The organism is Echinicola soli (genome assembly GCF_006575665.1).
Lineage (GTDB): Bacteria > Bacteroidota > Bacteroidia > Cytophagales > Cyclobacteriaceae > Echinicola > Echinicola soli.
Genome location: NZ_CP041253.1, coordinates 3529114 through 3586784 on the forward strand (window position 1 = coordinate 3529114; position 57671 = coordinate 3586784).

Here is a 57671-nt window from a genome sequence, read left to right on the forward strand (position 1 = left end):
AGGACTTGTTTTAGATCAGGATAACCCTTCAGGAATCACTGTCAAGGAGGTGGAATTGTCAAGCCTAAAACCCAATGAGGTCAAAGTGAAAGTAAAAGCCGCCGCTTTGAACCACCGTGATGAGTGGTGCCGGCAAGGGAAATATCCCAATATCAAAAATGGGGTCATTTTGGGATCCGATGGTGCCGGAGTGGTGGAAGAAGTAGGAGACAAGGTGGACAAAAAGTGGTTAGGCGAGGAAGTCATTATCAATGCTGCTAATTTTTGGGGGGATAAGCAAGAAGTCCAATCGGGAGATTTTCAGATTTTGGGAATGCCCGGCAATGGGACCCTCGCAGAATATGTACAAGTGGATGCCTCCAGGTTATGTAAAAAACCGGCTCATTTATCATTTGAAGCAGCGGCGGTATTGCCATTGGCAGGTTTGACAGCATATCGAGCGGCTTTTTATCACGGAAAGGTGAAGCAGGGAATGAAAATGTTAGTTACCGGTTTTGGAGGAGGCGTGGCCCAGTTTGCCGCCCAATATGGTATCGCTGCAGGTGCTGAAGTCTATGTGAATAGTGGGCATGAGGAAAAGTTAAAAAAGGCAAAGGAGCTGGGTGTGTCCGGTGGCTTCAATTACAATGATGAAAATTGGGTCCAGCATGCGCTGGATCAAACGGGTGGGGTTGAATTGATCATCGATTCGGCCATGGGAGCTACTTTTGCTGATTCGATCAAAGCATTGCGACCTGGCGGCAAACTGGTTTTTTATGGTGCTACCCTCGGCAATCCACCGATGCTGGATGCCAGAAGGGTTTTTTGGAACCAATTGACCATTCAGGGCACTACTATGGGAAGTGACAAGGATTTTGATGAAATGGTGGAGTATGTAACTGAACAAGGGATCACTCCCCTGGTGGATTCCGTTTTTGATTTTTCGAATGCCGTGGAGGCATTTGAGCGAATGGCGGCTGGAGAGCAGACAGGAAAAATCGTGGTGAAAATATAATGTTTAGAGGCCTGTCAAGCCCAGTCAATGCCACCTTTTTCTTTAGGATTGATTATTCATCCAAATCGTTTTCGAACAGGAAGTTTTGGAAAGCGTTTTTGAGCTCCTTTAAGGCGTGCTGATCATTTTTGGTTTTGGCAAGTTCGATGCCTGATTTGTAGATGGAAAGTGCTTTTTCGATCTCTTCTATCTCTGCATTCAAAGCAGCCGCATGAAAGTAGGTGGGGAGGTATGCTGGATGTTTGTCTAGCAATTCATCAAAATAGCTTACAGCTTTCTTCAAGTCGCTGTTTTGATATTCTAGCGCCAGGGCATAAAGGTTAAAAGGATTATCAGGTTCATCTTTCGCAAATTGCTGTAACAATTCAATTCTCGATAAATTATTCATTGGGATCGACCTTTTAGGCTTTTTGATTTATAGTTCTTGGGCAAATATACTGTAAAAATGTGCCTCGGAAAGAGTGGTGTTTTTAATTGATAAAAGTAAAAGATAAATTATCCTTTGACCAAATTGAAAAGGATTTAAAAAATTCCCTCATTGGTCGGTTGGGTTACTTGTTAAATTGATATAGGTACTGCTATTTACCGTGGCCACACTATAACCATAAATTATTGTCCATAGCCAAAATCAATTCATTCAGGATAGGTATTGAACGCCCTTTTTTTTATTTTTGGGCAATTCAAATAAGAATGCCAGGCGATAGCTAGATAAATACACACTAAGTTTATGGACTAGGTACACTTTTCATGAAGCTTTCCTATGAAATTACACCTATCATTGGCACGTTATATCCATATGGGAAGAAGGTGGAATAACCTATTGGCATTTTGGAAGAAGCCGTTTTTTAGCGGGATTAAAACAGTAAAATCAGATTTCTGCGAAGGAACTTTATTGACAACTTATAAAATAAAAATATATGAAAATTCTGGTTTGTATTACACACGTGCCGGATACTACATCCAAAATTCAATTTACTGAGAATAACACCAAGTTTGACAAGACAGGTGTCCAATTTATTATAGGCCCATACGATGATTATGCTTTGGCCAGAGCGGTGGAACTACGAGACCAATCAGAAGGAAGCCTCACCGTACTGAATGTGGGAGAGGCAGAGACAGAACCTACTTTGCGTAAGGCGCTGGCCATTGGTGCTGACGAGGCAATAAGAATAAATGGATTCCCTTCCGATTCACTTTTTGTGGCCACCCAAATTGCCCATTATGCTAAAGAAGGTGGATATGATCTTATCCTGATGGGAAGGGAATCCATCGACTTTAACGGCGGTATGGTGCATGGAATGGTAGCAGAAATGCTGGGCATGCCTTCCGTCTCACCAGTGATGAAACTGGATCTGGAAGGTGATGTGGCCAAGATCGCCAGGGAAATAGAAGGAGGGAAGGAATATTTAGAAGTGAAACTTCCTTTTGTGGCAGGCTGTCAAGAGCCTATAGCAGAGTGGAAAATTCCGAATATGCGTGGGATCATGTCTGCTCGGAGCAAGCCGCTGAATGTGGTAGAACCTGTCAGCGATGAAGCAGCTACCGAAACGGTCGGTTATGAGCTTCCACCTGCGAAAGGAGCCGTTAAACTTATCGATAAGGATAATGTGGAAGAACTGGTGAATTTGCTGCAAAACGAAGCCAAGATCCTTTAAATAGTCCCTTTAATTTAAATTAGAATAATATGTCCATTTTAGTATATATAGAGCACGCTGAAGGTGCGATCAAGAAAACATCATTAGAGGCGGTATCCTATGCCAGTGCCCTTGGCGAAAAAGAAGGGAAAGAAGTGGTAGCAGTGGCCCTTGGAGCCATCGAAGAAAGTGCCCTGGCAAAGGCAGGTTCTGCGGGAGCGCAAAAAGTCCTGCATGTAGCTGACAAAAAACTCAATGATGGAGTGATTCAGGCACATGCCAGTGCCGTAGGCCAAGCTTTTGAGCAATCAGGTGCCGATACTTTGGTACTTGCAAAGTCTTCCTTGGGAGACGCTGTGGCTGCGCGGTTGTCAGTGAAACTGAAAGCAGGATTGGCTTCCAACGTAGTGGCACTGCCGGAAGAAAACGGTGGCTATAAAGTAAGAAGGAGTATTTACACCGGAAAAGCCTTTACTGACACGGTGATTACAACTGCAAATAAGATTTTGGCCGTTAAGAAAAACGCTGTGCCCTTAAAATCGGATGGAGCAGATGCCGGAGTAGAAGCTTTGGAGGTAGCATTGGCAGAAAGTGATTTTGCTGCAAAGATCACTTCTACAGATAAAGCATCCGACGAGATTTCATTGCCCGAAGCGGATATCGTTGTTTCAGGAGGCCGTGGGATGAAGGGGCCAGAAAACTGGAGCCTAATCGAAGATCTCGCAAAAGCGATGGGAGCGGCCACAGGGTGTTCTAAGCCCGTTTCTGACAGCGGATGGAGGCCACACCATGAGCACGTAGGGCAGACAGGTGTAAAAGTAGCACCAAGTTTGTACGTGGCAGTTGGAATTTCAGGTGCTATTCAACATCTTGCAGGTGTAAATGCATCCAAATACATTTTGGTGATTAATAAAGACCCAGAGGCGCCATTTTTCAAGGCTGCTGATTATGGTATTGTAGGCGATGCTTTTGAGATTTTGCCAAAACTTACGGAGGCTGTAAAAGCAATAAAATAAAAACGAGTGGAGAACACAGTTGAACTAGAAATATTAGGTTTATCATCAAATCATTCACAATCTGGATCATTCACACTGGTGATGGGAGAAACCACCGGAACGAGGAGGCTTCCTATTGTGATAGGGATGTTTGAGGCACAAGCTATTGCCATTGAGATAGAGAAGATTGTTCCTAATCGTCCCATGACCCATGATCTGTTTAAGTCTTTTGCCAGTAATTTTGGGTTTTCGGTAGACTACATTCTTGTTTCAGATATGAGAGAGGGTGTTTTTTATGCTAAAATCGTTTGTAAAGATGGAAAGAAGACTGTGGAAATCGATGCGAGACCTTCGGATGCCATTGCCATAGCGGTTCGTTTTGAGGCTCCTATATTTTGTGAGAAAAAGGTGATGTCTGAAGCTGCGATTGAATTTAATGAGGAAGAAGAAGAGAAAAGTGGAAGAAAAACCAAAGCAGAAGAGAAGAAAGTCACTTCGGACAAACCCAGAAATCAAGAGCCCCTGAAGGATTATAGCCTCGAAAAGCTTAACCAGTTACTTGATAAAGCTATCAATAGTGAGGACTATGAGCAGGCTGCTCGCATCAGAGATGAAATAAACCGTAGAAATTAATGATACTCAAAGCCTGGGACTATCAAGTTCCAGGCTTTTTTGTTTCCATTCATGCCCCAAAATAGATTATATTTACTTTTCTTATTTTCTTTTGATAGGATCAAATATGAAGGTGGTCTATAAATTTAAAATATGGATTATTTAAGAGGTATGATAGGAATAGTGGCGCTACTTGGCGTAGCTTTTCTATTTTCAGCAAGCAGAAAATCAGTAGACTGGAAGTTAGTGGGGATAGGGGTAATCTTACAAGTTGTTTTTGGTTTTTTGATTACGAAGGTAGCTTTTGTAGAATCTATTTTTGCAAGCATCAGTGGAGCCTTTGTGAAATTATTGAGCTTTGCCCAGGCTGGAGCGATATTTTTGTTTGGTGATCTGGCGACAGATTCGTTTGGGACCATATTTGCCTTTCAGGTGTTGCCTACCATCATTTTCTTTTCGACAGTTTCTGCAGGCTTGTACTACCTGGGAATATTACAGAAAATTGTATTTGGAATTGCTTGGGTGATGGCCCGGACCATGAAGCTTTCTGGTGCGGAAAGCCTTTCCGCCGCTGGGAATATATTTTTAGGTCAGACGGAGGCACCACTGCTGGTAAGACCTTTTATTTCTACAATGACCCGTTCTGAGTTGATGTGTCTGATGACTGGAGGCATGGCTACCATTGCTGGAGGAGTTTTGGCCGCTTATGTAGCTTTTTTGGGAGGAGATGATCCTGCTGAACAAAGTAGATTTGCCTCTTATCTATTGGGGGCTAGTATCATGAATGCCCCCGCTGCGATCGTAATGTCGAAGTTGATCATCCCAGAGACCAATAAGGAAGGCCTGAATGATAAGTTAGAAGTGAACAGCGAAGGTTTGGGCGTGAACTTGATCGATGCCATGTCGATAGGGGCTGCAGATGGACTAAAGTTGGCATTAAATGTAGGAGGGATGTTACTTGCATTCATCGCGGTTATAGCCATGCTGAATTATCTATTGTCGGGCGTATTGGGTGATATAACTGGATTGAATCAGTTTGTGGTTAACTCTACTAATGGTAGGTTTGAAGGTTTTTCTCTGGAATATATTCTTGGACAAGTCTTTAGGGTATTTGCATGGCTGATGGGAGTGGAGTGGCAAGACACCCTTCAGGTGGGCTCTCTTTTGGGGCAGAAAACGGTGATCAATGAGTTTGTGGCTTATGCAGATCTTTCTTCCATGAAAGCAGAAGGAGACCTCTCACCAAAATCTATCATTATTGCAACGTATGCCCTTTGTGGGTTTTCCAATTTTAGCTCTATAGCGATACAGGTGGGAGGAATTGGAAGCATTGCACCAGGGCAACAGGGGAACCTTTCAAAACTGGGGATGCATGCGCTTTTAGCAGCAACACTTGCTTGTATGATGACTGCGACGATTGCAGGAATGTTATTTAGCTAGAAAAAAAATAAGAGGCTGTTTATAAGTAGTCACTTCCCATTCTGGATGTCAATGGCATTGCTTACCACGGCAGTCATGTAAGAGAAGAATTCCCGGAATCAATTATTTTGAATTCGTATTTGAGATTCTTTCTTACGTCAGAATGACGGTCACATAAACTTATGAAAAGCCTCTTATGTGAAACAAGGTTATTAAGCTTCAGAAATAATGATTTTTTCGATTTTGTCTCCTTGACGGATTTGGTCGATTACGTCCAAACCTTCTACCACTTTTCCGAAACACGTATGATTCCTGTCCAAATGGGATGTATTGTCCCTGCTGTGACAAACGAAAAATTGTGAACCACCGGTATTTCTACCAGCATGGGCCATAGATAGGACGCCACGTTCATGGTGTTGATTGTCCCCATTCAGCTCACAATCAATGGTATATCCAGGCCCACCAGCGCCATTCCCTATGGGACATCCACCTTGGATAACGAAGTTTGGAATTACCCGATGAAAGGTAAGCCCATCATAAAATCCCTTCTGAGATAGGTCTACAAAATTCTTAACCGTGTTGGGAGCGTCTTTTTCATAAAACTCCACTTTCATGGTTCCTTTTTCAGTTACTATTTCTGCTGTTTTCATTTAAATGATTATTTGAAGCAAATATAGTAAAACTTACTTTTATCTTGACGAAATAGTTCGCTTGGGAGATGTTGGTTTGGTATTGCTTTTTGTTGAATGAGTTAAAAATGTTCCATTTGGTCTGTTTTTTGATTATCTTATAATAACCAAACTTATTTAATCATGAATAACAGAGAAAAGTTAGAGAAAATGGACAGAGCTTTGAGGTTACTTGCAGACCTGAAAAATAGCCAAGTGGCTTTGATAGAAAAGGCTTCCCAGCTCCAACTTGACGCCATGGAGTTTAATTTTTCGAACATGGAAAAGAATATGGGGGATTTGTACTCTAGATACAATGAATCCTTGGATATGCTTGGCGAGGAGCTCGAGCGGTTCGAGATAAGAAGGAACAAGTTTGAACAAGAGCATGGTTTAGATAAACCTGAAGAATAAAAAAAGCCCTCCGCAAATGCGGAGGGCTTTTTTTAGGTGTTTGGCGCACCGGCCATTATATCCTCAGAAGCAAAATCCTCATATTTTTTGAAGTTCTCTACAAACGATTTGGCCAGTTGATGTGATTTTTGATCATATTCTCCCGGATTTTCCCAGGTCGATTTAGGATTTAGGATTTCTTCGGGGACATTTGGGCAGTGCTGGGGAACGGCTACATTGAAAACCTCGTGGGTTTTAAATGGGACACTATCCAATTTCCCTTCCAGAACCGCAGCGATCATCGCCCTTGTATATGGGAGCTTCATCCGTGATCCAATACCATAAGAGCCTCCTGTCCATCCAGTATTTATCAGCCAAACGTTCACATTGTGGTCTTTCATTTTTTTACCAAACAAGGATGCATAGACGGTCGGGTGAAGGGGCAAGAATGCAGCGCCAAAACAGGCCGAAAAAGTTTTTTGTGGTTCGGATATTCCCATTTCTGTGCCAGCTACCTTTGCGGTGTATCCCGATATATAGTGGTACATTGCCTGACTGGTGTTCAGCTTGGAAATGGGGGGGATTACACCGAATGCATCTGCCGTAAGAAAGAAAATGTTTTTTGGCAACGTGCCTAGCGGAGGCATAATGGCCTTTTGTATGTGATACAGTGGATACGCTGTTCTGGTATTTTCAGTGACGCTGGTATCGGTATAATCGATGGTTCTGGAATTTTGAGCAAACCGTGTGTTTTCCACTACGGCTCCATATCTGATCGCTTCCCATATTTCGGGTTCTTTTTCCCTGGAAAGGTCAACTACTTTGGCATAACAGCCCCCTTCGAAGTTAAAGACCCCATTATTCGTCCAGCCATGTTCATCATCTCCGATGAGGTTTCTTGCTGGATCTGCGGATAGTGTGGTTTTGCCTGTTCCAGAAAGTCCAAAAAACAATGCAGTATCCCCATTCTTACCAATATTGGCTGAGCAGTGCATGGAGAGAACCTTTTCCTTCAATGGCAAGAGGTAGTTTAATACAGAGAATATTCCCTTTTTTATTTCGCCAGCATAGCCGGTTCCTCCTAACAAGATGATTCTTTTGGTCAGGTTAATGATGGTGAAGTTTTTTCCTCTGGTACCGTCTAAAACCGGGTCAGCTTCAAACTCGGGGGCACAGATGATCGTGAAATCGGTGCCTTGGTCTATGGTTTCATCCTTTTCAGGTCTTAAAAACATATTGTGACAAAAAAGATTGTGCCAAGCCAAGGTGTTGTATACCCTGATATTCAAACGGTATCTGTTGTCTGCACCTGCATAGACATCCCTGGCAAAGACACTTCTGTGCTTAAGGTGTGAGAGCATTTTTTCTAAAAGCCGATCGAAATGTGCTTCCAAAAATGGGATATTGACATCTCCCCACCAGATATTTCCCTTTGTTTCATAATCAGATACAATATATCGGTCTTTCGGTGACCTACCAGTGAATTTACCTGTATGAGCCATGAGGGCTCCAGTGTCGGTAAGCCAGCCTTCCTGTCTTGAAAGAGCATGTTCGATGAGCTCAGCTGGTGTGAGGTTGAGTTTTACCTGACCATTATCCAATTGTTCATGGAGTTCTAGCTGGTCAGTAACTGGGCGTGTTTTACTGATCATAAATCTCTAAAGTTATTTGGGTATTACTTAAAAGGTACTAATGCAAAGATATAAGAATTGGGGATTATTATTCTTAAAAAGACACGAAAATATCGTTTTTCAAACGATTTCGAAGGGTTTTTTAGGGAGTAAGTAGGTGATTTAAGGGATCGCAAAAGTGCCAGAAAATCTACGGAGAAAGGAGCTAATGTTCGAAATGCCAAAGGGGAACAAAATGGGACATTTTTCATGGTTTAAGAAAAAATCTCTTATCATTGTAAATTGTTAAGCTTAATTTAGGAACTATTTACCCAAATGTTACAAAACGAAGAATCCAATAATCAACAACTTGACAGGGGGTTTGATGGTCCATCGATGTTTGGACACCCGAGAGGTTTAATGACACTCTTTTTTACAGAAATGTGGGAGCGTTTCAGCTACTATGGCATGAGAGCCCTGCTTATCCTTTTTATGACCACAGCCGTCATTGACGGTGGGCTGGGATTTGATGACAAGACTTCAGGAGCTATTTATGGACTTTACACGATGGGCGTTTACCTGCTTGCCCTTCCTGGTGGATGGCTGGCGGATAGGCTGTTTGGATTGAAGAAATCTGTATGGTACGGTGGGATTATAATTGCTTTGGGGCATTTCACTATGGGATTACCAGGGATAATGGCCATGCTAGAAAGTGGTCATGAAGCAAAAGCGGCACTATCTCCGTTGGATACTACTTCTTTCTTTTTAGGATTGATCCTTATCGTGGTCGGAACAGGATTGCTCAAACCCAATATCAGTTCGATTGTTGGACAGCTTTATCATGAAGGAAGTTCCAAACGGGATGCAGGATTTAGTATCTTTTACATGGGGATTAATATTGGAGGATTTATTGCGCCGATTATCTGTAGTACGTTTGCTGAGGTAGATTGGCATTTAGGATTTGGAGTGGCTGGTTTTGGTATGATCCTGGGATTGATCCAGTACCGGTTGACCTCAGGTACCCTTAAGGGTAAAGGCGAACTGTCCGATCCAGAATCTGATGCGGAAGTAGCCCACCGACGTCGCTTAAGGATGTTTACTTTTCTTACGATTATTGTGCTTTCGATGGTACTCTTTTTGATGTTTCAGGGAGTAATTGCCATTGATGCCGCAGTGATAGCTGATGCTTCATATAAAGTAATTGCAATAGTGGCGGCGGCTTTCTTTATATATGTGTTGCTTTTTGGTGGATTAAATACAGATGAGAAAAAGAAGGTAGGAGTGATCGCTATATTGCTTTGTTTTGGCGCATTATTTTGGTCCGGTTTTGAGCAGGCAGGTTCTACATTAAATCTTTTTGCGGATAGGTTTACCAATCGCGAAGTGTTTGGATGGGAAATTCCGGCTGGTTATTTCCAATCTGCAAACTCCATGTTTATCATTATTTTTGCACCAATCTTTGCTGCGCTATGGGTATGGTTGGCAAAGAGGCACCTAGAACCGAGTTCTCCGATAAAATTTGCTTTTGGGCTGATCTTGTTGGGGATAGGGTTTTTAGTAATGTATTTTGCTGCCAAAGTGGCTGCAGCTGGAAATATGGCCGCACCTACTTGGTTAATGTTTACCTATTTGTTTCATACGTTTGGAGAATTGAGCTTGAGCCCAGTGGGCTTGAGTCTGACCACTAAGCTGGCGCCTAAGAAATTCCAAGGACAGATGATGGGGATGTGGTTTCTGTCAGTAGCCCTGGGGAATTTAGTAGCGGGAATCATTGCAGGTGAAGCAAGTGGAGGAACGAAGGAGTCTGTTGCTGAAATGCCGGATCAATATATGCTGATAGTAATGGTGTCGGTAGGGGCTGGATTAGTGCTGATGATGATCACCAAACCTATAAGAAAGCTGATGGGGAATGTAAGGTAAAATAAAAAAGGGAGCGATCAACGCTCCCTTTTTTATTTACTATATGATGACTATAGTTATTTTTCTTTTTTGTTTCCTTTAAATAGGTTGTTTCTAATGTCCGCGTTAGAAAGACCAGCACCTAAACCAATTAGGATACAAACAATCAGTATAAATAATTGGGCTCCGGAGCCTAATGGGGAATTGAATATTTCCAGTAACATGTTTAACAATGTTTTAGTGATGTCTTAAATTTCCTGCAATTTAATAGCTCCGAGCCATTGGACAAAATTAAATAATAAAAACTGGGCTGTCTTTCATCAAAGACAGCCCAGTTTAATGTTAATTAGTCCAAATCGTCATCTAGATCATCATCAAAATCTCCAAAATCATCATCATCAAAATCGATGAGGTTATCCTCTAGTCTTTCATCATCGTCGTCATCGAGGTCATATATATCCTCGTCGAGATCCTCTGAAGTGAATTCGTCGTCTTCCTCGAAGTCGTCAAATTCGTCGTAATACAGTTCTGTTCCTCTTGCCATAATGTGACATGTTTAAATAAAATTAATAGGCAGGATTTTACGCTATTTACAACAAAAAACAGTTTATGTCAATAGGAGATTTTTGTTTTCTCTGGATTTTAAAGATCATAACTTAAAGCCAAAAAGATAAGAGGCCTTAATGTTTCTGCTAATTTAAAGGCGTTGGTTTAGTTGTGTGTTCAAATGATGATGTTTTTAATGATTTTTTCTGTTTTTGGCAGGAATGACATGGTTATTTTGTTAAATTTTTAACAGTTATGGTTTTGTGTTGTAAGTTTTGTATGCTGTTAAATTAAACTGGTAGCACTAATATTTAAATGTTAAGGAGAACATTTTCATACATTGATGTAAATGTCCCATATGTTTACGTTTTTTTCAAGTACCTGTACGTAAATGTGTTTTACTTATTTGTTTTTCAAACCATTAAAAATGTTTTTTAAATAAATTTTAATGTATTTTGTTTGTTTTCTTCTAGCCATTGATATAAATTAGTGGCATGTAATAGGGTACTGGAAACCAGTTAAATCAGCTTTATAAGAAACTTGTATTTGGATAAGCATTAGAGCTTGTAAAATGAAAAATTGACTACTGTTATAATTTACTGATAAAATGATGCTTCACCGGTTCATAAACCTTTATAGGGTTGATTTACAGATGTTTGTCTAGTTAATAACGATTGTTTTGAATTTTTATTAGAGATACTATGAATAATGTTAACAAACTTGTCGCAGGTTTTTTCTTTATTTGGGACACCGTCATATTGGGAATTACTTTCCTTGTTTCGCTATATATCTTTAAGGATACAGGTGTTCAGGGGATTGATTGGGTACTTTTCATAGGGTTAATATCCATATGGCTGGTGATAGTGAAATGGAGAAAACTTTATTTCTTTGATCTTAATGGAGATTTTTCCAACAGGATTTTGAATTATGTGAAATCCAGTGCCATTTTGGTGGTGATTCTTGGTTTGTCATATTTAATTTTCACCTTTCCGCCGACATTTAGGAAAGTGGTTTTATCATTCTCTATTGGATTTCCATTGATTGGAATAGTTACCAATTTTGTCATCTTGAGTATTATTAACCGATTGAAAAATAGTGGAGGAGTTGGAAAAAATGTATTGGTTACGGGACAAGGGGAGATGGTAAATAGGGTGAACTCCTACTTTAAGGATAATCCAAAGAATGGTTATCAGGTGAAAGGGATGGTGAAGTATCATAATGTAGCCGAACCGGAACTGGCCGTAGAAGGTGGTGAATATGTGAGTGATTTAGACAATATGGGTAACTATCTTAGGGATAATCCAGTAGACGAAGTTATTGTGGCCTTACCGATCCAATATTCCGAAGAAATAAAGAAGATTCTCAACACGGCTGATTATTACGGTACTCGTGTCAGATTTATCCCGGATTATCAGAAATTACTTGGGGAAGATTGTAAAGTGATCAGGCAAGGAAACATGGATATGGTTAACGTAAGGCAGATGCCCCTTGATGATAAGATTTCTTCTTTTCTAAAAGAGTGCTTTGATTGGTGTTTTTCCAGTTTGATTCTTTTAATGCTGTCCCCATTGTTTTTCTTGATTGTGATATTGATAAAACTTGATAGTCCAGGGCCCGCCTTTTATTGTCCCGAACGGATCGGTAAAGGGGGCAAGCCGTTTCGTGTGTTTAAGTTTAGGACTATGAGGGAGAATGATAGTACCGGAAAAGCTTCAACAGTTGAAAACGATCCACGTATTACCAAAGTTGGTAAGTTTTTGAGAAAATACAGTATAGATGAGCTTCCACAATTTGCCAATGTATTTATGGGCGATATGAGTGTGGTAGGACCAAGGCCGCACAGGACTTACCTCAATGAAGAATTCCAACGTAGCGTTGATAAGGCCATGGTTAGACATTATTTCAAACCGGGGGTTACTGGATGGGCTCAAGTAAATGGCTGGAGGGGGCCTACAGAGACTGCTGAGCAAAAGGAACAGCGAATAGCTCACGACCTGTGGTATATGAAAAACTGGTCAATGAAACTCGATATAAAAATAATATACTTAACGATTTTTGGACGGAAAACACACGGGACTGCTTTTTGATAATGACTACTTGGCATGGAGAAACTTGATTTCTCCATGCTTATCTTGATTTTTTTGTTATTCGAGCCTATAAGTGGTTTTCGAACTTTTTTTATTATTTAATTTTATTTTGCTGCTAAAATCACAAAGAAAACGCTGAAATATTTTTTAAACTAATAGCTGAATCATCATGTTATAAATGAAAAATACTATTAAAAATTGGGTAATAAATAATCATATTGTGGATATATTCTACAATTATTAATTAAACAAACAATAGGGTTGTTTTTTAAAATTCAATTTTACGCATATAATTTTTGATTATTTAAATGGTGATAATTGTTTTTTGTCGAAATGGAAAAAACATCATTTCTTATAATATGATTAATATGTATTTTAGTATGAAAAAATATAGTTATAAATATTAAAATTTAATTATACCTATTAAAAATTTACATAGAAAGTTTTTTCTTTTTTTATTTACGTTTTTACACTGTTTATATCATATCACAAGTTGTTTGTTTCGTTTTATTAACTCGTTCGTTTTCAGTTAGGTTACGTGGTATGGATATTGGAAAGCTGTTGGGAACAAGTAGTTAATCACCCTAATGATTATACTGTTTGAATCTTATTTACCAACCAACAACCACACTAATGAAAACTAATATAAGAGAAGGACCATCGATGCACTTTAGCTAGATCTGGAAAACACTTAAAAGTAATTATCACCTAACTTATTTATTAATGAAATCTATCACCAATTTAACTTGCAAGAGTTTTCTTGCAGGGCTTACTACGGTCTTTTTCGCAAGTTCTTGTCAGCTAGATGAATCGCAACAACTGGATGAGCAAGAAAGTACTGAGGTAGCAGATGTTACAACTAAATTATCAGGATTATTGTTTTCAGAAGATTTTGAGGGGGATGACCCACTGAAAGGAATCCATACTCAAGGGTCTGAAGATTATAGCCTAAGAATTGTTTCATGGCGGTCATTTGAAGGGGATAAATCTGCTATGTTCAGGCTGACATCATCTGATGAAATGGCTGCAAACGGTACGCGTTCTGAAGTACTGGTTAATTCTAAAGCTCCTTCCCAGGATATGTGGTACAGTTTTGCTGTTTATTTTCCTGAGGATGGATACGAGTACGATAAATCTAACGAATCCATTTCACAGTGGAGACAAAGTTCTGGAGGACCAGCCTTGTCCCTAAGAACGTCTAAGGATGAATTGTACCTTCGTGTAGTGTCTCCTAAGGATGAAAAAAAATGGGAACACCTTAATTTGGGACCGATCATAAAAGATAAATGGACAGAATTTGCGTTTCGTGTTCATCATTCCTCTGGGAGTGACGGATCTGTAGAGATTTGGAGAGACGGAAATAAAGTTTTGAATTATAATGGACCGAATTTATACAAGGGAATAGGGCTCCCTCATTGGAAAGTAGGGATTTATAAATCAATATGGAATTATACGAAAACGGATACGGATGTAAGAACACTTTATATGGATAATATCCGGTACGGTGACGAAAATGTATCTTTATCTGACCTTGTAACTGGAAGTGCGTTGAACTTAGCAGATGGAGTAATCAATGATGCTAAAGAACCCAAGCTAATCATCGCAAATGCTGATACAGAATCCCTGTGGGAAGATTTACATCCTGGCAAGATCATTTATTTCTCCAGGTTAGGTACAAAAAAGTTTAGTTTGTACGCAGACGTAGATAAAAGAATTAAAAGTGTACGATTCGATCTCTATCAACAGGAAGGTGATGGGTATAAATTGATCCACTCCATGTTGGATGGCGGATACCCATTTCTATTATTTGGAGATGATGGCAGAGGTAATTTCTATTATGGTAATCGATTCCTAAAGTCTGGAAAGTATCGAGTGGAAATGGCTGCTTTTGCTGATGAAAAAGGCATCATTCCAGTAGGGGATAAAATGTCCTCGACCTTTAAGATTTATTGACTTTATAAAAATAAAAATCGGCTCAACCTTTTAAGATTGAGCCGATTTTTATTTTATAGCTTAATTTCTATGCCTTTATAAGAGTGATTGGTGAATTTTGTAGTAAATCAGGATGAAATATTTTTTGATCAAATGGCTGGTGAGACCGGACTTGAGTGGTTTTTACTTCTTAGAATTTTGGCTGGAACTCCTCCAATGATGCAATTATCCGGTACATCGTGTGTAACTACGCTACCGGCTGCAATAGTTACATTATTCCCTATTTTTACCGGTCCTAAGATTGTAACACTTGTGCCTATATAACAATTGTCCCCAATAACCACTTCGGGATTTCCTATACCCGGTTTTTTTTTGCCTATCAGGACCCGTGGAAGTACTGTACAGTTTTTGCCAATTTTAGCAAACACAGCAATACGGACAAATCCGGAATGTACTAAGTGAAAGCCTTCTCCTAGCGTGTTTGGATGAATGTAGAAGCTGTATTTTAGCTTCATCCTTCTGTGGTTCCAATATCTCCATGCCAAGGGGACATAGTCCCAAGGTTTTTTCTTTTTGTTGAGATAGTATTCTAAGTAACGTAAGTTTTTGAAAAACCGGTATACCCTGTATCCTTCAGAGTAGGTGATCCACATGATGAAAGGCCTTTTGATGTTAAGTTTTGCCCTCTCGATTCCTATAAACCTGTTCAGGTCTTTTTTACTTTTAATAAGATCCATGGGTGAAAAGAACTTTTAATATCATTGGGGAAAATGGTTTATCAAAGTTACATGCAATCGGACGTTTTATAAATGATCCATATTTCACTAAAGGAATATAGATCACTGGCTTTGACTAGAGACCTTAAGCAAAGTTTTAGTATGTTGTGTCTTTTTTTGGGCAAACTGTTTTGCTGGAGCATATTCCATAACTTTTTCGATCATATATGCAGTGGTGTCAATGCAATTATTTATGAGGTCCATTCTCCTTTCTTTAAATATTTGGTCGTTCTTTTGATCAGATAATATATCAATGGCCTTGTTAATGGCTTCTTCTTGATCTTGCTGAGCTTCAGTAAAATTATAGACCAGTTGATATTTTTTTTCCTGTTCATCTGTATAGCCCCGGCCATCATTGTCCAGGAATATAGCGGGTGTTCCTAAAACAGCAGCCTCTGATGCCATAGTGGCACTTTCTCCAAATAGCAAGGAGCTATAGTACAAGGCATGGTGAATTTTATCGATGGGAATTTTGATCCTATATTTTTCGAGATCTTCCGGGAGTTCTCTCTCTGAAGTTATTAGTACCTGAGCATATTTTGAAATTTCCCTAATCGCTTTACGTTTATTGTCCAATGACATCCCTGAATGACCAAAGTCATGGACTGAGCCCCAAGCTACAAATCGTACAATAACAAACCGCTCTTGAGGTTTTATACCGATAAGGTCCAATATTTTAGGGTCTGGGGTGAAATAATGAGGATGCAAATACGATAATTCCATATACCCATTGAATCGATGATGTTTTTGGCCTAGGTCTGTTCTGTAGCAGGTGGGGGTATGGATAGATGTGGCATAAGGAACTGTTAGCTTGGCATGTAGTGTGGCATGCTCTGTATCGCTAAAAACAATGGAAGGCTTGTTCATGAGTTTTGCAATGTGCGAAGGATAGGGGTGTAAAAAGTTCAAAAATACATCTGGTTTAAACTTTCTGGCTATTCTATATAACTTTAAATCAGCATAAATAAGGTATAAGAATTTTCCAATGGGGCCGTTTTGTCCCTTACCTCTATTAATGAACGGGATATTATAGGCTTCTAAAAGTCGGTGCTCAATTTCTTTGTTTCGTGAAACAAATAATATTTCGTGCCCCATGTCAGTCATTATTTTAAATAAATTTTTAAAATAGTGGACGTGAGCCGGATGATTAATGTCAATTAAAATTTTCATTTGGAGGAATAGCGTTTACTAGTGGGCTTATTTAATTGATGTATCAATATTGGATAACTGATTACTTTGATTAGGTATTCTATTATATAGTTGGTCTATTGGTTTTATAAATATGTGTGACTGGTAGTATAAAAATTTACCATTGACTTATTAATTGTCAATTCCTAACGCAATACAGACAAGCAAATACTCTTCAATTTAGAGACTATTTTTTTTATGAGAGTCGAAATTCAAATAAAATTATAAGAAATACAAATTTATATAAATATACTGCTTTTATTGTTTTTTCTAAAAGGTATTCTGAAGTAAAATCACAAATAAAATAACCTTCAGTATTATCAATCAATACTTTACGTCTCCTAAATCAGTAAATAAACCTTTACACTTGCAGGCCATTGTTTTTTTACCACATTGAGTGAGCCTACTTGAAAAGAACACATGATCAAAGCGTCTAAAGAATTGAGGTATTTGAAGATAGACTATGGCTTACTGGATAGGATGCTATAGTTTCAATATCTTTTCCACCAACTGCTCCATCGAAAGTTAAGGAAGTCTCACCATCGTACTAAATTTTTGGTCCTTTAGATCAATGAAAATGCGTAGCATTCATGAAGACCTATTGAAAGCAATTTTACACCTGAATAAAAGGGCGGAAACACAATTTATTCAATTATGCTTGGCTACGTGTATGATTGCGGAGACTCATGTTGATTTTTCTATAGTATAATTAAAGTGCTATTTTTTTTTAAATGTTTAAGGCATCCAGGTAAATTGCCTTTAACTTTAACGCTATATTTTTAGTATCTAATTTCTTTTCGATGAGACGTTCTCTTCCTTTGCAAACTGTCATTGCATCAACTTTCAAGATATTGTCCAATAGATCCTCTTTTTTAAATGACGTTATAGCATATCCCGGGGTATTACCTACTACTTCCCTAATGTCGCCTACGTCTGTAAATACTCCTTTGCAATTTGAAGCCATGGCTTCTTTAACTACATTCGGAGATCCTTCTTGGAGTGAACATACCACCACCATTTCCACGGTACTCAGGTATTTAATGATCGTAGGATGGCTGACAGGGTAGGGGGCGATAAGTTGGAAATTAAGCTTGGCAAGGTCACTTTCAATTTCCTTGAGGAACTGAAAGTTTTTGTTTTTATCGTCTCTTTTGCCCAAAAATAGAATGTACTTCTTATCATGATCTAAATTTAAGTCTTCGCTATAATCGGTTCGTTTTCCGTCAAATTTAGATAAGTCTACCCCATTGGGTAGGATATGGGATTTGCTTTTGATCCATACGTGCCTGTCAATATTTGGTGATTTGGCGATGATTTTCTTCACAAAAGGCTGGATAAGGTATGTGAGCATTGTAAGGTAATTGAATACCTTTGCTATTTTCCATTGACTTTTTACTCGTCCCAGGGCATCAGTGCCCATAAGAGAGAGGATGAGCGGTTGTTTGGGGAAAGAGAGGGCAGCTACCCAACCCGATAGCGTAAAGTGAGCATGAATGAGGTCAAAATGATTGTTTTTAATAAAATTCCTGAGATTCTCTATGTTGTTGATATATCCTTTGGACCCTTTGCCCTTGACCTTAAAATAGGTCACATTAATGCCCACTTGGACCAGTGATTCTCCTTGCACTTTAATGAATGGCGCTAGATCAAAGTTTTTTAAATTCCCTGATGAAACAAACAGCACCTTAATAGCTTTTTCTGTAGGATAGGCAGCTGAATTTTTGTTTTTACTGAATTCAATGGCATAGTTTCCATCACCTGTGCCTTCTGTTATCGTATTATCTATCTGATTGCTTTTTCTCATTTGGTGGTTATTAAGTGCTTTAGTAGGGAATAATCGTTGTAGTATATTTCTTTAGTTAGTTTTGAAGGTCGATCTGGAATACCAAATGCCCATTATCCGACATAGGTTTTCCTCTCGGGATGCTCCTTCCAGAAACCCCAATCTTGGAAGGGCCAGCGGATTTTTTAAATCTTCTTTTTTTAGGGTAGTCGCTTTAGTGGAAAAGGCCACCTTAAACCCATTTTCCTTCAATATATTCCTTTCCCTTTCACCAAAATCCCCATTAGGGTAGGCAAAAGTATCTACTTCCATACCGGACCAGGTGGTTACTTTTTCTTTACTAATTTGAACTTCCTTGGCGGCTTCCTCATTTGTACAGTTTGGCAGGATTGGATGGGAATGGGTATGAGCACCAAAACTCACAAAATCATTTTCTTTTAAGGACTTTATGTCTTCGATCGTCATGGCCTCACGTTCGCCAAGGGAGGTTTGTTGCTTTAGCTTTTGGTAGAGCTTTGTCCTTTCAGAGTTGCTGAGCTTTTTCATTTCCTCTGAATTCGGATATCCTAGTTTTTGTTTATACGCCTTTTTTGTGGCAGAAAACCAGTAGTATCCCTCTTCAATGGCTTCTGTGGCAAGGAATATAGTGATGGGAACTTGGTACTGCTTGGCTACTTTGGCCATGTTTTCTACATTGGAAGCCCATCCATCATCTACGGTGATCAGTACAGCTCCTTTGGGAAAAGGTGCTTTTTTATAGATGATGTCCTTTAATATGTCGACACTGATAAATTTGAAGCCATTATCCTTTAGCCAAACAATCATTTCTTCAAATTCATCTTTAGTGGGATTGTGAAAGTAAATGGATAAAATATGATCTTTGTTTAATGCCCTGTTTTTTGCGAGTTTTAAAAATCCAAGATTAATAAAAGCTTTTGCTATTTTTTGCGCGTATATGTTTCGAAGTTTCTTATTCATAATTAGGTAGTCGGAGCTTTCAGAAATAAATGGAATCGGTACTGTAATAGGATAAGGCCTATTCCAATAAAGACGATTTGAAATGCACCAATTCCAATTTTGAAACTAGGTCTCTTGATAATCCTTGGTCTTTGATGATTCCATTTAATATTGATTGAGGGTTTTCCAGATTAGGTGCTAAATAGGAAAACTCCAGATGGTTATGAGCTCTATTATTTCCTTCTGGATCTTTGGTTCCTGTTGGAATATACCATAATGTCGCGAAAAGCTGATCACCTCCTGTGATGGCATAGAAGACCTGGCCATTTTCAATTCTGTACATAGCGTCAGATAGAAAATCGGTTCTTTTGGTGCTCAGTGGAAAATTGAGAAGGTCTGCGATATCATTCTTTTTATAAGTAATAGGTGGTATTGCTTTCACCAAACTACTTTTGTCAGCATTTACACTAAATTGATGACCTTTTATGTTCAAGTAAATCTCTGTATTTGTTCCCCCGGGATTTATTGAACCGATCCCCATAGAAGGTGTACTGAACAGATTGGACAGTACCGATGCTTTTTTTGAGTGCTTTCCAATTAGCGTTTTGGCTTTTCTTTTTAGGGCATCCTTGACTTTATTTTTCTTGGTAGCGTATACCGAATCCATTTGCATCTCATGAGCGGTGTAGTAGCTGGTGGCCAGATTTGATTTATAACCATCTGCACCACCTGGTGTTAGGTCAAAATAGCGGTAATTTTCTTTTTTAAGATGGATTCCCAGCATTAGGAAGTGAAGGATTCCCGGAGAGTATTTGGCATAAAACGGGGAGTGAGTATTAAGCCCTTGTAGATGGACTGTTTCACTCGTGATAAAACCCACATTAGAAGCAATAATTTTATTGTCTAGTTTTAAAATACTGGCATGCAGTAATTTTTTTTCAAATACTCTGGAAAGAAAATCAACTCTTCTGGGATCTTCAAGAAAGGCCAGTTTTCCATATATGGCTCCTTTTCTAAATTCGTTCTGTTCGACAAGATTCGGAAGTATGGTATTGAAATCATTCGTAGAGATTACCCGTTCGAAAGACAATTCCCCCTGACGTTTCAGCCGGTTTATTTTCTCTTTTTTGTTTTTCTTTCTTAGCTCTTTTTCCAAGTGTTCTTCATCGCACTGCATGACAGGCTGGGGATATTCTTTTAGGAAGATGGAGTTCTTGAGTTGCCCATTACTGCTAACCCAATCCAGAGGAGTTCCCGATGGGATGTATTTGAGGGATAAAGTGTATTCCTTCTGGATCAATTCCAACGCCTCTTTAATGAATGAAGTGTTGGACTCTGGAGTAGATATCCATACCTGGTATTCTGCGAGATTATTACCGGGATAGGAGAGCTGTCCATCTTTTTCAATTAGGCTAAATAGTCCGGTCATGGAGTCTCCATTCCAATCAGTAATCATAAATGGTGTCTGATCACTGAATAGTTCATACCAGGTCAGTACGAATTCCTTCTGCTGAAAGACAGTGGCCCATGGACAGTCTTTAACCAGCTGATTCCAGCATCCGATAAAACCAGAATGCTTCGCCAGTTCGAGGACTTCCATGCCTTTATGAATTTTCATGATGCTGATTTGATTTATCTGAAGGAGAGGGGGTGGATTCACATTCGATCACATACCTTTCAAATGCCGATTTATTATTCTTGAAGGCTTTGTGGAAATAACTTTCTGCGATTTGCGGAGAAGTTTCATCCGTTCCTGTTTGTTGCTCGTTAGATGCTATCCAGATACTTGCCAATAGCTGGACTCCATCCGTCACTGAATAAAATTCAGCACCTTTACTGACAAGCGTAAATGCTTTTTCGAGAAATTCCCATCTCGATTGAGTAGTGTTTTGGTCAGTGTACTTGAGCAAATCCGTGATGCAGTTTTTATGAACGGATAGGTTAACGGTGTCTGAAGGAAATGACCATGTAGCCTTTGGCTTGTCAGATGAGAAGATTGATCTGGTAATTCCATTTACTTTTTCCTTGATAAGATATATTTTTTTCTTCAAGTTAAGTTCAAAAGTCATCGGCCGGACATCAAACTTAATGAGTGTATTGTGTAGGTTTTTTCTCAAGAATTTTTTTATGCCATACTTGATGTTTTTGCTTAAATGAAGTTCTATGACTTCATCTCCACTGGTTGATACCCGTTCCTTATATCCGTCATAACCAGGGGTAAGATCGAACTTCTGATAACCTTCTTCTTGGAGCATTCTTCCCAGCATATATAAATGAACCAATCCAGGGGAATGCTTCGAATGAAATGGAGAATAGCTAATCAATCCAGCTAAATGCATCCATCCTTTTCCTTTCATGCCAATGATGGACGAAATTGTTTCCCCATCCAGTTTTAAGGCAGTCACGTGTAGGAGATCTTTTCGGAATAGATCGACTAAAAATTTATTACGGTTTGGGTTGGATTTTGAAGGGAGTTTATTGAACATCGCTGCCTGCCTGAAGTCCAAGTAGACAAGTATTTCGTTTAATACTTGTATAAATTCATCTGTATCAGTGACGTTGATGAATTCCACATTTCCAGCGCGATGGATACGGTTGTACTTAGCTTTGAGATGTCTCTTTCGAAATAGTTTTTGTTCTTCCACCAATGCAAAATCCATTAAAGGACGATGGTGTTTATGTAAAACCGTATGTTTCTCCCTGATCGATGTCAGGGATTTTAGTGGCTCGATTATGGAAGGGTCAGGAATAAACCTTAGGCTTAGTTTGCATTGTGGAAATTCCTTGAAAAGTGCTTCAAAGCCATTTTTGACAAATGTCTCATTATGACCCTCTTTAACTAACCAAGCTTGGTATTCGGCATCGAATTTCCCAGCACCTGTGATCTTTAATGAGCCGTTTTTCTTTAATTCTCCATTTTGTTTAGCTGTAGTCAGTGCTAAAAGGCCGATCAATTCGCTGCCTTCAAAGACAGTAAGTAGGATTGGGGTAATGTATTCTTGGTTAACTGTATACCAAGTTTCTACAAACTCTCTTTTCTGAAAGACAGTGGCCCAACTTGTGTTTTCGTAAAGTTTATCCCATTCTTGTTGGAAGTTGTTGTCTTTAAGAATGTCAAAAACGCAATTTCCAATGAATGTCTTCGAAATTGTTGATGTTGTCATCTTGTTAAAAATGTATCCTAGCATAAATAGTTTGATTGGGCCAATGGGAAGTGAACTGACAACTGGCTCTTAGTTTCTTTCTGATTTTCAGGAATTATTCGGATTAAATTTACAAGTAGGTACCCGATAATTTTCAATAGTTTGTCATCCGGTTCATACCAACTGGCCTGGTGGAGGTTAGTTGTTTTTTTGCTAAATAGCGTTTATGGCACATATGAACTATTTAGTTAATTAATGAAAATCAAGTGACTTGAAATCTCACCTGTACAGATGGCAAGTATTTTAAGTAACATAAGCTAATTGGTTTGAGGAGGATATGGGGCCAAAATTGTTGGAATATGGATAGTGCTATCTTTTACGATAGCACTAATTTAAGCAAGTGCTTTTTGGCTTTGTAGAATTTCACTTACAATAAAATTTATCTGGTCTTCTACTAATCCGGTGCATTCTTCGATTTTGTTGTCTATTTTCTTTGTCAACTCTGGATAGTGGTTTTCTACATAAGTGATCTTTTTGTCTACTTCTTTCAGTAGTGGAGACTGGTCTCCCCAGGTTTGATTTCTAGATTCGACGATTAAATCCGGTAGGCCCAGGCCTCTGCCTATAACACCTGCATATTTTTCACTATATGCTAAGGAAATAGCTGGCTTTTTCATGAAGAATGTAGAAACGGCAGCATGCATTCGACCGGTAATGACCATCAAGCTTCCTCCAAGGATTTGTCTGGCTTCAGCTGGCTGGATTGCATTCGTAATGAAAATAAGATTTTCTAACTCATTTGGTTCCATGTTTTTTTCAATTTCTTTGATAACAAAGCGATCATCGGATTTTGCTGGGGCCAAAACGTGTCCTAGGATTACAAATTTGAAATCAGGGAATCGTTTGGTAAGATTGAGAATTAATTTTTTCCAGGTTTTAATGTAGCCTTCTTTATCATCTGTATATTTATGCCATAATCCTGAAGGAACCATGGTGATATACTTATTGGGATGTAGGCTGGGGTAGTTTTCTACGATTTTTCCAAATTCCTTTTGGTATGGCAAAGGCATCATGGCGAGATCCCTGCTTTTTACCAATTTCTTAATGCCCAGGCTTTTGGAAAACTCATAGCTGTTATCATCTCGAGTAATGATACTAATATCTTTGTAGAAGTTTTTAATCATTACCCGTGTGCTACCAAAGAACGGCCCGAAGGATTGACCAGCTAGAATCACCTTACATTTCTTGTTAATGGATTTATAAACCGATCCCTTTAGCAGAGCTCCTTTTTTGTAAGTTTCAGAGAGATCATCACCACCCAATACAATGAGGATATCAAAGTTGTCTGTGATTTTTTTGATAGACTCATCACTGCCGAAAATATAGCGTTTCACTTTGGTGATAGGGGTTAATGTAGTATTGAATAGGGCATCGAATTTTTTCAGATCCTGCACACCCGTTCCTATCTTAAGCCTATCCAAGTTATAATCGTCGCATTCACAGTAAATTTCCGCTTCGGGAAGTAATGGCTTCATCCTACTAATTAAATTCAGTGCCATCATAGCACTACCATAATTTAATGTTTGGGAAATGTGGGTAATAAGTATTCTTGTCTTCATAGTTTATTAAATAATGTCAATGGATCAGTCGTAAAAGGTTATTGGGTCTAAGGGGGTAAGAATAAATGAGGCTTATTGATAATATCAGGTCGGTACAGTCCTGAATGGATATTTGGATGGTCGATTGACTAAAGTCTTTTTGATTGGAATAGGCCTTTTTATTTTTTTTGGTCTACTTGCTTTTACAGCAGATAATAGGAAAATAATTAGTGGAGCAAAGGTAAACGTACCAATAAACCTTCCCGGCACTAATACGATCAGTAGCATGACTAGGAGCGGGTAGAATACCTGCTGGTTTTCCGCATTCATTTTATTATTTCCAATAACGAAGTAATGAAGGAAGAAGACTAGAAACAGAAGCATTCCGACGAGTCCTGTGCTATAAAATAGCATGTTTATGTCACTGTGGATACTCCTTCCATGTCCAAAGTTCTTGATCCCGAAGTCAATGGTGTCAAACAGCTGGATTCCAAAAAATAACTCGAGAGGATCCTCACTGTTTTTAAAGTGTTGGTAGAGAAAAATTGTTTCTAAATACCTAGGTTCAGTTTCTGCATAATTATCCACCTCTGTAATTCGTTCTCTTTCTGCTAATTGTGCGTTTAGTTGCTGCTGGTATAATGGATATGTTAGGATCATAATAGCTAATAGGGCCACTACCACCATTGCAAGTTTAAAGACTACCTTTCTGTTGAGTATGGCATAGGCAATGATGGCAAATGCTAACATGCCTACAGAAGTCCTTCTGGTAATCACTACCAAAAATATGATGTTTAGCGTGATGAAAGAAATATCTATGGTACGCAGAAATAGTGAACTACTTTTACTTTCAAGAACATAATGAATAGAAATAAAAATTATGATTGGCGCAATATACATTCTGGAAGTACCCAAAAAACCGGTTGTAAAACTTCCTCCATACACAGCTTCTCCAATATGAAGCACATTGGCCATAATGAGGTACAGAGGGATAGCAATAAGCATAAATCTGTTATACGGCTCAAACTCCTTTATAAAGTCTCTTTTTGATCCGAAAAAATTTCCGACCATTACCATGCTCAATGAAATAATGAGGGCAAAGGCAGTTTTGGCTGATAAAATTAAGTTTCCCGGATTGAAGATTAAAAGTGCAGTAATATATAATGTTATGAGCATAAACACCCAATCTCCCTTTCTAAAAGCTTTGTTGGCTACGATGTATGCTATTACCATGACTAACGGTAGAATGTACCGGATGGCGGCAAATATCTTTAAATCTTTGTAAAAGCCATCGAACATATCAAATACCAAGTAGAAAACCATCAAGGCATAGATGAAATTCTTCTGGTCAAAGATGAAATAGCCGATAAGGATGAGGGATAAAAGAATAAGGATCATGATGCTGACTTGTTTGACTGGGCGACTGCTTGTTTATAGCCTAAAATCAATTTCTTTATGAAATTGGGTGTTCTGTTCAGGAGGTAAAGTTTTTTCCATGAATGTTCAACTTCTGGATAATCATTGATATACCTAAAGTCTTTTTCTATTTTCCTGCTTTCTGATAAATGACCTCCCCAAGCATACCGTTTGCCTTTCAGAATGGCTTTCATGGCTATATACTTGTTTGCATCATTATTGTTTTTTTGATAAAGATCCTGCCAAGCTTCCTTACAATTGTCTTTTTTATTGCTTCTGTGTACAATAGACTGGTCCTGTTTAATGTAGATGGTAAGCGCATCTGGGTGGAAGGCTACAGGGTATTGAAGGGCGATTTTTGCCCATGTGTACACGTCTTCTCCTGATATCATCCCGACTGGAAATCCCCCAACTTTATCAAAGACATCTTTCCGTACAATTGTTGCACTGGTCCAAGCGATGACATATTTGAGAGATGTTTTGAAATAATTCTCTATAATGCCTCTTTTGATATCATGGTTCATATCATAGGATTTTCCTCTATAAATAGTCGAGTGGGCGCAATTATACATTCCAGCTTCAGGAAACTCTTTTATGAGTTGGGCCATTACTTTAAGATAATTTGGCTTCCATAAGTCATCGGCATCCATAAAGGCGATATATGCATTGGTGGATTTATCGATTCCGTAATTTCTGGCATCAGAAACGCCGCCATTTTTTTTGTGAAATAGCTTGATCCTTTCGTCTTTAATTTCCTCTACTTTTTCGACACTATTGTCGGTAGAACCATCGTTTACAATTACTATTTCAAAATCCGTATAGGTCTGTCCCTGGACAGAGGCTAAGGTTTGGATGATGTTTTCTGCTTTGTTATATAAAGGAATGACTACACTGAACATGGATAAGTTCGAATTAGAATGAAGGATATAAAGTTCTTATTGAAGGTCTTCCCTAGATAGAGCTTCGCCCCGTCAGTCCCATCTCGTAGAACCTAGTAGGGATGTTTGGTTTGATTTTTTTTAAGGAGCTGCATTCAGAAGTGCAGCTCCTTGGTATTTAATTTGAAAAAGGACGAACACCATTGGGGGGGTAGGACTGCGGTTATACTGCAGCTCTCCCACTTCCTCCTTTGAGTATTTTATTGATCATACTGGACTTATTCTTGTCATCAGAATAATATCCATAGCCATACCCACCGTAGTTAAGTTCTCTAGACGGTACATCATTGAACACCGTGTATATATTTCTAAAACCTTTCTTATCCTTTAGGCTATTAATGTCTTCTATAAAACCGTAATTGCTATAGTTATGTCTGATTACACATAATGTGACATTGACCAATTTTAATACCGCCAGTGTCTCGCTGGTGAGCCCTATTGGAGGAGTGTCGAAAATAATCACATCATATTTTTCTTTCAGTTCGCTGATCATGGCCTCAAACTGGCTTCCAATGAGCAGTTCGGCAGGATTGGGAGGTGTAGGTCCTGCTACCATCAAGTCTAAATTTGGGTAAGGGGATTTTTGTATGACAGCATTTACGTCATGTACCTGCTTACTGAGGTAGGTAGAAAGTCCCACGGAATTACTTACGTTAAAGTCATTGTAAAGCTTTGGTTTGTGCATGTCACAGCCTACAAGTATGGTTTTCTTTTCAGCAATGGAATATGCAGAAGCCAAGTTTATAGACGTGAAACTTTTTCCTTCCCCAGCGATGGATGACGTGATCGCAATGGTGATCTTTTCATCCTTCGGAACGATAAATGTCAGGTTGGTTCGTAACGACCTGAACGCCTCGGCAATGGAAGACTTATTCTTGTTAAGTACTACTAAGTTGTTTTTATTCCTGTTATGGCCAACAGAGGTTAAAACCGGATTGTTGAGTTTTGCTTCCAGTTCTTTTCTGTCTTTTACATTTACATTGGTGAAAATAAATATACTGATGATTAACACAGGAAGAATAAAACCCAAGGCAATTCCTATGATATAATTAGTTAGCGGTTTAAGTGGAAGAGGTATATATGAAGGCTTGGCACTTTCCATGATTTTGTCAGGAGCCGTGGTAGAAACCATTGATATGGCCGCTTCAGCCCTTCTTTGCATCAGAAAGGTATAGATATTTTCATTTAGTGTAAATGACCGCTGAATTCTCAAGAGGTCTTGCTCTGTAGATGGAAGCTTTTTAAACTCACCTTCCAGTTTGTAAAGCCTGTTTTGTAAACTAGATACCAGTCTATCGGAATTGCTGATCGTGTTTTTTAACACTTCATTGATAGACTTATTGAGGTCTTCTATCTTTTTGCTGACTTCCCTTACATTTGGAGAAGAGGCCGTTTGGGTGGCCAAGTACTGAGAGCGTTCTGACTGAAGAAGGATGAGATCTTGAATTAATTTGTTCAATATCGGGTCTTCTATTCCTATACCAGACGGGAGGATAATATCACTGTAGTCCTCTTTCGAGAGGTAGCTCTGTAGATTTTTATAATATTCGTTTTTGAAATTTTCCTGATTCAATTCAGATTCGAGTTCTGTGATCTTTTGGAATATGGAGCTTCCTTCTGTGCCGATATTATAGGTTTTGTTTTGACTTCTGAAAGACTGGAGCCGGTTCTCTATGGTCGATAAAGTGTCCGATACGCCATTGATTTGGTTATCGATAAAGTCCACCGTCTTCCTTGCTTGATGGTTTTTCTCCTCTAGCGAATTGTCCAGAAAAGTCTCCAACAGCTTGTTTACATAGTCGCTGCCTTTTTCTGGTACCGTAGTGATCAGGGATATGTTAAGGATGGAACTCATGGCATCCATAGGTGCGATGGTGAGGTTTTCCCCTGTATATTGCGCTAGTAAGCTTTTTCTGTTTCTAAGCGTTACTTTGATTGATCCCGGGGTGTTAGTTTCTATTGGGATTACTTTGATTCTGGCATGTGCCGTTTCTATCCACCTATTGAAGGGAAATGCCTTAGGTGTTGTATTAATTTCGATTGGAGTTAATTTCCCATCACTTGGAGTTTCTAAGATATATTCAGGACTGATATAACTAAGCACAAAATTTTCGGAGTTTTTCCACTCGATTTTGAACTTGTTTTCAGTCAACTGAGGGTGGTTCCAGTCCACCTCTACTTTAACTGGAGCGGATTGATAGATTTCTTGATCCTTGAAAGTCTCCTCTTCGAAGTATTCTACATCGAAATCCATCATGTTGAGAACTTCATTGGCCAAGTTATAGGACTTTAGTTGGTGTCCGTCATTGGCCATTTTGTTTATCAAGGAGTTGCTGTATTCCTGAGGTAGGTTGGTCAGATTGAGTATATTGCCTCTTTGTGCATCTTCCTCAATCAGCAATTTTCCACTAACCTTATATTCTGAAGGCTGGGTTTGATTATAGAAATAGGCTGCTGTGCCAAATAAAACCATCGATAAAACGATGATAGGCCAGAATCTCAAGTACTTTGAGAACAGTCCCTTGAAGTCAAAAGTATCATTACTTCCCTCAGTATAGTATTCGAAATCGTTGTTGCTCATGGTGATAATAATTTAGTTGTTATTGGAGGCATTATATATCAACACGCCAAGAGTAAGGGTGGTGACTAGTAACTGGAAGGTTTGGACGAATGTAGCCCCGGTTCCAAGCTCCCTGACTTTCATTGGCTCTGCGTATATGAGGTCATTTGGGTGTAAAAAATATAAATCAGACTCCATGATCCGTTCATCCAAGAGGTTGATTTTGTATACCTTGGATCCTTCGGGATACTGTCTTATAAGCGTGACTTTATGTCTGTTTGCTACTGTAGTCATTTCTCCGGCATTTGCAATGGCCTCGAATATGGTTACTCTGTTTTGCAGAATGGTGTACTTGCCAGGATTATTAAATTCCCCCAAAGCGCTGTATCGCATGCCGCCTAACCGAACCCTAACGAAGTAATCGGCTTCTGAATTGACATACTTTTTTACTTCGTTTTCCACTAATGTTTTTGCTTGTTCTGCTGATAGCCCTACCACTTTTAGTTTACCGATGACAGGTAATTCGATGAAGCCATTGTCATCGATGGTGTAACCAGTCATAAAGTAGACATCTCCACCGTTTGCGACTCCTCCTCGCATGGCATTGTTATTGGAAGCGGCGTCGTTATCATTAAACAGCAAATTCAGCTCTGGACTCGTCGTTCTGACATTCACGTCCAGCACGTCGTTTAATTGCAGTTTATAGTCCGCATATTTGTGGACTTTTAAGTCACCTCCAGTGGCGACAAGCTGATCTGAATTCTGCTCCTGCATATAAATTAGTTTCTTATTGGATATACAACTAAAGGATAGCAGGGTGATCAAGCAGAAAATCGTAAAATTTCTTATTTGTTTCATTGTATTTAGGTTGGATAGTATCTGTAAAAGTTTTGTCCGTTAACAATGCTTAAAGGTAAAAAAAAAATATTCGATAAAGCAATTTTAAATTAAAAAAAATGATGTTTATATACATAAAAAAGTTGAAGGCTGTTTATAAGTGTGCTTTAACGTAGTTTTTTTGCATTTTGTAACTGAGAGAAAAGTGCCTTTGAAATGTATTTAAAAGCGAATATTTCGTGGCATTTTTTAATTCTTATGTACTTTTGAGGAACGTAAACGGGAAACCTGATGAGCAAACCTGATTTTGATGATATTTTTATGGAATTGGCCGTTAATTTGGCTAAAAGATCACATTGTATTAAGAAACATGTAGGGGCTGTATTGACCAAGGAGACGAGGATTATATCAATCGGGTATAATGGACCACCGTCGGGCACGCATAATTGTGACGAGGAATTTCCCGAAAGTGGATGTAGCAGGGATAGTAAGGGGAGCTGTTCCCTGGCCATTCATGCCGAGCAGAATGCTATTCTCTATGCCGTGAAAAATAATGCTTCCGTAGAAGGATCTACTTTATATGTGACGTTGGCGCCCTGTCTGGCCTGTGCCAGGATCATATACAGCATGGGAGTGGCCAAAGTAGTCTACATGTATTCCTATGCCGAATATAAGGGCTTGCCTTTTGATGAAGGAGTAGAATTCCTGAAGAAATTTGGTGTAGAGGTAGAGCATTACGAAAAGGAGATTATCCACGAAGACCATCTGATCTAGATAAAATTGACCTCTGGATGTAGATCAATGTCAAATCGATCCTTGACGTCTCTTTGGATTTTTTCTGCCAGGGCTTTGATTGCTGCTCCATCACCATCACCATAGTTTACCAGTACGAGCGGTTGGTTTTTATGGACACCTATATTGCCAAAGGTTTTGCCTTTCCATCCTGCTTTTTCCAGCAGCCAAGCGGCAGGAACTTTTACCCCGTTTTCCTGGGGATATGAGGGCACCAAGGGATAGTGATCTTTCAGCTGCTCAAATTGTGATACGGATAGCACGGGATTTTTGAAGAAGCTGCCGGCGTTGCCCAGTTTTAGAGGATCTGGAAGCTTTTCCTGTCTGATTTGGATGACGGCATCACTGACATCCTTAAGTGTATAGGCTCCATTTGCCAATCCCTTGGCCTCCAATATAGACTGGATGGCACCATAACTTACATTGAACGTTGGTTTTTTGTTGAGCTTATAGACTACATGGGTGATAATGTATTGGTCACGGGCTAGATTCTTAAAAATGCTTTCCCGGTACCCAAACTTACATGCTTCCTTTTCGATAGTAACGGTATCTAGGCTGGACCTGTGGACTGCTTTCAAGTAGTCAAAGACTTCTTTGATTTCTACACCGTAAGCACCGATGTTTTGCATAGGTGAAGCACCCACTGTGCCAGGGATAAGGGAAAGGTTCTCGATACCAGCCCATTGCTTATTGATGGCATGGATTACAAAATCATGCCAAACCTCACCGGCTCCGACCTTCACCCAGATTTGTGCATCATTTTCCTTGATGACTTCGATACCTTTGATATTGATTTTTATAACAAGCGCGAAGATGTCTTTTGTCAATAGAACATTACTTCCACCTCCAAGGATAAAGACGGGAATGTTTTGGTCATGGGCGGCTCGAAGCGCTTCTTTTATTTCTTCTATTGAATTTACTTCTACAAAAAACCTGGCCTTTTTATCAATTTGAAAAGTGTTGTATGGCTTTAAAGAAATGTTTTCTTGTATATTCATGGATGATAGTTACTTGTTCAATTTGGTAAGATAACACGATTATTGGTGTAACGAACAAAATTGAATATTGATTTGGTATTGCAATTGCTTTTGCGAAATAAATAATATTTTAAAAATAAAGAAACGAGATTCCAAACAAAGATTACAGTTAGTATGAAAGAAATGATTATAAATGGCATTCGAATCAGACCTGGACAATCCATCAACATCGAAATTGCCATTGCTAGATTGCCTACCCATACCTTGATTGATTTGCCGGTGTTTATCCGCAGGGCAAAGGAGGATGGACCAGTAGTATTGATAAGTGGAGGGGTCCATGGGGATGAAATCAACGGAATCGTAGCAGTAAAGCGGATGCTAGAAGAGGAACTTTTGCAGCCAGTGAGGGGCACGATCATTTATATACCGCTAGTCAACGTGTATGGTTTCCTGAGCAATAGCAGGACGTTTCCCGACGGAAGAGACCTGAACAGGAGCTTTCCGGGCAATAACAAAGGATCCCTTGCTTCGCAGATCGCTTATATTCTTACCAATGAGATTATCCCGGTCATAGATTATGGAATTGATATCCATACTGGTGGACGTATGCTGGGAAATCACCCTCAGGTAAGAGTGGATTTTAAGGATAAGGTAGGGATGGAAATGGCCAAGGCTTTTGGTGCCAGGTTTGTGTTAAATTCTTCCCATATCGATAAATCGTTCCGGAAGGAGGCCTTTAAGCGAAAGAAGCATATATTGGTATATGAAGGAGGGGAGTCGATGCGATTGGATGAATTTTCAATTGAAGAAGCCATTAAGGGAACTAAAAGAATGCTTAATTACCTAAGAGTGATCGATGAGGATATTCCCATGGACGAGCCGGTTATCATTAAGGAGAGCTCCTGGACCAGGGCCAAGATCTCTGGTATTTTTACGCCTGTTGTTCAGATTGGAGATGAAGTGAAGAAGCGTCAGGTTTTGGCACGTATTTCGGACCCTTATGGTCAGGTGAAGGTTCCCGTAAAGAGTAGTTCCAATGGTTATATAGTAGGCTTGAATAATTCACCGGTAGTAAATGCCGGGGATGCATTGTTTCACATAGGAAAAGATTAATTTGGGGATCATTGCATAAATACATTTAAACGCAATAGGCACCATTTTTGTAAACATAAGAAGATGACTTTTAAAGACTATATTCAGATTCGAGAAAGAAGTGAGCACCTTTGTTCCCATCTGGAAACAGAGGATTTTGTGATTCAGGCAGCAGAAGAGGTAAGCCCCGCCAAATGGCACCTTGCACACACGAGTTGGTTTTTTGAAACATTTGTACTCAAGCCTTACCTTCCGGATTATAAGGAATTTCATCCTGATTTCAGTTTCTTTTTTAATAGCTATTATAATGCTGTCGGAGCGCGGACTGTCAGGAACCAGCGTGGACTGATGACCCGTCCTACCACTAAGGAAGTGTTTGACTATCGAGCGTATATTGACCAACAGATGAAAATGGTTATTGAGCGAGATTTGACTGCGGGAGTAGAAGAGACTATCCTGCTTGGCCTTAATCATGAACAGCAGCACCAAGAGCTTTTGCTTACGGATCTGAAATACAATCTTTGGTTAAATCCATTACTGCCGGCAGTGGTGAACATCAAGGAGTATCCCAAACAAGATGAAAGAGGCTGGGTAAAAGTAAAAGAGGCCATCTATGAAATTGGGCATGAAGGAAAAGGCTTTTGTTATGACAATGAGTGTGCACGACACAAGGTGTATCTTGAAGATTTTGAAATCGCTTCACAGCTCGTATCCAATAAGGAATATTTGGATTTTGTAAATGCTGGAGGTTATGAAAAGCCTGATTATTGGCATTCTGATGGATGGGCTTGGGTACAGCAAGAGGGAGTCACCACTCCATTGTATTGGCTACTTGAGGATGAAGCAGCATATTATTATACACTGGATGGGAAAAAGGAGCTCGACTTGGATGCTCCTTTGGCGCATGTGTCCTTTTATGAAGCAGCAGCCTATGCAGAATGGGCTGGATGCCGGTTACCAACAGAAGCAGAGTGGGAGGTGGGCAGCAAGAAGTTTTCTTGGGGAGAACGGTGGGAATGGACCAATTCAGCTTATCTGCCCTACCCACGGTATCAGAAAGCTCCTGGTGCCATAGGAGAGTATAATGGTAAGTTTATGATCAATCAGATGGTGCTCCGTGGCGCATCCGTGGCCACTTCACCGGGGCATTCCAGAAGTACTTACCGTAATTTTTTCCATCCGCAATACCAATGGCAGTTTACCGGAATCAGATTGTGTAAGAAATAAAACCCCGACCTTTTATGGAATATACCCTTAAGACTGAAACTGAGTTTGCCAAGGATGTTCTGACCGGGCTCAGTGCCTCCCAGAAACACCTTTCCTCCAAATACTTTTATGACCAACGTGGGGACAAGTTATTCCAAAAAATCATGCATCTACCCGAGTACTATCTTACCAGAAAGGAATTCGCTATTTTGGACAGGTATAAGGATGATATACTGGCCAGGGCCATGATGGCACCGTGTTTTAATCTCGTGGAGATGGGAGCAGGGGATGGGCTGAAAACAAAAATATTGATCAACCACTTGCAGCAGGAAGGAGCTGATTTTACTTATTTTCCAATTGATATTTCAGGGACGGTGCTGGATGAGCTTAAGGCTGATCTTCAGCAGTCTTCTACTTCCCTGGATGTACAGCCTATTGTAGGTACCTACAAGCGTGCGTTGGAGGTGAAAAAGTGGGAAAATGATCATCCTACACTATTACTTTTTTTGGGAGGGAATATCGGAAACTTTAATTACGAACAAGCAGTCACCATACTTCGCAACATCGCCGAGTCACTGAAATCTGGAGACTATCTTTTGATTGGCTTTGATTTAAAGAAGGATCCGGACATTATCTTGCAGGCATATAATGATGCTGACGGTGTTACCAGGGATTTTAACCTTAATGTACTTGCCAGGATCAATAAAGAACTTGGAGGAGATTTTGACCTGACCAAATTTAAACACTGGCCGATGTATGACCCCGCCACTGGAGAATGCAGAAGCTATTTGGTGAGCACGCAAAGCCAAAAGGTATGCATTAAAGGACTGAATAGGGAGTTTTATTTTGACAAAGCTGAGGCCATTCATACAGAGATTTCTAAAAAATACAGCCATCATGAACTGGAGGTATTGGCAGGACAAAGCGGTTTTGTCGTGGTCCAAGATTTTGAAGATCAGGATCATTACTTTACCGATAGCCTGTGGCAGAAGCGATAGGGGACGTTGCTTCTTGTATTCATGATGGTTACCTTCGCGATTCGATAAAAAAAATCACCTCATGAAAAGCAAGCCTTTTACCTATTTATTCCAAGTGCAGTATCTTGGTTTCCGATATCACGGTTGGCAGAAACAACCGGGGGTTAAGACCATCCAGGAAATGCTTGAAAGGAGTTTTAAAGGTTGGTTGGGGCATGGGGAATTTAAGCTTCTAGGTGCAGGTAGAACAGACGCAGGTGTTTCCTGTATCCAAGGTGCCTTCGAGCTTTTTTCTGCCTATGATGAGCAGCTGGAGGGGATGGTAAAAGGAGTGAATGCCTTTCTTCCTGATGATATCCGGTTATTGTCTGCAGCACCCATTGGGCCGGATTTTAACATCATCCAAGATGTTAAAGAAAAGGAATACCGTTATTATTTTTCTTTTGGGGCTAAGCCTCACCCTTTTTCAGCTCCCTATGTAGTGGTATTTCCTGAAGTCCTTGATATTCCATTGATCCAGGATACTGCCAAACTTTTTGAAGGCCTGAACGATTTCAGGAATTTTTGTACCAAACCAAAAGCTGAAGCGGTTTTTAGTAGAGAAATCGTTGCATCATCGGTGACGGCATTTAAGCAGGCAGCATCGGAATGGGAGATTCAGCCAGCAATATATTGCTTTAGTGTGAAAGGCAAAGGATTTATGAGAAACCAAGTGCGGTTAATGATGGGAACACTCTATGATCTGGGGCGTGGAAGGTTACATAGGGATGAATTGCAGGAAGCGTTGGACGGAAAAAGGGGTGTCTTTCCCCTAAGTGAAAAAGCTCCGGCCCGAGGATTGGTATTGCAGAAGGTACTGTTTTAAACCCGGAATATGCATTAGCCTATCTATTGCGACCCGATATTGCTTCAAAATCAGCCGCTACGCTTTAGTTTTCGGTTTTACCTGGTGGCCAGACAGGGTACACTGTAGTGGTGCTACGCTCACACCTCCGAACCAACTGATTTTCTTATACTTTCAGTTCTTCCTGACATCCGACAGCCTGTCCCGAAGGATTTCGGGAGGACAGACTACGACGATTCCAAATGCATAAACCGGGTTAAAAAAAGAGGAAATCGCATAAGCCAGTTTAATTGACATGCTGACGGTAGAAAGAAGCTTATAACTGGATTTGACGAAAATGATTGTTAGATTTCTTCTTTGGTCGAAATGGCAACTCATCCCAAAGGGATTCCTATGGGATGAGATCACCTGTCAAGTTATTGGGAAGTGACTTATTCAAAGAACTTTTTAAGCCCCTCGATTTTCTCAGCCAAGGAAGCTTCTACTTTTCTGTAGGCTTCTCGGTTTGGAAGGCTCTCGTTCACTGAAATATAGTATTTGATTTTTGGCTCCGTCCCAGATGGACGAGCAGAAATCTTACTGCCATCTTCCAGATAGAATTGGATGACATTGCTTTTGTCCAAGTCGAGGTCCTCTTCTGTTCCTTCTGCGATATTGTATAGTTTGCTTTCTTTTACATCGACTACTTTGACCACTTTGATGCCATTGATGGCTTCCGGCCTGTTGGTCCTAAAACCGTGCATCAGCTGTTGGATCTGCTCGGCACCGTCCTTGCCTTTCTTGGTGACTGAAATCAGCGACTCTTTGTAGAAACTGTATTCTTGGTAGATTTCGGCAAGGACGTCAAAGAGTGTCATGCCTTTTTCTTTATAGTAAGCTACTGCTTCTGCTAGCATGGCACAGGCAGAAACGCCGTCTTTGTCCCTTACGGCATCGCCCACTAAGAAACCATAACTTTCTTCTCCACCGCCTACAAACTGCTTTTTGCCTTCAAGTTCACGGATGATGGCCGCGATGTTTTTAAAACCTGTCAATACTCTGTAACAAGGGATATTGAATCCATGACAAATTTCCTCAATCAGCTCGGTGGTAACAATGGTATTTACCATGAATTGCTCTCCGGTAAAGAGGCCATGTTCTCTCCATTGGTTCAGTAGGTAATAGGTAAGGATGCTGCCTGTTTGGTTGCCATTGAGCAGTTCATATTCACCTTTTTCATTGGGAATGGCAGCGGCATAGCGGTCACCATCAGGGTCACAGGCAAGGACCAGTTCAGCATTGACTTCTTTTGCAAGCTTCAGCGATAAGCTAAGGGCTTCAGCCTCTTCGGGGTTAGGGTAGACCACTGTGGGGAAAGTCCCGTCTGGCTGCTCTTGTTCTTTTACGACATGAATGTTCTCAAAACCGAACGTTTTAAGGGCAGCGGGGACCATTTTTCCTGAAGCGCCATGGATAGGGGAAAACACGATGCACATGTCCCGCTGGTTAAGAATCGCTTTGGGGGAAAGGCTGAGTTTTTTGATATCATTCAGATAGGTCAGGTCCATCTCTCTACCAATGTACTCGATAAGCGCATCATTCTTGTCCCATTTTACATCATCTATGGATTTGATTTTCTGTACTTCCATGATGATGTTTTTGTCATGAGGCGCCACGATCTGTCCGCCATCTTCCCAGTAAGCTTTATATCCATTATATTCCTTTGGATTATGGGAAGCAGTGATCATCACACCGCTTTTACAACCATAGTGTCTGATCGCGTATGACAGCATGGGCGTAGGACGCATCTCTTCAAAATACTTTACCTTGATGCCATTGGCGGTAAGGACATTGGCCGTAGTCTCTGCAAAAAGCGTGTTGTTAATCCTGGAATCATGGGTGATGGCTACTTTGATTTCTTCATCAGGAAAACAGGCTAGCAAGTAATTGGCCAAACCCTGTGTGGCCATTCCTATCGTGTACACATTCATACGGTTTGAACCAATCCCCATTACACCGCGAAGACCGCCGGTTCCGAACTCTAGGTCCTTATAAAAGGAATCTATAAGTTCTGACGAATCTGATGCGTCTAATAACTGTTGGATTTTGGTTTTGCTGTCTTGGTCAATGTTGCTGTTTAGCCACGATTGGGCTTTGCTAATAATGGATGTGTCTGTCATGTTTAATAAAAAGCTTAAAATGAAATTCTAATTTAAGCATTATTGCGTTTAATGCCACTTCAGGTGATTGGAGATAGTGAAAAAGTAAAAAAACTTTTACTTTTTGTACATCACTGGTCATTCTTTAATGGTAAATCTACAGATTACCTCTTAATTCTTGTTCTCGCTCGATGGCTTCAAATAGTGCCTTGAAGTTGCCTTTCCCAAAGGATTTAGCTCCTTTTCGTTGAATGATCTCATAGAAAAGGGTGGGGCGATCTTGGACAGGCCTTGTGAAGATTTGAAGTAAATATCCCTCTTCATCACGATCTACAAGGATGTTCAGTTCTTTTAACGGTTCAACTGACTCATCTATTTTGCCAACGCGGTCAATTAAGTTTTCATAGTAGTTTTCAGGAACTTTCAGGAATTCCACCCCACGCTTGCGCAGTTCACTTACGGTGGAGATGATATCATCGGTGGAGATGGCAATATGCTGCACGCCTGGGCCATTGTAGAAATCAAGGTATTCTTCGATTTGGGATTTCTTTTTGCCTTTTGCTGGTTCGTTGATGGGGAATTTGATATATCCATTCCCATTGGAAACGACTTTGGACATTAAGGCAGAGTATTCTGTGGAGATGTCTTTGTCGTCAAATGTTACCAGAAGGTTGAACCCCATAACTTTTTCATAAAAGGCTACCCATTCGTCCATTTCCCCCCAGCCTACATTTCCTACGCAGTGATCGATGTACTGGAGCCCTACTGGAGGAGTGCGGATGCCCGTTACTGCCTTATAGCCTGGCAAAAATGGCCCATTGTATTCTTTACGTTCCACAAAGGTGTGGAGTGTTTCGCCATACGTGCATATGGAGGATAGTTTTACGGCCCCATTGGCGTCTTGGATGACCTTAGGAAGTTCGCGGCTGACGGCTCCCCTTGAAGTGGTTTCTTCCCAGGCTTTTTCCGCATCGTCCACGCACAGCGCTAAGACTTTGACTCCATCTCCATGTTTGGAGACATGTTTCGCAATTGGATGGTCTTGGGTTAATGCAGTGGTAAGCACTAGCCTGATCTTGCCTTGTTGGAGCACATAGGATGCACGGTCCCTCACTCCCGTTTCTGGACCAGCATATGCTGCAAGTTGGTATCCAAAAGCAGTCTGATAGTACATGGCAGATTGCTTGGCGTTTCCCACGTAAAACTCCACATGGTCAGTACCGTTTATCGGAAGAAAGTCAGCATTCATAATTTTAAGGGTTTTGGGTTTATATATTGTTCACTATAAACAAATATAACGTTTTAAAGATGTAATTAACAGTGGAAAAGGTGTTTGAAAAAAGGCTGTCTATCGATTTTAATTTGGTGTTTTTGTGGCAAGCATTCTGGAATTTTGAAATTTAGTATTGGGTGGTGAGAATTTGTAAAAATAAAATCATGAAGATGTTTTTTAAGATTATAAGAAATACTTTTTAAGGGAAATAAGAATCGCGCTTTCTTTTTGGAAACTCTCAGTGGATTATCTAATTTCATGTTTCATTTGAAAATCAAGTAACATAATAATGGATTTAAATAAGTTAGACAAGGACCTAACCGCTATTGTAGAGAAGAGGATCGAGCTCAGTAAGTTGACCTATGCAGATGAGGATTATGATGATATCGAAGAAGCGATGCATGATCTGGAAGATGACTTTAACGAGGAGTATGGTGACGAATTAGAGGGAGAACTGGAGAAAATTTATGATAAGCTAGACTCAGATACAGATATTTTGCTTCCTTCTGCCTATCTGGCCAATAAATACACCCCTATGCTGCCTGATGCGAAGGGAGTTATTTCTTATGAGGTAAAAGGAAAAGAGGGCGTGCCGATAGAATCGGAGCAATTTGATGGTCAAGATGTGCGTATCATCATCATTCCGAATCCTACGCGCTTCGTGATGCAGATCAATGGTGTTCCGATGAAGGACTTGTGGCGATCTCGATAAAAAAAAACAAAAAAAAGCCGAACAGCACTAACCGCTGTTCGGCTTTTTTATGCATGCTAAAGTGGTAAAAGGGCCCCATTTAGGAAATCATTTTCAATTTGGTGACGCTTGCCATTTACTGTTATTGCAAAACTTTTATGTGTTGGATTTGGCGAGGTCAGGGTAAGTCCAGAAGAGGATTTTATGAAGTATACGGGCACGTCAACTGAAATGGTCATTTGGTCTATGGTGAAATTTTTATTGGGAGACCAGATAACCCCTGCCAAAGCACCGTCTTCGAATTTGATCACTTGTAAGTCTTCCGAATTGCTTATTACTGACCAAAAAGGTTGGTGGTGTAGTTGTTCCGCTGCTTCCAAGGATGGTACATCCGCAACATAATAATCGAAATTGCCTTTTTGCTGCTTGATATAGGGGAGAAATACTTTTTTGCTATAAGAATCTTCTCCTTTATACTTAATGTTGATGTCTCCCCAAGAACCTTTGTTTTCGGTTAATTTTACCCCTAGTGTTTGAGCGGAAGATGAGCCGTAGCACAATCCGTCATGGTAAACCCATCCTGTGGCGGTGATGTCATAATCACCGCTAGCAGGGAAAATTTTCTCGCCTGATTTTACCCATCCAGTCCAAAGGGATTGATCAAGGGAAGTTATGGATTCTTTTTGTGATGATTGGAGGTTTGTTACTAGTGCTACCATGACGTTTTTATACGTAAACCACGCTTTTCGAGCAGAAAGCGCGGGGTTGCCGTCTTTATCTTCCAATTCATAATCCATGACCGCCACGCCCATACCATTTGCAGAAAGGCTTCCTGTAAATGGTTTTCTGTGGTATCCTTCTGTTCCTTCCACATAGGTAAATCCCGGTATTAAATTCCAATCCCAAAATGGCATTAGGTTAAAATATTCCATTCCATTTTTCAGGAAATAAGTATTGCCATAGTTCATAAATTCCCCTTTACGGTTTTCTCCATTGATGCTTTCAGCTGGTAGGTTTCGATCGGAGAGCATTTTGATGAAAAAACTACCGTTTTCAGAATGATGGGTGAGGATATCCGATTTATAAAAAGCCCTGGATCCTTTGGGAGTAATGGGCAGAGGACCGGTAAGGCTCTTCGAAATGGACTCGTATGGAGTAGGGTTTTCAGAATCGAGATCTTTTAGAAAATTGACTGTTTCTATGGATACGGTTTCTTTCAAAGCATTTTTTCTGCTACAAGCCCTGTCAATAGTAGGAGGGACAGTGTATTCTCCCCTAGCCATCCACCACATTCCTTCTGTAAGGAATTTTCGCAAGATGTCGACTTTTTCTTGTGGGAATGCCAGAGATGTGCCATCCATCTCCCAGGCTAATCTGGCACTAATCTGCAGGTATGCACCACCATAACTGAATTGCTGGAGACGTTCCTTATGGTGGTAAAAACTAAAATCTTCCTGAATACCTGAAGGTGCACCAATTTGGATTTCATTCACAATTCGGGAAATAGCATCTTTGGCCTTTTCTTCATCATCGACAAGAAGGGCATAGTGGAGGACATTGTCTGCGAGCCATATCAAGTTAGCACCTGCTTTATAAATTTTGATCTTCGAAGTGTATTCTAAAATATTCTGATAATTGGCAGTGGTGAGCTTATTGCCAAGAAGAATGGTTGTGTTGAGCAGTGATCTAGGAATGGACACTTGCATGGGAAACCAATTTCTGTTAACATAATTTTGGTTCAGCCAATGATCCAATGAAAGGTTGATGATATGTATGAGTTCATTATCTTCAAAGTAATCAGAGTTTTGATCGAAATATGCGTAACTGAGGTAAGAGGTGCGATAAATATGGGAAGTGGGATCCCAGCCCGTTTTATCAGTGTCCTGATAATTTAGGTCCTTCCATTTTCCAGTACTTTTATCAAATCTATTGATAATATTAGACACATTATTGTCCTTAACGGTGTTTCGGAGTAGGATTGACCGATATTTTTCCAGTATGAGATCTCCTTCTTTGGATCTATTGGCATCCGCAAAAAAAGAGAACAGGCACAAAAGAGAGAGTAGGGTGAAGTGTTTCCAAGTTAAAAGCATAGTTAATATGTGAAATTCATGCAAACCTATTTAGTACTACTAAGATAGTTTGTTTGTGACTTGATTTTACTGGCTATTTCCGCTGAGAAGGCAATGGCTCCCCTTCGATTTAGGTGATTAGGATCATTATAGTAGTCCTTGTTTTCTGTAAATTCATCAACATTCAAGTAATCTAGGAAGACAATGTCATCCCTACTTTTGATATATGTTATCGATTTAGATGCAATAACCTTTTCTTTATAGTTAGGAGAAGCGACAATATAAACTTGGGTTCCTTTTTTCTTCAGTGAAGTGATAAGTTCGTCAAGAAGCTTGACGTATTCAGGGTTTAGTTCTTGGGTTTCGCTAATAATCCGTTGATTATAGTTCTGGGGTCCTAATTTACCATTTTTAGGTTTCCAGCCGTTTTCTTCAACTTTTCCATCCACACCTTTTATAGCATAAGGCCTGAGTAGGTAGTAATATGATGAGTTGTAGGCATAGAGATTAGAGTAATTTAGGTATTGTTCTGCATAAGATTTATTATCTACCACACTTCTTATGGCTGGGTGCTCCGTGTAAAATGGTCGTAATAAACCTGCAGCTCTGTCAAAGAACGGGACTTGGTCCTCTCTATTTTCCAAAAACAGGCCTTCTATATTAATGATGGCTATCTTAGGAGCATGTCTTTGGGTAATGGCCTTGTTCATGGCGTACATAAATGGCAGGCTCTGCCCTCCTCTTCCTGCGTTCCAGCAGGTAAGGCCTAGAGAATCTTCAAAAACCTGTGGACAATAGTTGCTTTCTCCTCTGGAGCTCCCATAAATGATAATATCTTCATTACATTCGTTAAGCGTATAATCAATTTTATAGAATCTTCCATCTGGACTGTTTTTTAAAGTAGCATCCAAAATCATCCCTGCTAAAACGTCTACAATGAGGAAGCTTGCTATAATGATGGCCATGTTTTTAATTAATTTTTTCATCGCACCAATTTTAAAATTGAAAGTAGATAAACTGACTATTGTCAAATACACCGAAGGTGGTGATAAACATCATTAGAACCACTATGGTCGCATACCGGACGATAGGGCTTCGATGGTAAAGAAATTGGTAATCGGGTTTGAATTCCATGACATAATCATGAAGCATTAGAAGGGAGAGTCCCATGAGTCCAAATATGAAAATTCCTTTGTCTCCAAAATAAAGTCCTGATCCTTGAAAGGTGATGATCCTTTCAAGTACGGTCATGGCATCAGTGACTGAAGGTGCCCTGAAAAACACCCATGCCAGACATGTAAGTGAAAAGACAACTATCCAATTGACCGCTTTTGGAAGCTTAAACTTAAGTACGTATTTTTCCATTATCTGATAAAAACCGTGGAGTGCTCCCCAAATGATATAGGTCCAGTTGGCACCATGCCAAAAGCCACTGATGATAAAGGTAGCCATGAGATTTAATCCTGAATGAAAACGGCCTTTCCGGTTCCCTCCCAATGGAATGTAAACATAGTCCCTGAACCAAGTAGAAAGGGAAATGTGCCACCTGCTCCAAAAAGACTTAAAGGATGTCGCAAAGTAGGGGCGTTGGAAGTTGTCCATCAAGTGGAAGTCAAATAGTTTGGCACAACCAATGGCTATCAGGGAATATCCTGCAAAATCGCAGTAAATCTGGAATGCAAAGAATGCGTGGGCAGTGAAAAGCGTCAACCAGGAGTGCTGGTCTAACAGAACATAAACATCGTCCACGTAGATCGCCAGACGGTCCGCAACAACTACTTTCATAAATAGTCCCCAAAGCATTAGCTTACCACCTTGTGATACCATGTCATAGGAGAAATTCCGCTTTCTTGAAAATTGGGGCAGCAAGTGACTCGCCCTTTCTATCGGACCTGCGACAAGCTGGGGAAAGAAGCTGACAAAGGTAAAAAAGGCCACAATGTCCTTTGTGGGTTCTAATTTCCTCTTGTAAATGTCTATGGTGTAACTTAGGGTCTGAAAGGTATAAAAACTGATTCCTACCGGCAATATGATGTTAAGCCTGCTGGATTCCAATGGTTTCCCTAAAAGGGTAAAGGCTTCATTTAAACTATCAAGGAAGAAATTGAAGTATTTGAAATAGCATAGAAAGCCGATGTTGATTAAAATGCTTAGAAAGAGAAGCGCTTTTCGCCTAGATTCATTTTGACTTTTATGTAGGTTTAACCCAATGGTATAATCTACAATTGAGCTGAAGAAAATCAAAGACAAAAACCTCCAATCCCACCACCCATAGAAAAAGTAGCTGGCCAGAAGTAACCAGATGTTTTGGCCTTTTACTGTGTTTTTAAGAACTAGCCAGTAAATGAAAAACACAATTGGCAGGAAGAATGCAAATTCAATGGAGTTAAAAAGCATTTTGTTGATGGCTTTAAACGGAGAACAAATATGTTACAACAAATATATAAAAAATGTATTTTAAAATAAAAAAAATGTATTTTAAATAATTATAAAAGTATTAATGCTACCGCAACGGTATATTAGTGGACGTTTAAATGACGAAGGGCGTATTGCAACTTGGCCAGTACCAGAGGTTGGGAGGTTACACCTGCCTGCCTTTTCCAGATAGGTAAGCAACTACTGATTCTTGATTTGAGACAATCAGGGGAGTCCGCAGAAATTTATTTTGGAAAAGAAAGTGGGTAATCAATTAAAAAAAAGACCGGGGTTTTAAGCCCGGTCTAAAGACCTAATTTATAAAGTAACTCATTTGAAGTATCCATTTAACCCAGCTTTAATGCCGTTTAGTTAAGAGCAGACAGTAACAAAGCTGAATAGCCTGTCCCGCATGACTATCGGTGACACACGTAATCTAAACGGCATTGATTTCAGGTTTAAAGTTGATCATGGAGTGAATGATATTGAAAGAATAGAAAAAGCTAATCCCACACAGGCTATGGCTACGACTAAGCTTCAGGATAGGCATAGGCTTTAATGTCACTTCTTACTTGTACCCCAGTTTTTCCCTGACCCGGTTTAGTGTATTTTGCGCTATTTCCCGGGCTTTGGCTTCTCCTTCTGCCAGCTTGGCATCTAGTTCATCGAGGTTGTTCATATAGTAATCGAAGATTTCGCGCTCCTGCTTATATTTCTCCATGATCAATTCCAGAAACTCTTTTTTTGCATGTCCATAACCAAAGTTTCCGCCGAGGTACTTTTGACGAAGAGCCTTGGTCTGTTCTGCTGTTGCGACCAAACTGTAGAGCCTGAAGACATTACAGGTGTCAGGGTCTTTGGGTTCTTCGAGGGGAGTGCTGTCTGTAACGATACTGTTGACATTTTTCTTTAGCTGTTTGGCCGGTAAAAAGATGTCGATATAATTATTATAGGATTTGCTCATCTTTTGGCCATCTGTCCCTGGGATGATCATGACATTTTCATTTACCCTGGATTCTGGCAAGGCTAAGATTTCCTCTTCCATCCTGTGATTAAATGCGCTGGCAATATCCCGCGTCATTTCCAGGTGTTGGAGTTGGTCTTTGCCGACAGGCACAATGTCTGCATCAAAGATCAAAATATCCGAAGCCATCAGCACAGGATAGGTGAAAAGACCTGCATTTATATCAGAGAGCTTGTCGGACTTATCCTTAAAACTATGGGCATTTGCCAGCATGGGAAAAGGAGTAAAGCAGCTCAGGTACCAGGTCAATTCGGCTATTTCCGGAATCCTGGACTGACGGTAAAAGGTGGTCTTACCAATGTCCAGCCCAAAAGCTAGCCAGGCAGCAGCCACCGCATGGATATTTTCTTTTCGTTTTACACCATCCTTAATGGTGGTAAGCGAGTGAAAGTCTGCAATAAAAATAAATGAATCGTTATCGTCCCTTTTCGTAAGTTCAATCGCCGGAATGATCGCACCTAGGATGTTTCCCAAATGAGGTCTTCCAGAGCTTTGAATTCCAGTTAATACTCTTGCCATCGATTAATTTTTTGTTGCAAATTAAAGAAAATAGGACACAATTCGCCTGAATTTTACCGTTATTTGTGTGTATGAAAAATATCCTGTTCATACCCATTTATTTACTTATTTCTGTTGGTTTCTCCTTACCTGTTCATGCTCAGTCGGTTGTGGACTCTCCGCTGATATGGGAAAGACAAAAAGCCTCACTAGGTTCTGTCATGGAAGAATATGGAAAAGTTACCACCGAGTTTTTTGTGGTCAATGACGGGACATCACCAGTGATCATTGAGGGAGTGGAGACGGATTGTGGCTGCACCACCGTGGATTTTATCACCGATACATTGCTGCATAACCAAATTGGAGCCATCAAAGTTGATTATCAGCCTACTGGTTTTGGTGGAGCCTTCGAGAAAAAGGTGGTAGTGAAAACCAACATCAATCCTGCAGGTGATACCCTCCATCTGGAAGGGTTCAATATACCTTACCCAGAGAATGTGGCGTCCTATTACGATTATAAAGTGGGAAATCTTGGCTTTAGGTTTAGTTCTATCAATATGGGAAACGTCTTTACCGATGCGCCAAAGGTGAAATATGTGGACTTTTATAACTTTAAAGACCTTCCAATTACCTTGGATGAAGCCCATAGTGGGTTACCCTCACATGTGAAAATCAATATGATCCCTGCCATCGTTCCTGCAAAATCACGAGGCTTGCTGGCCATTCAGTATGATGGGACAGAGAAAAATGACCTTGGATTCTTTGATGAAGAGGTTGCTTTTCAGATAGAATCCAGCGGTAATGAGGGAGTTGCGCTGAGACTGCTGACAACAGTACAGGAGTACTTTGCGCCGGTCGCAAAAAGTGAGGTTAATCAGGTACCGCGGCTTGGTGTCTCAGAAGTGGAGGTAGACCTGGGGAAAATTTCCAGTAAAGAGCTGGTCCACCATGAAATTACACTTAGCAACATGAGCCCAGAGCCAGTTAATATCCGTAAGGTCGTGACCAATTGTGAATGTATGCAGTTCGACTTGCCCACCTATGACTTGGCACCAAGAGAAAAGACCACTTTGAAGTTGACTTTTGATCCGTCAGACAGGCTTGGTATAGACCATAAAATGGTGACGATATTTAGCAACGATCCCTTGAATCCCACCCGGACCATAGTAGTGAAAAGTAGGATTGACTAGCCCTTTTACTTAAAAGCCGGGATTCCTGTAATCTCATTTCCCAATATCAATAAGTGAATGTCGTGCGTGCCCTCATAGGTAATAACCGATTCCAGGTTCATCATGTGACGCATGATGGGATATTCTCCGGTGATTCCCATTCCTCCATGGATCTGCCGCGCCTCACGAGCGATGTTCAGGGCCATGTCCACATTATTTCGTTTGGCCATGGAGATTTGTGCGGAAGTGGCTTTGCCTAGTGTCTTTAATGTGCCTAATCGCCATACCAACAGCTGGGCCTTAGTGATTTCAGTAAGCATTTCGGCCAGTTTTTTCTGAACTAACTGAAAAGAAGCAATCGGCTTGTCAAACTGAATACGTTCTAAGGAATATCGCTTAGCAGATTCATAGCAGTCCATAGCTGCTCCAATGGCCCCCCAGGCGATTCCATACCTGGCAGAGTCCAGGCACATCAGTGGTGCACTGAGTCCTGATTTTCCCGGCAAGAGATTTTCCTTTGGGATTTTTACATTGTCGAAAACCAGTTCACCGGTACAGCTAGCACGAAGCGACCATTTGTGGTGGGTTTCGGGAGTGGAGAAACCTTCCATACCCCTTTCTACGATAAGTCCATGGATCCGATCATTTACATCTTTGGCCCAAACTACAGCGATATCTGCATCAGGCGCATTTGAAATCCACATTTTGGCGCCATTCAGCAAATAGTGATCGCCATTGTCTTTAAAGTGTGTTTGCATGCCGCCGGGATTGGAGCCGTGGTCTGGTTCGGTAAGGCCAAAACACCCTAGCCATTCGCCGGAAGCCAATTTAGGTAAATATTTCTTGCGCTGTTCTTCACTTCCCATGGCATAGATAGGGTACATGACCAGAGAGCCTTGAACCGAAGCAGTGGAACGCATACCTGAATCGCCACGTTCGATTTCTTGCATGATCAGTCCGTAGGATATATAGTCCAAGCCTCCGCCTCCATATTCGACAGGGATTTGTGGTCCAAAAGCACCAACATCACCAAATTTTGGTACAATTTCGGAAGGGAAATGGGCGTTTTGGGACCAATCTTCGATGTAAGGGGATATTTCTTTTTTGACAAAGTCCCTTATGGATTGCCGGATCAGTAAGTGTTCCTCTGTCAGCAGTTCATCGATGCCGTAAAAGTCCACACCTTCAAAGAGATCTTGTTTTGCAGAAGTGTTTTGATCTTGAAATGACGACATATAATTTTGGTTTATTGGGTTTTTAGATGGAATTTTGCACTTTATACTTTGGTAATTATTTCTCTAAAGCTTCTAAAAGATAGCCAAGAAGTTTGAAAAAAAGACAGCGAAGCTGTAAAAAATAAATCCATGAACAAGGAGCAACCATCTAAAGAGATCATCGAGAAAATCCAGTTGTTACATGAAAAGTATAAGGCTTCTGGTCAAGACATGCTTTCTTACTTAGAGGGGTTATTGTATGCAGATTACCTTACTTACTGGGACTATATCAATCTCGACACACTACTGACCTTACAGCAGCCAAGAACCTCCTTTAAGGACGAAAAAATCTTTATCATTTACCATCAGATTACGGAGCTTTACTTTAACCTGATCATATGGGAGCTTGAGCAAATATGTGAAAAAGATGATATGAATGCTGCCTTATTGAAACAGCGTTTGGAGCGGATTATCATGTATTTTGACCAGTTGATCTCTTCTTTTTCGGTCATGTGGAAGGGGATGGAAAAGGATCAGTTCCTTAAATTCAGGATGTCACTATTGCCATCCAGTGGGTTTCAGAGTGCCCAATATCGTATAATTGAAATCATGTCTACCGAGATACAGTATCTGGTGAACCTCCAGGAAAGAGAAGATTACAGCGATATTAACCTCACTAATGTAGACAGTCTTTTTGATATCCTATATTGGCAGTTTGGTGCCAAGGAGCTTGCAACTGGTGAGAAAACCCTTACCTTGAAGACATTTGAAGAAAAATATGGAAAGCAGCTAAAGGAACTGATCCTAAAGTATAGAAAGAAAAACTTGTGGAAGATCTATCAGCACTGTCCTGAAATTGATGATGAGCTGACCGACCTGATGAGGATGTTAGACCTGAAGGCAAATGTCTATTGGCCTTTGGCACATTATAAATCGGCTGTACGTTATCTTCATCGGGCACCTGCTGACATTGCTGCCACTGGAGGGACCAATTGGCAGAAGTACCTTCCCCCACGTTTCCAAAAAGTGGTATTCTATCCTGAGCTTTGGACCGAGAAGGAAATTGAGGAGTGGGGAAAAGGATGGGTGGTCAAAGAAATCTTTGGTCAGGAAGAAGCATGATGATTTGCCTGGGTGGTTTATCTCTGGCCGGACTGCCCAGCAGGTTAATAGTAGCTAGAACAAAATTCAAGGATAATAACCTTACACGATGAGAAAAGAAATACAGCTCAGGCTAAGCCCTGAAGAGGCCTTTGACGAGCGGCGGTTTGAAGCGGCAGTGTGTGAATTTGCGGGTTTGGATGCTGTGAATGATGATGTAAAAATAAGGGCGATAAAGCGTTCGATAGATGCCAGGGGACGAAAGGTAAAGGTCAATGTAACAGCCGAAATTTTCGTAGACGAAACCCCTCCATCCAGGATTACCGCCACTACTGATTATCCCAGTGTAAGTAAAGGAGCTTCTGTGATCATCGTGGGAGCGGGACCAGCGGGGCTTTTTGCAGCGCTTCGCATAATTGAGCTAGGAGGAAAGCCCATTGTGCTGGAGCGAGGGAAGGATGTGAGGGCACGTCGCCGGGACTTGGCGGCCATCAACAAGGAGCATTATGTCAACCCTGAATCCAATTACTGTTTCGGTGAGGGCGGTGCAGGGACTTATTCTGATGGAAAACTCTATACCCGATCAAAAAAGAGAGGTGATGTCAGAAGAATTCTGGAAATCATGGTGGCCCATGGGGCACGCGAAGATATTTTGGTGGATGCCCATCCCCACATTGGTACAAACAAACTTCCGCTACTGGTAAGTAAGCTTCGTGAGAGTATATTACAGGCCGGGGGAGAGATACTCTTTGATACCAAGGTCACGGACTTTATACTGGAAAACGGGGAAATGACCGGAGTGGTAACGGCCGATGGGGAGCGCATCCTTGGTATCGGAGTGATTTTGGCCACTGGACATTCTGCGAGGGATATTTTTCATTTGCTTCACCAGAAGTCAATTCTTGTGGAGGCAAAACCATTTGCATTGGGGGTAAGGGTAGAGCATGACCAGCAGTTGATCGATCAGATACAGTATCATTGCTCCACAGAAAGAGGGGCATACTTACCCGCCTCTTCCTATGCCTTGGTGCAGCAAACTGAGTATGAGGGAAAGCAGCGTGGTGTTTTTTCTTTTTGCATGTGTCCTGGCGGATTTATAGTGCCGGCGGCCACATCTCCAGGTGAGTTGGTGGTGAATGGCATGAGCCCTAGCAGAAGGGACAGTAAATATGCCAACTCAGGTATTGTGGTGGCCGTGGAGCTGGAAGATATTCCCTCGCAATATCAGATACATGGACCATTGTCAGCGATGATGTTTCAGGCCGATGTAGAAAAAGCTGCGTGGAAATCAGCAGGCAGCACCCAGGTAGCGCCTGCTCAGCGTCTGACGGATTTTGTAAATGGCAAGGTGAGCCAATCCCTTCTTGATACTTCTTATCAACCGGGACTGGCAGCTGTTAATCTGGCCGAAGAAGTGTTGCCACCGTTTATTTCAGCGCGATTGAGGCAGGCATTTAAGGGATTTGAGCGGAAAATGAAAGGGTATTTGACCAGTAAAGCCCAAATCGTAGGAGTGGAGAGCAGGACATCCTCGCCAGTCCGGGTCCCCAGGGACAGACAAAGCTTCGAGCATACGGAGGTAAGTCGGCTTTATCCCTGCGGCGAAGGTGCTGGATATGCAGGTGGCATTGTTTCTGCTGCCATGGATGGGGAACGTTGTGCAGAAAAACTAATGGAAAAGTATGGCAAATGATGCAAATAAGAAAACCGTAATAATTGGGGCGACAGGAAACCCTCAGAAATATGCTTTTTTAGCAGCGAAGATGCTCAAGGAGCATGGGCATCGTTATGTCCCATTGAGCATTCATGGTGGAGAAGTCCTGGGGGAAGATATTCTAGACCTCAAGGAGCAGCCGGCGGTACCTGATGTGCATACGGTGACCATGTATATCAATCCAAGTCATCAACCGGAGTGGGAAAAGTATATCTTTTCGTTGAAGCCAACGCGTGTGATATTTAATCCTGGCACTGAATATCAGGCATTTAAAGTCCGTTTGGAGCAGGAAGGAATTGAGGCTGTAGAGGCTTGTACTTTGGTGATGTTAAGGACCGGACAATTTTAGCGGTTCCAGTCAATTATGAGTGTTGATTTTTTGGGGTTTTATCGCTGTTTTGTGGCAAAAATGTCGTATTATTAAAGGCTGAAACTGAAATTGAAGAGAGAGGATAAAATCCTCTTTATTCTTTTATAAATCCAATTATGAGTAAAGAACAAGCGTCGAATTTAGGGGAATATTCCGCAGGGAATATTCAAATTTTAGAAGGATTAGAAGCGGTAAGGAAAAGACCTGCCATGTACATTGGTGATATAGGGGTAAAAGGCCTCCATCACCTGATTTGGGAAGTGGTCGATAACTCCATTGATGAGGCCCTTGCCGGGCATTGTGATACGATACACGTCACTGTCCACGAGGATAATTCAGTAGAGGTGCAGGATAATGGCCGTGGGATTCCTACCGATATGCACGAAAAGGAAAAGCGTTCTGCGCTGGAAGTGGTCATGACCGTCCTGCATGCCGGAGGTAAGTTTGATAAGGACACTTACAAAGTGTCAGGTGGTCTTCACGGAGTGGGGGTTTCCTGTGTGAATGCCCTTTCTATCCATTTGAAGGCTACTGTTTACAGAAATGGGAAGATATTTGAGCAGGAATACTCTAAAGGGGTTCCGCAGACTCAAGTGAAAGAAATCGGGGTGACTGATAAACGTGGGACAAGTATTCACTTTGTTCCTGATACAGAAATATTCAATGTCACCGAATATAAGTATGAGACCATCGCTAACCGTTTGAGGGAAATGGCTTTCCTAAATGCAGGAGTAAGGATTTTCCTTAAGGATATGCGCGAATTGGATGATGATGGCAATCCCAAGTCAGATGAGTTTTTCTCTGAGGGCGGCTTGGTAGAATTTGTGGAGTATTTGGACGAAACCAGAGAGAAAATCATCCAAGAGCCCATTTACATAGAGTCAGAGAAAAATGCTGTCCCTGTGCAAGTGGCCATGAGCTATAACTCCTCGTTCTCTGAAAATGTGGTTTCTTATGTAAATACCATTAATACCTATGAAGGGGGAACGCACGTTTCGGGGTTTAGAAGAGCATTGACGCGAACGCTGAAAGGCTATGCTGATAAATCCGGGATGCTGGACAAAGTGAAGATTGATGTGTCAGGAGATGATTTTAGGGAAGGGCTTACTGCGGTGATTTCCGTAAAAGTGGCTGAGCCGCAGTTTGAAGGCCAGACCAAGACCAAGCTAGGTAACTCCGATGTGGTCAGCGCAGTGGACAGTGCGGTATCAGAGGTGCTTCAGTATTGGCTCGAAGAGCATCCAAAAGAAGCTAAAATCATCGTTGGAAAGGTCGTTCTTGCCGCTCAAGCGCGTCATGCTGCAAGAAAAGCCAGAGAGATGGTGCAGCGAAAGAACGTCCTCGGAGGAGGCGGGCTTCCAGGAAAACTGGCTGATTGTGCCAATACTAATCCTGAGGTATGTGAGCTTTATCTGGTGGAAGGGGACTCTGCAGGCGGATCTGCTAAGCAAGGCAGGGATCGCGATTTCCAAGCAATTTTGCCCTTAAAAGGTAAAATTCTAAACGTGGAGAAGGCGCATGAACATAAAATTTATGATAATGAAGAAATTAAAAACATTCTTACTGCTTTAGGCGTTAAGTTTGGAACGGCTGAAGATGAGAAGGAGCTTGACCTTACCCATTTGCGTTATCATAAAATTGTCATCATGACTGATGCCGATATTGATGGGTCTCACATTAGGACGTTGATTTTGACACTGTTCTTTAGGTATATGAGATCCCTGATCGAAAATGGTTATGTATACATCGCATTGCCTCCATTGTACTTGCTGAAAAAAGGCAAGGATGAGCGTTACTGCTGGAGTGAGGATGAACGCGTAAAGCTTACTAAGGAAATGGCCGGTGATGGCAAGGTGGACAATGTGGGAATCCAGCGTTATAAAGGGCTTGGAGAGATGAACCCTGAGCAACTATGGACCACAACGATGGATCCGGCAAGCCGTACATTGAAACAAGTAACCATTGATTCTGCTGCGGAAGCAGATCATTTGTTTAGCATGCTGATGGGTGATGAGGTGGCTCCGAGAAGGGAGTTTATAGAAAAGAATGCTAAATATGCTAAAATTGATACCTGATTTTAAAGGTTAATATAAATTTAATTTTCAGGGGCTATATGCCCCTTTTTACTTATATTATTTTCGCATTTTTATCAGTATTTTTCCAGTGCCACATAGATGTAAGATGACAACACTAAAGCGGGAAGTTTTAGGAAGCTTGCGTTACGGGGCATTGGTCATTAAAGAGAAAAAATTATGGAGCAGCATACAATGGAGACGTCTGAGAGAGATAAAATTGATATCAAAATCCAAAGTAGTGATTTGATCAGCAGGGATCTTAGCTGGATCAAATTTAACTACAGGGTGCTCGACCAGTCTCAGAAATTATCGAGGACCATTTTCGAGAAGTTGAAATTTTTGGCGATCACTGCTTCTAATCTTGATGAGTTTTTTATGATTAGGGTAGGGTCACTGTACAACTACTTGGATTATGACAAAGAGCGAATTGATTATTCAGGTTTGAGAGAAGATCCTTTTAAGGCCAAATTAATGGATGATGCCCAAGGGTTTCACTTTGCGCAGCATGATCATTTTCTGCATGAAATATTGCCAAAAACAAAAGAATCGGGATTTGAGCTCAGCAATGTTCAAAATCTCAACGGTGATGAGCAGGAAATCATCAAGGAGTATTTCTACAAGGCGGTTTATCCTATGTTGACACCAATGGTGTTTGACGGATATCATACGTTTCCTATTTTGATGAACAAGCTGTTGATCTTTGGAGTGGTGACCATCAATCCGGGTGATAAAAAAGACAATAGAAAACTCTCTTTCGTACAGATTCCTTCTAACATTCCGCGATTCTACGAGATCGAACGTGAGGACGAAATGGTGTATATTCCCATCGAAGAAGTTATCCGCGAGCACATCGTTTCCTTGTTCAGAAATGTGATTATTGAAAGCATAAACCTCTTTAGAATCATTAGAAACGGGGATTTTACCCTGGAGGAGACAGAGGATATGGATTCCAATTTCCTGGAGGAAGTAAAGCGAAAGCTCAACGAGCGAAAAACTGGACGTGTGGTAAGGGTAGAGGTGGAAGAAGGCTATAGCAGATGGATGATGAACTTACTGAAAGACCGGTGGAATCTCCAAAATGACTCTGTCTTTAAGATCAAAAAAGAGAGCATGCTTGATTTTACTTGTTTTTGGCAGATTATCGGTGACAAGCGCTTTAAAGACCGTATTCCCCAGCCACCAATGCAAGTGCCGCCATTGAGTTATCCGCTTACTGGGAGCCAGGATATATTCCAGGTGCTAAAGCAAAAAGATGTGCTGCTGCATCATCCCTATAACAGCATGGAACCCATCATGGACTTGCTGCACAAGGCTGCTGAAGACCCTAGTGTAATGGCGATCAAGATGACCATTTATAGGCTGGCCAAGAATTCCGGGATCACACAGGCATTGCTTAGGGCAGTAGAAAACGGCAAACACGTGTCGGTACTGTTTGAGGTGAAGGCGCGGTTTGACGAGGAAAATAACATGCAGGAAGCCAAGCGACTGCAGAAGGCAGGTTGTTTCGTGATCTATGGTGTGAGTAATTTTAAAACCCATACCAAGCTGTTGCTTATTGTAAAGAAGGATGAAAACAAGGTAACAAGATTCGTACACCTTGGCTCTGGAAATTACAATGAAGATACCTCGAAACTTTATACGGATTTGGGCTTGTTGACGACCAACGAAGTGCTGGCCAATGATGTGTCTGAGTTTTTTAATGTAATTACAGGTCATTCAATGCCTTCCAATTATAAAAACCTGATTACAGCACCCCAGGGAATGCGGAGGCAGCTGATCGAGTTTGTGGAGCATGAAGCAGAGAATGCCAAAAGGGGACTGCCATGTGGAATTGTCATCAAGGTAAACAGCTTGGAAGACAGTGAGATTATTTATGCACTTTATCGTGCCAGTCAGAGTGGCGTACCTGTCAAGTTGATTATTCGTGGGATTTGCTGCTTGAGACCGGGAAGAAAAGGGTTAAGCGAGAACATTGAGGTTTACTCCATCGTCGGGGATTTCTTGGAGCACAGTAGGATATACCATTTCCATAATAACGGCGATTCCAGGACGTATGTGGGAAGTGCAGATATGATGGTAAGAAGTTTCGAGAAGAGACTGGAGTCACTATTCCGTGTGCAAGATCCATTCCTTGAAAAACAGCTGATGAACATTTTGGCGTATAACCTAAAGGATAATGTCAATGCCTATATTATGCAAGAGGACGGTTCATATCTGGCCAAATCACCAGAAGAAGGTGAGTCTGAGTTTAATATCCATAAGGAGTTTTACCGAGTGACACAGGATATTGTCGAAAATGTATCGTTAGTATAAAACAAAAGCCGGAAACTTCCGGCTTTTGTTTTATACTTTATTCTTATTTCGCTCATAGAGTACATTCATGACACCATCTTTTAGTCCTACATCAGGAACGATCATTCTTCTCGAATGGGCGGCCTCCATTGCGGTAAGGTAAATGGTAGTCGCGGGGATGACCACATCAGCGCGGTCAGGATTTAGGTTAAGAACATTTATACGTTCTTCAAAAGTAAAAGAAGCCAAGTAAGCCTGAACCTCTTTGATTTTATCGAAATCCAGGTAGCGCTTGTTTTTCCTCGGTTTTGATAGTTCAAATACCTTGTTGATATTGCCACCTGTACCGATACAGGTAATGGCATGTTTTTTATCGATGTTTTCTTGGATAAAGGTCTTCATGGCTTTCCAAACCTTGGGAGATTCTTTATGGTCTAAGGACCTTACAGAGCCAATTTTAAATGATCTGGAAGCTGTCTTTTGGCGGTTTCGATAAATGTTTAGTTCTGTGCTTCCCCCGCCAACATCGATGTGTAAATATGGTTTTTGGTCGATATAGTTCCAGAGCGCGATGTTGATCAGGTCTGCTTCTCTGTTACCATCGATGATTTGGATTTTTAGCCCGATATCTTTCTTTACTTCTTGGGCGATCGTTCGACCATTTTCTGATTCCCTCATTGCCGATGTGGCGCATACCATGTAATCGTCCACTTCATACAGGTCAATGAGCAATTTGTAAGCTTTCATCAGTTTGATGAATTTCTCCCTACTTTCCTCGCTAATCTTTTTGGTATGAAATACATCCTTACCCAGACGAAGGGGAAAACGGACATATTCCAATTTTTTGAAATTAATCTGCTCTTGGTGGTGGGTGACATGGGTGATTTGGAGCCTAATGGCATTAGACCCAATATCTACTGCTGCTAACTTCAAATTTTTCTGGATTAGTGGTTTTGTTAAAGTTAAAATCAATAAAATTTCTATCCCAAAATTAGAAATTTTAAAGGAATTACGTTAATGAATTTTTGATTTGAAGTTATTTTTTACGAGATATTGCCAATAATATAATACCTCCCGCGATAGCGATGCCTCCTGCATAGGGCGGCCAGCCAATGTTGTTTTCTTCGGTTTTGTTTAATTTTAAAGGCCCTGCGTCAATGACGGTTTCTTCCGTTTTGAATGAAAATCCAGTAAAAATAAACATGGCAATGCCAATGATGATGAGAATTATTCCTGTTAATTTCATGACAAACAATTTGAATACACGCTTACCATAACAAAAAACTTACCAAACCAACTTATCATGTCATTAATTACTGGGTGATGAGGATTGTTTTTTGACCCTGTACCTGTAAAGCGAAAGGATGATGCAAAAAGCTAAAATTAGTCCTACTACCATTAGAGATAGAACACTAGGAAAATGATAAATGGGGGCAATGACCATTTTGATGCCAATAAAAACCAGTATAAAGGCCAGCCCGTGTTTCAGGTAATGGAACATGTCAAATGCTCCCGCCAGTAGAAAGTACAAAGCCCTTAAGCCAAGAATGGCAAAAATATTAGAGGTATAGAGAATAACAGGATCTTTGGACACGGCAAAGATCGCAGGGATGCTGTCCACTGCAAATAACAGGTCTGTAAATTCAATGACTGCCACTACCACAAGCAATTGCGTTGCATAGCGCTTTCCATTGATCCGGGTAAAGAATCGGTCACCGTGAAAATTAGGATCCACCTTGAATAGCTTATGGA

Annotated in this window: 47 protein-coding genes (2 of these 47 only partly in view); 21 read left to right on the forward strand and 26 right to left on the reverse strand. The window is 40.6% G+C overall.

The genetic code is table 11. From position 1 onward, the window contains the following. A protein-coding gene (locus FKX85_RS13945; RefSeq protein ID WP_141615310.1) for a zinc-binding dehydrogenase crosses the window boundary here: on the forward strand, window positions 1-994 show its 3' portion. Its footprint begins 5 nt before the window's first position; only the last 994 of its 999 coding nucleotides appear in the window; its start codon lies beyond the left edge, outside the window; its stop codon occupies window positions 992-994. A gap of 52 nt (window positions 995-1046) precedes the next feature. On the opposite strand, the gene FKX85_RS13950 is transcribed toward FKX85_RS13945, so the two are convergent. Next, the gene (locus FKX85_RS13950; RefSeq protein ID WP_141615311.1) at window positions 1047-1382 is read right to left on the reverse strand and encodes a tetratricopeptide repeat protein; all 336 of its coding nucleotides are present in this window, start codon (window positions 1380-1382) and stop codon (window positions 1047-1049) included. Window positions 1383-1911: 529 nt separating this feature from the next. On the opposite strand from FKX85_RS13950, the gene FKX85_RS13955 reads away from it, so the two are divergent. The 4 genes from FKX85_RS13955 to FKX85_RS13970 all read left to right on the forward strand — a co-directional run bounded on the left by FKX85_RS13955 (window position 1912) and on the right by FKX85_RS13970 (window position 5675). Continuing rightward, window positions 1912-2649, forward strand: coding sequence for an electron transfer flavoprotein subunit beta/FixA family protein (locus FKX85_RS13955; RefSeq protein ID WP_141615312.1), 738 nt, complete (start codon window positions 1912-1914; stop codon window positions 2647-2649). A 29-nt stretch (window positions 2650-2678) separates the two neighbouring features. Then, window positions 2679-3644: an electron transfer flavoprotein subunit alpha/FixB family protein gene (locus FKX85_RS13960; protein ID WP_141615313.1), complete on the forward strand. Its 966-nt coding sequence runs from the start codon at window positions 2679-2681 to the stop codon at window positions 3642-3644. A gap of 6 nt (window positions 3645-3650) precedes the next feature. Next, the gene (locus FKX85_RS13965; RefSeq protein WP_141615314.1) at window positions 3651-4256 is read left to right on the forward strand and encodes a bifunctional nuclease family protein; all 606 of its coding nucleotides are present in this window, start codon (window positions 3651-3653) and stop codon (window positions 4254-4256) included. 132 nt (window positions 4257-4388) lie between these two features. Beyond that, on the forward strand, window positions 4389-5675 hold the full coding sequence (locus FKX85_RS13970; RefSeq protein ID WP_141615315.1) for a NupC/NupG family nucleoside CNT transporter: 1287 nt from the start codon (window positions 4389-4391) through the stop codon (window positions 5673-5675). 191 nt (window positions 5676-5866) lie between these two features. On the opposite strand, the gene FKX85_RS13975 is transcribed toward FKX85_RS13970, so the two are convergent. Further along, a complete protein-coding gene (locus FKX85_RS13975) occupies window positions 5867-6304 on the reverse strand; it encodes a peptidylprolyl isomerase (RefSeq protein ID WP_141615316.1) in 438 nt (145 codons plus the stop codon). Window positions 6305-6466: 162 nt separating this feature from the next. Here FKX85_RS13975 and FKX85_RS13980 point away from each other — a divergent pair, with 162 nt between their 5' ends. Next, entirely contained in the window at window positions 6467-6736 is a 270-nt protein-coding gene (locus FKX85_RS13980; RefSeq protein WP_141615317.1) for a hypothetical protein, read from the forward strand. 32 nt (window positions 6737-6768) lie between these two features. Here FKX85_RS13980 and pckA read toward each other — a convergent pair whose 3' ends face one another. Beyond that, window positions 6769-8367 carry a phosphoenolpyruvate carboxykinase (ATP) gene (gene pckA / locus FKX85_RS13985; RefSeq protein ID WP_141615318.1) on the reverse strand — a complete coding sequence of 533 codons (1599 nt, stop codon included), beginning with the start codon at window positions 8365-8367 and terminating at the stop codon, window positions 6769-6771. A 294-nt stretch (window positions 8368-8661) separates the two neighbouring features. Between pckA and FKX85_RS13990 the strand changes: the two genes are divergently transcribed. Then, the gene (locus FKX85_RS13990; RefSeq protein WP_141615319.1) at window positions 8662-10245 is read left to right on the forward strand and encodes a peptide MFS transporter; all 1584 of its coding nucleotides are present in this window, start codon (window positions 8662-8664) and stop codon (window positions 10243-10245) included. Between the two features lie 325 nt (window positions 10246-10570). Here FKX85_RS13990 and FKX85_RS13995 read toward each other — a convergent pair whose 3' ends face one another. After that, window positions 10571-10768, reverse strand: coding sequence for a hypothetical protein (locus FKX85_RS13995; RefSeq protein WP_141615320.1), 198 nt, complete (start codon window positions 10766-10768; stop codon window positions 10571-10573). A gap of 703 nt (window positions 10769-11471) precedes the next feature. Between FKX85_RS13995 and FKX85_RS14000 the strand changes: the two genes are divergently transcribed. Continuing rightward, window positions 11472-12857, forward strand: a complete 1386-nt coding sequence (locus tag FKX85_RS14000; protein ID WP_141615321.1) for an undecaprenyl-phosphate glucose phosphotransferase — start codon at window positions 11472-11474, stop codon at window positions 12855-12857. Between the two features lie 723 nt (window positions 12858-13580). Next, a complete protein-coding gene (locus FKX85_RS14005) occupies window positions 13581-14810 on the forward strand; it encodes a polysaccharide lyase (protein ID WP_141615322.1) in 1230 nt (409 codons plus the stop codon). A gap of 128 nt (window positions 14811-14938) precedes the next feature. Here FKX85_RS14005 and FKX85_RS14010 read toward each other — a convergent pair whose 3' ends face one another. The 11 genes from FKX85_RS14010 to FKX85_RS14060 form a co-directional block, all read right to left on the reverse strand. Beyond that, window positions 14939-15526, reverse strand: coding sequence for a serine O-acetyltransferase (locus FKX85_RS14010; RefSeq protein WP_141615323.1), 588 nt, complete (start codon window positions 15524-15526; stop codon window positions 14939-14941). A gap of 102 nt (window positions 15527-15628) precedes the next feature. Next, the gene (locus FKX85_RS14015; protein WP_141615324.1) at window positions 15629-16735 is read right to left on the reverse strand and encodes a DUF354 domain-containing protein; all 1107 of its coding nucleotides are present in this window, start codon (window positions 16733-16735) and stop codon (window positions 15629-15631) included. Between the two features lie 745 nt (window positions 16736-17480). Then, window positions 17481-18557, reverse strand: a complete 1077-nt coding sequence (locus FKX85_RS14020) for a glycosyltransferase family 4 protein (protein ID WP_141615325.1) — start codon at window positions 18555-18557, stop codon at window positions 17481-17483. 51 nt (window positions 18558-18608) lie between these two features. Continuing rightward, window positions 18609-19514 carry a polysaccharide deacetylase family protein gene (locus tag FKX85_RS14025; RefSeq protein ID WP_141615326.1) on the reverse strand — a complete coding sequence of 302 codons (906 nt, stop codon included), beginning with the start codon at window positions 19512-19514 and terminating at the stop codon, window positions 18609-18611. Between the two features lie 58 nt (window positions 19515-19572). Beyond that, window positions 19573-21111 (reverse strand): GNAT family N-acetyltransferase, encoded by a 1539-nt coding sequence (locus FKX85_RS14030; RefSeq protein WP_141615327.1) that lies wholly within the window; start codon window positions 21109-21111, stop codon window positions 19573-19575. Continuing rightward, window positions 21098-22657 carry a GNAT family N-acetyltransferase gene (locus tag FKX85_RS14035; protein ID WP_229239630.1) on the reverse strand — a complete coding sequence of 520 codons (1560 nt, stop codon included), beginning with the start codon at window positions 22655-22657 and terminating at the stop codon, window positions 21098-21100. The genes FKX85_RS14030 and FKX85_RS14035 overlap by 14 nt, the downstream gene beginning before the upstream one ends. Window positions 22658-23028: 371 nt before the next feature. Next, a complete protein-coding gene (locus tag FKX85_RS14040) occupies window positions 23029-24255 on the reverse strand; it encodes a polysaccharide pyruvyl transferase family protein (protein WP_141615329.1) in 1227 nt (408 codons plus the stop codon). 84 nt (window positions 24256-24339) lie between these two features. Further along, a complete protein-coding gene (locus tag FKX85_RS14045; protein WP_141615330.1) occupies window positions 24340-25632 on the reverse strand; it encodes a hypothetical protein in 1293 nt (430 codons plus the stop codon). Further along, on the reverse strand, window positions 25629-26549 hold the full coding sequence (locus FKX85_RS14050) for a glycosyltransferase family 2 protein (RefSeq protein WP_141615331.1): 921 nt from the start codon (window positions 26547-26549) through the stop codon (window positions 25629-25631). Before FKX85_RS14050 ends, FKX85_RS14045 begins: the two co-directional genes overlap by 4 nt. Before the next feature lie 202 nt (window positions 26550-26751). Beyond that, on the reverse strand, window positions 26752-29169 hold the full coding sequence (locus FKX85_RS14055) for a GumC family protein (RefSeq protein WP_141615332.1): 2418 nt from the start codon (window positions 29167-29169) through the stop codon (window positions 26752-26754). Between the two features lie 12 nt (window positions 29170-29181). Beyond that, window positions 29182-30006, reverse strand: a complete 825-nt coding sequence (locus FKX85_RS14060) for a polysaccharide biosynthesis/export family protein (RefSeq protein WP_141615333.1) — start codon at window positions 30004-30006, stop codon at window positions 29182-29184. Window positions 30007-30276: 270 nt separating this feature from the next. Between FKX85_RS14060 and FKX85_RS14065 the strand changes: the two genes are divergently transcribed. Further along, window positions 30277-30759: a deoxycytidylate deaminase gene (locus FKX85_RS14065; protein ID WP_141615334.1), complete on the forward strand. Its 483-nt coding sequence runs from the start codon at window positions 30277-30279 to the stop codon at window positions 30757-30759. On the opposite strand, the gene murB is transcribed toward FKX85_RS14065, so the two are convergent. Further along, window positions 30756-31775 carry a UDP-N-acetylmuramate dehydrogenase gene (murB, locus tag FKX85_RS14070; protein WP_141615335.1) on the reverse strand — a complete coding sequence of 340 codons (1020 nt, stop codon included), beginning with the start codon at window positions 31773-31775 and terminating at the stop codon, window positions 30756-30758. The genes FKX85_RS14065 and murB overlap by 4 nt on opposite strands. A 153-nt stretch (window positions 31776-31928) precedes the next feature. Between murB and FKX85_RS14075 the strand changes: the two genes are divergently transcribed. The 4 genes from FKX85_RS14075 to FKX85_RS14090 all read left to right on the forward strand — a co-directional run bounded on the left by FKX85_RS14075 (window position 31929) and on the right by FKX85_RS14090 (window position 35894). Beyond that, entirely contained in the window at window positions 31929-32867 is a 939-nt protein-coding gene (locus FKX85_RS14075) for a succinylglutamate desuccinylase/aspartoacylase family protein (protein ID WP_141615336.1), read from the forward strand. 63 nt (window positions 32868-32930) lie between these two features. After that, window positions 32931-34073: an ergothioneine biosynthesis protein EgtB gene (gene egtB, locus FKX85_RS14080; protein ID WP_141615337.1), complete on the forward strand. Its 1143-nt coding sequence runs from the start codon at window positions 32931-32933 to the stop codon at window positions 34071-34073. 14 nt (window positions 34074-34087) lie between these two features. Continuing rightward, a complete protein-coding gene (gene egtD, locus FKX85_RS14085) occupies window positions 34088-35050 on the forward strand; it encodes an L-histidine N(alpha)-methyltransferase (RefSeq protein WP_141615338.1) in 963 nt (320 codons plus the stop codon). A gap of 61 nt (window positions 35051-35111) precedes the next feature. Beyond that, a complete protein-coding gene (locus tag FKX85_RS14090; RefSeq protein WP_141615339.1) occupies window positions 35112-35894 on the forward strand; it encodes a tRNA pseudouridine synthase A in 783 nt (260 codons plus the stop codon). 410 nt (window positions 35895-36304) lie between these two features. Here the strand turns inward: FKX85_RS14090 and FKX85_RS14095 are convergent, their stop codons facing one another. Further along, a complete protein-coding gene (locus FKX85_RS14095) occupies window positions 36305-38032 on the reverse strand; it encodes a phospho-sugar mutase (protein ID WP_141615340.1) in 1728 nt (575 codons plus the stop codon). Between the two features lie 136 nt (window positions 38033-38168). Next, a complete protein-coding gene (gene hppD / locus FKX85_RS14100; RefSeq protein WP_141615341.1) occupies window positions 38169-39260 on the reverse strand; it encodes a 4-hydroxyphenylpyruvate dioxygenase in 1092 nt (363 codons plus the stop codon). 313 nt (window positions 39261-39573) lie between these two features. On the opposite strand from hppD, the gene FKX85_RS14105 reads away from it, so the two are divergent. Next, a complete protein-coding gene (locus FKX85_RS14105; protein WP_141615342.1) occupies window positions 39574-39996 on the forward strand; it encodes a hypothetical protein in 423 nt (140 codons plus the stop codon). A 56-nt stretch (window positions 39997-40052) separates the two neighbouring features. Here FKX85_RS14105 and FKX85_RS14110 read toward each other — a convergent pair whose 3' ends face one another. The 4 genes from FKX85_RS14110 to trpS all read right to left on the reverse strand — a co-directional run bounded on the left by FKX85_RS14110 (window position 40053) and on the right by trpS (window position 46005). Beyond that, window positions 40053-42068, reverse strand: a complete 2016-nt coding sequence (locus FKX85_RS14110; RefSeq protein ID WP_141615343.1) for a polysaccharide lyase family 8 super-sandwich domain-containing protein — start codon at window positions 42066-42068, stop codon at window positions 40053-40055. Between the two features lie 26 nt (window positions 42069-42094). Then, on the reverse strand, window positions 42095-43033 hold the full coding sequence (locus FKX85_RS14115; protein WP_141615344.1) for an alpha-amylase family protein: 939 nt from the start codon (window positions 43031-43033) through the stop codon (window positions 42095-42097). Window positions 43034-43043: 10 nt separating this feature from the next. After that, window positions 43044-44102: an MBOAT family O-acyltransferase gene (locus FKX85_RS14120; protein ID WP_229239631.1), complete on the reverse strand. Its 1059-nt coding sequence runs from the start codon at window positions 44100-44102 to the stop codon at window positions 43044-43046. A gap of 928 nt (window positions 44103-45030) precedes the next feature. Further along, entirely contained in the window at window positions 45031-46005 is a 975-nt protein-coding gene (gene trpS, locus FKX85_RS14125; protein ID WP_141615346.1) for a tryptophan--tRNA ligase, read from the reverse strand. A gap of 71 nt (window positions 46006-46076) precedes the next feature. Here trpS and FKX85_RS14130 point away from each other — a divergent pair, with 71 nt between their 5' ends. After that, window positions 46077-47174 carry a DUF1573 domain-containing protein gene (locus FKX85_RS14130; RefSeq protein WP_141615347.1) on the forward strand — a complete coding sequence of 366 codons (1098 nt, stop codon included), beginning with the start codon at window positions 46077-46079 and terminating at the stop codon, window positions 47172-47174. Window positions 47175-47179: 5 nt separating this feature from the next. Here FKX85_RS14130 and FKX85_RS14135 read toward each other — a convergent pair whose 3' ends face one another. Further along, window positions 47180-48388, reverse strand: a complete 1209-nt coding sequence (locus tag FKX85_RS14135; RefSeq protein WP_141615348.1) for an acyl-CoA dehydrogenase family protein — start codon at window positions 48386-48388, stop codon at window positions 47180-47182. A 129-nt stretch (window positions 48389-48517) separates the two neighbouring features. On the opposite strand from FKX85_RS14135, the gene FKX85_RS14140 reads away from it, so the two are divergent. The 5 genes from FKX85_RS14140 (at window position 48518) to ppk1 (ending at window position 55940) form a co-directional block, all read left to right on the forward strand. After that, window positions 48518-49489 carry a tryptophan 2,3-dioxygenase family protein gene (locus FKX85_RS14140; RefSeq protein ID WP_141615349.1) on the forward strand — a complete coding sequence of 324 codons (972 nt, stop codon included), beginning with the start codon at window positions 48518-48520 and terminating at the stop codon, window positions 49487-49489. 88 nt (window positions 49490-49577) lie between these two features. Continuing rightward, window positions 49578-51161, forward strand: a complete 1584-nt coding sequence (locus FKX85_RS14145) for an NAD(P)/FAD-dependent oxidoreductase (RefSeq protein ID WP_141615350.1) — start codon at window positions 49578-49580, stop codon at window positions 51159-51161. Continuing rightward, entirely contained in the window at window positions 51151-51531 is a 381-nt protein-coding gene (locus tag FKX85_RS14150; protein WP_141615351.1) for a CoA-binding protein, read from the forward strand. Before FKX85_RS14145 ends, FKX85_RS14150 begins: the two co-directional genes overlap by 11 nt. A gap of 137 nt (window positions 51532-51668) precedes the next feature. After that, entirely contained in the window at window positions 51669-53627 is a 1959-nt protein-coding gene (gene gyrB / locus FKX85_RS14155; protein ID WP_141615352.1) for a DNA topoisomerase (ATP-hydrolyzing) subunit B, read from the forward strand. A gap of 177 nt (window positions 53628-53804) precedes the next feature. Further along, window positions 53805-55940, forward strand: a complete 2136-nt coding sequence (gene ppk1, locus FKX85_RS14160; protein WP_141615353.1) for a polyphosphate kinase 1 — start codon at window positions 53805-53807, stop codon at window positions 55938-55940. A 30-nt stretch (window positions 55941-55970) separates the two neighbouring features. On the opposite strand, the gene FKX85_RS14165 is transcribed toward ppk1, so the two are convergent. The 3 genes from FKX85_RS14165 to FKX85_RS14175 all read right to left on the reverse strand — a co-directional run. After that, window positions 55971-56852 carry a Ppx/GppA phosphatase family protein gene (locus FKX85_RS14165; protein WP_141615354.1) on the reverse strand — a complete coding sequence of 294 codons (882 nt, stop codon included), beginning with the start codon at window positions 56850-56852 and terminating at the stop codon, window positions 55971-55973. A gap of 103 nt (window positions 56853-56955) precedes the next feature. Then, window positions 56956-57165: a hypothetical protein gene (locus FKX85_RS14170; RefSeq protein ID WP_141615355.1), complete on the reverse strand. Its 210-nt coding sequence runs from the start codon at window positions 57163-57165 to the stop codon at window positions 56956-56958. A 63-nt stretch (window positions 57166-57228) separates the two neighbouring features. Continuing rightward, window positions 57229-57671, reverse strand: partial view of a TerC family protein gene (locus FKX85_RS14175; protein WP_141615356.1) — the final stretch only. The gene runs 550 nt beyond the window's last position; 443 of the gene's 993 nt are visible here — the last part of the coding sequence; its start codon lies beyond the right edge, outside the window; its stop codon occupies window positions 57229-57231.

Excerpts from the sequence above, each read along its gene's own strand:
- FKX85_RS14145 (WP_141615350.1), top strand. The coding sequence starts at position 49,578 with ATGAGAAAAGAAATACAGCTCAGGCTAAGCCCTGAAGAGGCCTTTGAC.
- FKX85_RS13995 (WP_141615320.1), bottom strand. The coding sequence starts at position 10,768 with ATGGCAAGAGGAACAGAACTGTATTACGACGAATTTGACGACTTCGAG.
- FKX85_RS14005 (WP_141615322.1), top strand. The coding sequence starts at position 13,581 with ATGAAATCTATCACCAATTTAACTTGCAAGAGTTTTCTTGCAGGGCTT.
- FKX85_RS14095 (WP_141615340.1), bottom strand. The coding sequence starts at position 38,032 with ATGACAGACACATCCATTATTAGCAAAGCCCAATCGTGGCTAAACAGC.
- FKX85_RS14090 (WP_141615339.1), top strand. The coding sequence starts at position 35,112 with ATGAAAAGCAAGCCTTTTACCTATTTATTCCAAGTGCAGTATCTTGGT.
- FKX85_RS13980 (WP_141615317.1), top strand. The coding sequence starts at position 6,467 with ATGAATAACAGAGAAAAGTTAGAGAAAATGGACAGAGCTTTGAGGTTA.
- FKX85_RS14035 (WP_229239630.1), bottom strand. The coding sequence starts at position 22,657 with ATGACAACATCAACAATTTCGAAGACATTCATTGGAAATTGCGTTTTT.
- FKX85_RS14000 (WP_141615321.1), top strand. The coding sequence starts at position 11,472 with ATGAATAATGTTAACAAACTTGTCGCAGGTTTTTTCTTTATTTGGGAC.
- gyrB (WP_141615352.1), top strand. The coding sequence starts at position 51,669 with ATGAGTAAAGAACAAGCGTCGAATTTAGGGGAATATTCCGCAGGGAAT.
- FKX85_RS14015 (WP_141615324.1), bottom strand. The coding sequence starts at position 16,735 with ATGAAAATTTTAATTGACATTAATCATCCGGCTCACGTCCACTATTTT.
- FKX85_RS14040 (WP_141615329.1), bottom strand. The coding sequence starts at position 24,255 with ATGAAGACAAGAATACTTATTACCCACATTTCCCAAACATTAAATTAT.
- FKX85_RS13955 (WP_141615312.1), top strand. The coding sequence starts at position 1,912 with ATGAAAATTCTGGTTTGTATTACACACGTGCCGGATACTACATCCAAA.
- FKX85_RS14105 (WP_141615342.1), top strand. The coding sequence starts at position 39,574 with ATGGATTTAAATAAGTTAGACAAGGACCTAACCGCTATTGTAGAGAAG.
- FKX85_RS14010 (WP_141615323.1), bottom strand. The coding sequence starts at position 15,526 with ATGGATCTTATTAAAAGTAAAAAAGACCTGAACAGGTTTATAGGAATC.
- FKX85_RS14050 (WP_141615331.1), bottom strand. The coding sequence starts at position 26,549 with ATGTTCAGTGTAGTCATTCCTTTATATAACAAAGCAGAAAACATCATC.
- murB (WP_141615335.1), bottom strand. The coding sequence starts at position 31,775 with ATGAATATACAAGAAAACATTTCTTTAAAGCCATACAACACTTTTCAA.
- FKX85_RS14030 (WP_141615327.1), bottom strand. The coding sequence starts at position 21,111 with ATGAAAATTCATAAAGGCATGGAAGTCCTCGAACTGGCGAAGCATTCT.
- FKX85_RS14150 (WP_141615351.1), top strand. The coding sequence starts at position 51,151 with ATGGCAAATGATGCAAATAAGAAAACCGTAATAATTGGGGCGACAGGA.
- FKX85_RS14170 (WP_141615355.1), bottom strand. The coding sequence starts at position 57,165 with ATGAAATTAACAGGAATAATTCTCATCATCATTGGCATTGCCATGTTT.
- egtB (WP_141615337.1), top strand. The coding sequence starts at position 32,931 with ATGACTTTTAAAGACTATATTCAGATTCGAGAAAGAAGTGAGCACCTT.
- FKX85_RS14075 (WP_141615336.1), top strand. The coding sequence starts at position 31,929 with ATGAAAGAAATGATTATAAATGGCATTCGAATCAGACCTGGACAATCC.
- FKX85_RS14110 (WP_141615343.1), bottom strand. The coding sequence starts at position 42,068 with ATGCTTTTAACTTGGAAACACTTCACCCTACTCTCTCTTTTGTGCCTG.
- hppD (WP_141615341.1), bottom strand. The coding sequence starts at position 39,260 with ATGAATGCTGACTTTCTTCCGATAAACGGTACTGACCATGTGGAGTTT.
- ppk1 (WP_141615353.1), top strand. The coding sequence starts at position 53,805 with ATGGAGCAGCATACAATGGAGACGTCTGAGAGAGATAAAATTGATATC.
- FKX85_RS14025 (WP_141615326.1), bottom strand. The coding sequence starts at position 19,514 with ATGAATAAGAAACTTCGAAACATATACGCGCAAAAAATAGCAAAAGCT.
- FKX85_RS14020 (WP_141615325.1), bottom strand. The coding sequence starts at position 18,557 with ATGAGAAAAAGCAATCAGATAGATAATACGATAACAGAAGGCACAGGT.
- FKX85_RS14140 (WP_141615349.1), top strand. The coding sequence starts at position 48,518 with ATGAACAAGGAGCAACCATCTAAAGAGATCATCGAGAAAATCCAGTTG.
- FKX85_RS14065 (WP_141615334.1), top strand. The coding sequence starts at position 30,277 with ATGAGCAAACCTGATTTTGATGATATTTTTATGGAATTGGCCGTTAAT.
- FKX85_RS13990 (WP_141615319.1), top strand. The coding sequence starts at position 8,662 with ATGTTACAAAACGAAGAATCCAATAATCAACAACTTGACAGGGGGTTT.
- FKX85_RS14060 (WP_141615333.1), bottom strand. The coding sequence starts at position 30,006 with ATGAAACAAATAAGAAATTTTACGATTTTCTGCTTGATCACCCTGCTA.
- FKX85_RS14130 (WP_141615347.1), top strand. The coding sequence starts at position 46,077 with ATGAAAAATATCCTGTTCATACCCATTTATTTACTTATTTCTGTTGGT.
- FKX85_RS14045 (WP_141615330.1), bottom strand. The coding sequence starts at position 25,632 with ATGATCCTTATTCTTTTATCCCTCATCCTTATCGGCTATTTCATCTTT.
- FKX85_RS14115 (WP_141615344.1), bottom strand. The coding sequence starts at position 43,033 with ATGAAAAAATTAATTAAAAACATGGCCATCATTATAGCAAGCTTCCTC.
- FKX85_RS13950 (WP_141615311.1), bottom strand. The coding sequence starts at position 1,382 with ATGAATAATTTATCGAGAATTGAATTGTTACAGCAATTTGCGAAAGAT.
- pckA (WP_141615318.1), bottom strand. The coding sequence starts at position 8,367 with ATGATCAGTAAAACACGCCCAGTTACTGACCAGCTAGAACTCCATGAA.
- FKX85_RS13960 (WP_141615313.1), top strand. The coding sequence starts at position 2,679 with ATGTCCATTTTAGTATATATAGAGCACGCTGAAGGTGCGATCAAGAAA.
- trpS (WP_141615346.1), bottom strand. The coding sequence starts at position 46,005 with ATGGCAAGAGTATTAACTGGAATTCAAAGCTCTGGAAGACCTCATTTG.
- egtD (WP_141615338.1), top strand. The coding sequence starts at position 34,088 with ATGGAATATACCCTTAAGACTGAAACTGAGTTTGCCAAGGATGTTCTG.
- FKX85_RS13970 (WP_141615315.1), top strand. The coding sequence starts at position 4,389 with ATGGATTATTTAAGAGGTATGATAGGAATAGTGGCGCTACTTGGCGTA.
- FKX85_RS13975 (WP_141615316.1), bottom strand. The coding sequence starts at position 6,304 with ATGAAAACAGCAGAAATAGTAACTGAAAAAGGAACCATGAAAGTGGAG.
- FKX85_RS14135 (WP_141615348.1), bottom strand. The coding sequence starts at position 48,388 with ATGTCGTCATTTCAAGATCAAAACACTTCTGCAAAACAAGATCTCTTT.
- FKX85_RS14055 (WP_141615332.1), bottom strand. The coding sequence starts at position 29,169 with ATGAGCAACAACGATTTCGAATACTATACTGAGGGAAGTAATGATACT.